Source organism: Gracilibacillus caseinilyticus (genome assembly GCF_022919115.1).
Lineage (GTDB): Bacteria > Bacillota > Bacilli > Bacillales > Amphibacillaceae > Gracilibacillus > Gracilibacillus caseinilyticus.
The window spans coordinates 1728728-1786398 of record NZ_CP095072.1; the positions used below are offsets into that span (position 1 = coordinate 1728728).

A 57671-nucleotide genomic window follows, 5' to 3' on the forward strand; every position below is an offset into this window, starting at 1 on the left:
ATTCCATTTGTAACGTGTATCAATCTCTTTATTCTCGAATTATATAAAATGGTTAATATGAGAAGTATAAAGTGAAGCTATCCTATCAATATGATCAGTATACTTTCAAATATAATGGAGCATATAAGTATACATACTGATTCAATTCGAATAAAGGTTTGCAGTACCGTCAAATTATTAATTGCAGCGATCTGCCTGGCAACCTTTACATGGAAAGGTATTAAAAATAAAGAGTAGAGGATTCCGCCTGTAAGTGAAATGAAAAAGTGAATGATCACTAAACTGGAAGTAATAGTTGAAACAAAGTTCCCCACTATAAAAATTGGAATACCTGCGGAAATAAAAGAGGTTAATACCATTAAAACGACAGCCATCAAAATTAACATAAAGTTTGATCTCAACACATATTTACTTTGAGTGAAATATAAATGCATCCCATCCCGCCTTAAAGAAACAATACCATATGCTCTGCATCATGATACGTATTTCCATCTTTTAATGAGCGCTTCTCTGTTCCACAAACCTCAAAACCTATGGAAGTATATAATCGTTTCGCGAAAGCATTGGTATCGACTACGGTTAAATAGATTTGTTCCAGTCCTTCTATACTTTTTGCTTTTTCAATTGCTTTAAGTAAAAGGGCCTTTCCTATCCCTTTTCCTCGCTGATCTGGTTTTACATACATCGCTACTAATTTGGAACGGTGACGTAACTTGAACAAAGGTTCCTTTACTAAAGTGATTACGCCAACAAGCTCAGTATTTTCAAATGCGCCAAAAGTAAAGGAAGTTTCTGGTGAGGCAAATCGCTTTTGGTATTTCTCAGCAGTCTGCTTCTTTTCCTCCTCATAACTGGAGGCGAATCCGGTAGGGCTGTTTTGTAAACCTTCCAGTCTTATCTTTAAGTATATTTCTGCATCATTATATTGTAATTGCCTAACTTCCATATCACTTTCTCCTCATACGAATGAATATTTATCACGGCGTTAACCGTCCGTAATATCCCCACTTCAAGATTCGAGAGATAAATAGAAGCTAAGTGGGGGATAAACGGACGATAATTCCCTGATAAGTTTCGCTAGCAATCAGTGGGGGTCAAAACCCCCACTGATTGAAGTCTCACTTTATCAATTTTTCTAAGAGCTGAATCATTTTTTTGTTCTGTTCCACCTGTAAATCGCTATTCTTTTTGATTTGGTATAGCCATTTTAACAGAAAAAATACAGCTATCGGTATGCCAATAACTCTTAGCAAAACAATAAAGACCATAAAACTTCTCCCCTATCCCCTGATATATACTGGATAATTCTTAACCGGCTCCATACGTTATCCCTACGATTATTAGAATAACGAATAAGTTAGGAAGAGCTATAGCTAATAGATTCTTTATCCATCGATTTTTTTCAGTTCTTTTTTCTTTTGATTCTGTAAGAAAAATAGAATGCATCCTGTCTCCGCTAACTAATGCCCCTGAAAAAATGACTGCCAATAAAACCGGTACGATAAACGCAATGCCGGAGATGGTTAATACCAGCTCCAAATTACGGGAAAAAAGCCCAATGATCACTGAAATGACAGCAACACTAATTCCAATCCACCAGCTGAATTTGTTCATTTGCATAGCCACCTTTCAAATACAAGCCAGATTCAAGTTATTTCATTTTAACATAAATATCCAGTCGGTACGAGAGAAGATTAGAATTGGTAAGAGCATTAATGATATACTGTGACTATCTTTTTACACGATGCAGACCCATGACTAGGAATGTAACTATGGTATGAGTTTTAACAATAAGAATACATCTCACAAATAAGTTTTGATTCATAGAAAGGTTGAACGTCATGTTCCAGCAATATAGTAAAAACATCGCAGCCATAGCGGTTGGTGCTGCTGTTGGTGCGTTAGGTCGTTATGGTATAAATCTCTTCGTTGACTCGTCATTTCCACTTGGAACTGTAATTGAAAATTTAACAGGAAGTTTAGTATTAGGCTTTCTTACCGCTTTCTTCCTGGTGAAAATTCCAAAAGAATGGCTTAAAGCGGGACTTGGCGTAGGTCTCTGTGGAGGGTTTACGACGATGTCAACATTGGCAGCCGATACGGTTATGCTGTTACATGATTCGATGTTAAAAGCGATCCTTTATATTTTTATATCTACATTTGGGGGAGTGTTGCTGGCGTTAGGTGGATACATGATCGGCAACCGGATAGCTGCATCTAGCGTGGAGGTGGAAAGCAAATGAATAGCTTATTACTTGCAGTAGGAGCAGCAGCAGGAGCAGTCTTCAGATACATATTAGGTCTTATTTTTATGCATAAATTCCCGTCACCACCTTTTCCAGTAGCCATGCTTGCCGTGAATTGGATCGGATCGTTTGGACTTGGCGCATTTTACGGTATTGCTTATCACGGTTTTCCAAGTGATGCCTATCAAGATCCGCTCTATTTGGCGGTCGGTCTCGGTTTTTTTGGTGCATTTACTACCTTTTCTACCTTCAGTATGGAGACGATTCAATTGTATCAAGCAAAGAAGTGGGGGAGTTTAACCACGTATGTCAGTCTCAGTATTATTGGTTCAATTTTGCTGTTTAGTGCAGCATTATGGCTGTTTAATTAGGTGTCATCCTTAAAAAGGGAATAAACGAAAGGAATGTATAGGCATTCGTGTGTTCGTTTATTCCTGATGTTTTACACGGATGATATTTACGAGACCGAAGTTAATATAATTCCCAATCCGTTAAAGATTCCATGAATAATAATTGCTGGAATAATAGAATTGGTTTTTTCATAGGTCCATGCAAATATCAATCCAGAAATGAAATTTACGGGGAGTGTGTTATACGTCGGTATGTGAACAAGTGTGAAGATCAAAGAACTGAATAGTAAGCCAGCACCGACACCCCATTTCATCCTAAACCATTTATAAAGAAATCCACGGTAAAATATCTCCTCATAAACAGGTGAAATAATAGCGGCTGAAATGAAACCAATACTAAAGGTAAACCATGTTACATGTTGCTTTAAAGATGCTGTTTTACTATTATCAACCCCGATATCGAAAAAATCCATTACTACTAAAACGAATATACTAGCAACTATTAACACCAAACTCCAAACGATAATCCATTTCCAATAGTGTTTGGAGAAGGAAGTCAATCCTACTTCATCCCAGTTCAGGTGGTATGGCTTTAACGCAACAATGTATACGCCAGATGTAAACACGATTGCCATTATTAGTCCTGTCGCTGTACCTGCGTATAAACTGTTCTGAAATGCTAAGTGTAATAGATCATTTAATATAATCTCAATGACAACTGGAACAAATGCTAAAGCCAATATTGATAAAAGAATTAGTTCCTTATAGCTCCATTTCATCGATAAGTTTTCCTTCAATTTTAATGCCTCCATCTATAAGTGTGATATATTTAGAATAAAGGGTGACGTAACGTAACCTGCAAGTGGTTAGGAGGAATTTTTATGAATTATTTTCTAACAGGAGAAGTTGCAAAAAGATTAAACATCTCAGTAAGAACGATTCGCTATTATGATGAGATTGGCTTAGTTGTACCAACAAAGAAAGAGGAAAATGGAAAGCGTTTTTATACACCGGAAGATATATTGATGCTTGAAAAAGTTCTTCTTTTGAAATCTACTTCTATGCCTCTAAACGATATAGAAAAGATAATAAATATGATCTCGACTGAAACGGTATTAAGTGTCCATAAAGAGCAATTAGTACAAAATATCAAGCAGCTAAATGAATCATTAGACTATACTAACACACTGATAAATACGATAAAACTTGAAGGGAATATTCAGTGGGAGAATTTAATACCTTTACTTTCGGAAGATCCTGCTTTAAAAGAAGCGAGAAAGAACGATACGATGGAAGAATTATTTTCGGAAGAGGAACAAAAAACATTGAATGAACAATTACCTAAAATGGAGTCAGATTCCAGTCAAATAGCTAAATGGATTAACTTGATCAAACGAATAGAACTATGCTTAAAGGAAGGTAAATCACCTAGTTCTGAAGAAGGTAAACTTATTGCCGAAGATACATTGATCCTGTCTAATGAAATGTTTAATGGTGATGTCGAATTAGAAAGGAAGTTCTGGGAAGCGCGTAAATCAAAGGATAACTCATCTGATTTAAATTTATATCCTGTCCAGGAAGAAGTAATAACATTTATGGAAAAAGCGATCGTTTGCCAGCAAAAAGACCAAATCAATTCGTGATTTGGTCTTAAATGGTCAATGATAGGATTTTATCCTTCCACCACTTTGACATGAAACTTACGCTGACGCGGACCGTCAAATTCACAGAAATAAATCCCTTGCCAGGTTCCTAACAATAAGCTGCCATTCGATACTACCATGGTTTGATTATGACCGACAGTACTAACTTTCAAATGAGCTGCTGTATTTCCTTCCATATGCATATCCTCTGGGTGTTCCCATGGATAAACCTCACGCAATCTTCTTAAAAAGTCTGTTTTTACATCAGGATCGGCGTTTTCATTGACGGTAATACCGGCTGTCGTGTGCAGTGAAGACACGATCGCAATACCATCTTTCACTCCTTGTTGACGAAGGTAGCTTGCTACTTCTGCTGTAATATCGATCATTTGGTCATGATGATTTGTTTTTAATTGAAATGTTTTTTCCACTTTTATCACCCTTTTTCTAAAAATAGTCTCTTTCTATTCTACTAAAAATCAATTATATGTTAAAATTTTCTGTAAATAGACTAGAAAGGATGCGATAAGCATGGTAAAAGCAATACATACTGACAAAGCACCACAAGCAATTGGGCCATATTCACAAGCGATTGATGCAGGAGATTTGGTCTTTGTTTCGGGCCAAATCCCGTTAAATCCAGAAACGATGGAAGTAGTGGAAGGAGATATCGCGGCACAGACGGACCAAGTCATGAAAAATTTAGAGGCAATTTTAACCGAAGCAGGTTTGACATTTGCCAATGTAGCGAAGTTCACTATTTATATTACGAATATGGATGATTTTGCGACGATCAACGAAGCATATGCTAAGTTTCTGAAAGAGCCATATCCAGCAAGGGCAACGGTAGAAGTAAGCCAATTACCTAAAGGTGTCGGTGTGGAAATGGATGTCATCGCGAAAAAAGGATAACGAAGAAAAAGCAGAGGGATTGATCTAGATTAGATACAAGCACCTCTGCTTTTTAATTATACGTAAAGAGCGTGAGTAGTAACTTGAAGTGATGGAAATTTGAGAATTAAAAACATAAGAAAGTGAAGGCTTTCGCCAATAATTGGGGATAAATAGTTTTATAATTATGTAAAATTGATAGAAAATGACAAAAATTCTTCCCATAATCCGTGAAATCTATCATAATATATAAGGTAAGTATAAAGGTGTAAAGGAGTATTTTACATGAAAAAAATCACGTGGATGCTTGTTGTGTTGGCGATATTGGGACTAGTTGTTTCACCTTTTGTATCAGCAAGTGAGGGTGATGAAACGGTCATCGATGAGCGATATGGTAAACCGAAGCTGGTGCTTGGTGAGGCGTTGTCCGATAATCAGAAGGATAAGGTGCGAAATCTGTTAAGTGCGACAGATGCTGAGCAAGTAGACGAATACATTGTCACTGCAGATGACTTGGTAAACTACATCGGTGGTGATCCAAGCTCTAATATGTACTCATCTGCAAAAATTACGCGAAAAGAAGATGGTTATGGGGTAGTCGTTAATATTGTAAATCCAGAAAGTATTACACAGGTAACGAAGGAAATGTATGCGAATGCGCTACTGACTGCAGGTGTGGAGAATGCGTTAATCGAAGTAGCTTCCCCGGTAAAGGTTACAGGCCATTCGGCACTAACTGGAATTTATAAAGCTTTTAACGTTGATGGAGAAACACTTGATCAGGATCGTATGGAAGTGGCGAATGATGAATTAGATGTCGCAACCAATTTAGCTGAGCAAGCAGGAATTGATCAAGAAAAAGTAAGTGAGTTATTGACAGAAATTAAGAAACAAATATCTGAACAAAATCCAGCGACAAAAGAAGAAGTAGAACAAATTGTCCAGGATCAATTAAATCAGTTAAACATCGAACTAAGTCCAGAAGATCGCCAGATGCTGACGGATTTATTTGAAAGAATGCGTAACTTGGATATTGATTTTGGACAAGTAAGAGATCAACTGGATTCCATTGTATCCGATTTACAAGGTAAGTTGGAAGAAGTAACAGGTGGCGATACAGAAGGTTTCTGGCAAGGGGTGAAGAACTTCTTCCAGAATATCGTTGATTCTATTAAAGGGTTGCTTGGATAATAAAATATGTTTTTCAGACCAAATCATTCGTTGATTTGGTCTTTCTTATGAATGAAGAAGGCATTATGCATCATAAAAGCCAAATTATAAAATTTTTGCCTGAGATTAAGAAAATAAAAGTGCGGGTTCTTATAATACGGATTATGTAAAGTGGGACTGTATTGCAAAATGGTCATTTTGATATATTTTATCTGCTTAGCAAAGCTCCGGAAATATGCTCCGCGTCCTGTGGGCACGGCTTCAGCTAATTTAGGAAAGAAAATTCTTTTCTTTCCTAAGTGGATCTTCAGCTCGCGCTGATTCAACGGGAGTCTCCGCATATTTCCTACGCTTAAGGGAAAGTGCTACAACGTATGTAACAGCTAAAAGCAGTGGTTCTAGTCATTATGTTATTGATTTAATTGTTGCTATTATACAGGCTGTCAAAATGCTAGCTCATACAAAAGTTGTAGAGTCCCTATCATAGCGTAGGCCAACCATGTAGACTCCCGCGGGACAGGCAGGTGCTGAAGATCCGCTTTGTGAAGTGCCTTTCTTCGCAAAGTTAGCTTCAGCCGTGCCCCACAGGACACGAAGTGGTTGGCTGGAGCGGTATCTGAGCACATGAATCATCTCAAAATTATCAGTTAGATGCTAGTCTACATAATCCGTATTAAAGGAAGGTGTATATACTTACGTTAGTTTTTAGTGATAAGTTTTATAAGCTCCTGGTTCCACATTCTTATCCTGCACGAACATTAATTTTGGAATAAAAAAACAATTGACTTTATACATAAACCGATATATAGTTAACTGCATAACTAACTAACCATTTAACATTTGTGATAAAGGGGGTATAGCATGCGGGCTACGTTAGATGAGGATAAACCGATTTTTCTTCAAATAAAAGAGATGATTGAAGACGAAATTGTAAATGGAACCTTACAGGAAGGGGAGCAGGTACCGTCGACCAATCAGCTTGTTGCACATTACAAAATAAATCCAGCAACAGTATTAAAAGGATTTAACAAGCTGGTGGATGAAGGTGTGTTGTACAAACAAAGAGGTGTTGGAATGTTCGTAATAGAAGGTGCTGTTAAGCAGTTGCGCGCAAAAAGAAAGCATCAATTTCGTGATAACTATGTATTGAATCTGTTGTATGAGGCGGAGAAACTGGATATTTCGGTTGAGGAAGTAAAAAAAATGATTGATGAAGCGAAAGGTAGGGATATGTAATGGTCGAACAAATATCAGCCAAACAAGTGAACGTGCAGCTGCAGGGTAATACAGTACTTGATAATATATCGTTTGATTTAGACGGAAAGAAAATTTATGGCTTACTTGGACGTAATGGAGCTGGAAAGACCACGCTGCTATCGGTATTGGCTGCATTTAGAAAGGCAAATGGCGGAGAAATGATGCTAGATGGAGAATCTGTATTTGAAAATGCGGAGCTTATGGAACGGGTCATCTTCATTCGCGATGAAAAATGGGATGACGAAACAGACAAAGTGAAAGATTATATAAAAGGTGTAGCTCTTTTCAGACCTAACTTTGACAATGATTATGCGGAGCGTCTGATGAAACGATTTAAATTACCAGAAGATCAAACCGTATCCAATCTGTCTAAAGGAATGCAATCAGCGCTGCAAGCAGTGATAGGCTTGGCAAGCAGAGCGCCAGTCACTATTTTTGATGAAGTATATTTAGGGATGGACGCCCCTGCAAGAGAAATTTTCTATGAAGAGGTACTGCAAGATTTTATCGATAATCCTAGAATCATGATCCTTTCCACTCACTTAATTTCAGAGATGGAGCAGCTATTTGAAGAAGTAATTATGCTGGATGACGGAGAAGTATTGTTGCATGAAGAGGCAGATGAACTTCGCAATCGAGGCGTCACTGTTACGGGTCCGAAAGAACAAGTCATGCAATTTGCAGGAGAAAAGCAAATCTTACATGAGCAGGAGCTTGGTGGCACAAAATCTGTTTCCTTGTATGGGAACATGTCAGATGCAGATATTGCAGAAGCTAAGAGACTTAATCTCGTTCTAACTACTATCACTCTGCAACAATTATTTATTCATTTGACGAAGGAGGATGGCGAATGAAATCGAAAGCAAATCTAGTTGGATTGGCCATGTATCAAACCATCGCAACGTGGATGTTATGGTACCTTGGTGTGGCGGTTGTCATCATGATCATTGCTGGAATTGTTGCGGCTCTTGGGGGTGGCGTTCAAATTAACTTACCGGTTTTTGAAAAGTACAATACGGATTGGTCGATTGCCTATGCTGTCGCTGATACATCAAGAATCTTCTTTCTTATTTGTGGTTTACTGTCCATGGGAGGGTTTATCAAGTATTTTGTGGGAAATGGGGTAACAAGACTTGCCTATTTTAAAGGAGTAATACAGTCAATTGTTGCTTTGGTTTTCACATTTTCTATTATTATCATCATCCTTTCAGGAATAGAGTATGGAATTGCTGCAATGACGAGCTATAAAGAAGCAGTAATAATGCCTGCTTCCTTTTATCTTAAATTACTTGCGGATATCCTGCTTTATTATGTAGTAGGCTGGTTCATAAGTGCCGGATTTTATAGTGAAAAGTGGGTCACTGGAATTAGTTTTATTGTTCTGGCTCATCCGATTGTCATGGTTCAATCCAGTGTATGGGGAGAAAAAATTAAGATGCCATTTTATGAATTATTACATTTACCGGATGCATCTGCCTGGTTAAGCTTACTAATAAGTGTAATCATGATTTTTGTCATCACTGGTATTATTCATACAATGACAAAAAACGTCCGAATAAAAGTGTAAGAAAACTTAATCCTGGAGAAATGTATCAGCACAAAATACAGAACAAAAACAAAAGCCGAACGTACACGAATATCCATGAAGACAGTCGTGTTGTTCGGCATTACCTTTTTATCTAGGTATATGTGTATCTATACTAATCTTCTTCTGATAAAACCGGAAATCTGATCAATAACAGTAACGGTAATGATGATTACGAGCAGAATCATCCCGACTTCTTCCCAGTTACGATTCATATAGGCGAAGGTGATTAATGTACCAATACCGCCAGCACCGACAATACCAAGAACAGATGAAGCACGGACGTCTATTTCGAAACGGTAGATCGCATAAGACAAAAACTCCGGCAGTATTTGTGGCATAATCCCGTAAAAGAGAATTTGCAGCTTGTTTGCACCACTTGCTTCTAATGCTTCGATGACATGCATATCAATCGATTCTATCACTTCCGAGTACAATTTGCCGAGCATACCTGTCGAGCCTATTGCAATTGCAAGGACCCCGGCAAATGGATTCGGACCAACTGCTGCGACGAAGATAATTGCGAGAACAATTTCCGGGAATGCGCGAACTGCACCTAATATCCACATGCCGATATTGTTGAGAACTTTGTTTTTGACCATGTTCGATGCACACAAAAAAGCTAACGGTACTGCAATAATTGCGGCTGCCAATGAGCCGGTATAGGCAATAAAAATCGTCTCGATCATTTTCTCGACGATGCTTTCGGTTTCTGCGACGGCTGGTTGAAAAAAGCGTGGGATGATCCGGTCGAAGTTTTCTAATGTACGACTGCTGAAGATCTTGTCCCAACGAATGCTTATGCTCGAGATCGTCCAAATATAAATAAGTAAAATAATGATTAAAATAAATATTCTTTTGATCATTTTCCATTTGTTTTTAGGTGGCTGAGGAAGGGGATGCTGTTCTGTCATTATACTAGTCCCTCCCTTAATTTAGCGCTAATCATGTCAATGATAACGACAACTGCAAAAACAATGATGATAATGCTGCTAACTGCTGGATAGTTAAGGAAATTCATTTCTTTATTCAATAGTTGACCTATCCCACCAGCGCCAACGTAACCTAGCACTAGTGAAGCACGAATATTTAGCTCAAATACATATAGACTGAATGAAATAAATTGTGGTAGAACTTGCGGAACGATTGCAAAACTAATCGTCTGTAGACTATTTCCTCCAGAAGCACGAATCGCTTCGGTTGGATTCATATCAATTGCCTCAATTACTTCACTCATCAGTTTCACAAGGATTCCAATAGAGAAAATGATTAATGCCATAATACCTGAAAAAGCACCAATCCCAAATAAACCGACAAAAACAACTGCTAAAATAATGTCCGGAATGGTACGGATTAAATTCAGTACAAACCGCATCACTTGATATAGTACATTGTTTGTTGTCACATTGTTTGCTGTCAAAAGCGAGAACGGAATGCTGACAATAACTGCGACAGTAGTAGCGATGATAGCCATATGTATGGTCTCAAACAATTTTGGCCATATTTGAGCCACATACCCCCAATCAGGAGGGAAAAAATCACTAATGAGCCCAAATACATTCGGTAATTTTACAAAAATATCAATAATAAATGATTCGGTTTTAATGGAACTGACTAAATAAAAGCCAACGACGACAATTAAGGCCACGGTCATAATCATTTTTGTCTTAAAAGGATAGATACCTTTTGGTACATAGGTTGATGGCTTATTCATCCTCAACCCCTCCTCGGCGGTCCTCATCACGAATAGAACGACCATAAATCTCTTCAAATGTCTTTTCGGTTACCTCACTGGCTGGTCCGTCGAACACCACTTCTCCAGCTCGCATGCCAATAATCCGATCGGCATATTCCATCGCCATGTCAATGAAGTGTAAGTTAACGATGGTTGTGATGTTATCCTCACGATTAATTTGCTTTAAATACTTCATCACCTGGTGAGAAGTAGGTGGATCAAGACTTGCAACAGGTTCATCAGCAAGAATTAATTTCGGCTTTTGCGTTAATACACGTGCAATACTGACACGCTGCTGTTGACCACCACTCAGTTCATCTGCGCGATTATAAAGCTTCTCTTCGATATTGACTCGTTTTAAATTTTCATAGGCGAGCAGCTTATCCTCTTTCGAAAAAATATTAAGGATACTTTTAAATGTGCCAGTATAGCCTAAGCGTCCAGAAATAACATTTTTCATTACGGTAGATCGTTTTACTAGATTATAGCTTTGGAAGATCATTCCGATTTTGGTGCGAAGTCTTCTTAAGCCAGAGCCTTTTAACTGAAGGATATCTTCATCTTCAACCAGGAGTGCCCCTGAGGTAGGAGTGACCAACCGATTTATACTTCGAATAAAGGTAGACTTGCCGGCGCCGGACAAACCAACAATCACAACAAATTCTCCTTCATTTATTTTCAAATTGATTTGTTTTAATCCTTCTGTTCCGTTAGGGTATACGAGCGAGACGTCTTGAAATTCTATCATGTTTGAACCCCTTTCCTGTATAGAGTGTGTTCAAAAAGGAGGACAAGAGTATAAATGCAAACGAGCGCAGCAGTTTAAAGCGAACTTACCCACCTGTTGAACATCCTCTTATAGAGAAACAGGAGAGAGCTTGCTCTCCCCTGTTTCATGCATTCTATTAATCTAATGAAATACTGTCGCCGAATTTTTCGTATGTGCTGCGGACTACGTCATACTCGCTGTCTTCCGCTTCGATAATCGCATCCCAACTATAAACTTCATTCATAATCGTGATCATTTCTTCATCTTCGTTAAAGCTTAAGAATGTGTCTTTAATTTGTTGGACTAAGTCGTCACTTAATTCCTTTGTAACGGAAATGGTGTCATTCGGAATATCGTCTGTGTAGCCAAGAATTCTCGTCTTCTCCATAATATCTGGATACTCTTCTTCTAAATCGCCGCGAACATCGTCAAATGTTGTTGCGACATCAGCTTCCCCGTTGTATACCGCGATCGCTGAGTTATCGTGTCCACCTGTTTGGAAAGCTTCAGAGAAAAACTCTGTTTCTGGATTTTCTACATCAAACTCATCCATGATCTGAGCAGCCGGGAATAAGTAACCACTTGTAGAAGTAGGGTCACCATAAGCCCAAATAGCATCTTTTAAATCTGATAACTCTTCGTAATCAGAGTCTGCACTGACGATGTATTGTGCCTTGTAGGTTCCACTTCCATAACGTTCTGATTTTAAAATAACTTCTACATCATGTTTTTCGTTTGCTAATACATAACCAAAAGCAGGAATAAAACCAATCTGTACTTCGTTTGTACCCATTGCCTCAACTAGGGCTGTATAGTTTGTCATTACTTTCCCTTCAACAGGAATACCTAGTTCTTCAGACAACTTGTCCGCTAATGGTGCAACAGTGTCTGCAATCGTTTCGGAATCTTGAGAAGGAACAAATCCCATTACTAGTTCTTCTGGCATATCACTTTCTTCACTTGCATCTGCTTCATCAGATGAAGTATCTTCACCAGATTCTTCTGTCGAACTGTCACTATTCTCGCTGCTGCCATTGGTTTCATCTTCCGTACCACAAGCAGTGATGACAAAGAATGTTAGCAACATCATCAACAATAATAATATTTTTTTCATTGTTTCCTATTCCCCCTTGAAATAGATAATGGTGCAAGAATATTATCTAAGTAAACATTTGGAAAATCTACTGTGTTGGTAAATAGTCTCACAATATTTCCTAATTATTCTTGCATAGATATTATCTACGTAATCTAGTAAAAAAGCCATAGAATTTACCATAACATTACAATTTTATAAATGCGTTAATATTTTTTACAAAGGCTTAATAGTGATAAATGGAGTAAGCGCTTTTTATTCGATATAATAAGGTAAGAAAGATGATGGGGGAAAATGATGAAACGTATATTAAAATATGCCAATACATACCGAAAAGCGATGAGTATTGCACTTTTTTTAATGATTGTTGAATTAATAGTGGAACTGGTCCAGCCCATTATTATGGCTAAAATGATTGATGATGGGATTCAAGTTGGAAATATGCAGGTTATTTACGTGTATGGCGGTGTTTTATTAGGAATTACCATTGTGGCTTTTGCTGCAGGTATTACAAGTTCGTTCTTTGCTGCTGAGGTAAGCCAAGGGGTAGGGCATGATTTACGTAATGATATGTTTGGTCATATACAGATGTTTTCTGCGATGAAGATGCAACAGTTTGCTACTTCTACCTTATTAACTAGAATGACGAATGATGTGACACAAGTACAAAACTTGTTATTTGCATTTATGCGCATTATGTTGCGAGCACCGCTATTTTTAGTGTTTGGTATTGTGATGTCATTTACACTTAATGTTTCATTAGCGTTGATTTTGCTTGCGGCGGTCCCGATTTTGATGATTGTCATGTTCTTTTTGTTAATCAAAGGGATGACATTATTTCGTTATGTGCAACAGCAAATTGATCGAGTTAATACTGTTATCAGAGAGAATTTATTAGGAATTAAACTGGTGAAAGCATTCCATCATATGACATTTGAAAATAAACGTTTTGCTGCAATTAATGCCAAATTAAAGGATCAAAACAGCAAGGCGTTATGGATCATGGAAATGGTGATGCCGATCGTGATGTTGATTATGAATGTTGCCATGATTGCTTTGTTAGGTTTTGGTTATTTGCAATTGGAAACAGACTCTGCACAAGCCGGTGAAGTAGTTGGGGTTATCAATTATGCCACAAGAATGCTGGCATCTCTAGGAGTATTTTCCTTTTTACTAATGAACCTTTCAAGAGGAAGGGCTTCCGCAAATCGAATTGATGAAGTGTTGTCTGCCCAATGTGATGATCAAGTGGATGCTGCACAAGAACGTACATACTTACATGGAGATGTGGCGTTTGTCGATGTATCCTTTCAATATCCAAACTCGAAGCGAAACGTGCTTGATCAGCTGCATTTCACCGTAAAAGCAGGGGAGAGAGTAGGTATATTAGGAGAAACCGGATCTGGAAAAACGACCTTGTTGAACTTAATCCCTTACTTATATCATCCTTCTAATGGAACGATTTGGATAGATGGCGTACCGATTGAACAATTGGGAAATAGAGTGAGACATGATATCACGTTAGTGCCCCAGGAAGGCTTCTTGTTCTCAGGTACAATATTGGACAATATTACGTGGGGAAATGATCATTTATCATTAGACGAAGCTAAGAAGGTAGCGATAGAAGCGCAACTTCATGATTTTGTCCTGTCATTGCCTAATCAATATGACACTGTCATCGGGCAACGCGGTGTGAATTTGTCTGGCGGCCAGAAACAACGGCTTTCGATTGCAAGAGCATTGGCTGATAATCCGAAAGTGTTGTTATTAGATGACAGTACCAGTGCGCTTGATGCTACGACGGAGACAAAAGTCTTAGAGGCTATACGTCAACGAAAATGTACCACCTTCCTTGTTTCCCAGAAGATAAGTTCGGTAAAGGATGCGGATCAGATTTTGGTCCTTGATAAAGGAAAAATAGTGGGGATGGGCACACATCAGCAGTTAATCAACACGAATCAGCTATACCAATCGATTGCCGATTCTCAATTAAAGAAAGGGGTGAAGATTGATGACGAATAAAAATCAACCGATACAGCCGCCATCAAGACATCACCCGCCAATTGGCAAAAAGCCGAAAGTGAAAAATCTCCGTGTAACCCTGATGAGAATATGGAGTTATATGGAGACAGACAAGGCAATGTTTTGGTTAGTGCTGGCGATGATTGTAGCAAGTGCTGTGTTATCACTGCTCGGTCCTTATTTTATTGGGATTGCCGTTGATGTGATGACTGGTGCGACAAGCATGTTTTCCTTTCAGACAATATTGATCATCCTCGTGGTTGTTTTTATATTACATTCACTAACATTGGCACTGCAAAATTACTGGATGATAGACATATCACAAAACACGGTCTATTCGATGCGCCAGGAATTATTTGGTCATGTACTCCGATTGCCATTGATTAGTTTTCAAAAAACACAAAGCGGCGATTTAATGAGTCGCCTTACGAATGATATTGAGAACGTCAGCAGAACGTTAAACACGGCTGTTATTCAAGTGACAACGAGTGTATTAACATTGGTAGGGACACTCGTCGTGATGGTGTTGCTAAGTCCGTTGCTGACATTAATGACGATTACCATCGTACCGCTTATGTATGCCGGGATGAAATGGATAACGAACAGAACAGGCTATTACTTTAAAGAGCAGCAACGTGAATTAGGAGAAATGACAGGATTTCTGGAGGAAACGTTGTCAGGTCACTCGATGGTAAAACTGTTTCATCAAGAACAGCGTGTGATCGAACAGTATCGGAAGCAGAATAAAAAGTTACGCGAAGTTGGCTATTGGGCGCAAGTTTATTCTGGATTTATCCCTAAGTTAATGAACGGTTTGAATAATTTTGGTTTTGCGATCATCGTCGGTGTCGGTGGCTGGATCGTGTTATACACCGATGCTGAGGCTATTACGATTGGAATCATTGTTACTTTCACTACCTATGCCCGACAGTTTACGCGACCATTAAATGATTTGGCGAATCAGTTTAACACGATTCTTTCAGCTGTAGCGGGTGCAGAAAGAGCATTTGAAGTGATGGATCAGGACGAAGAAGAATTATATCAAGGAAAGCGGGAATTGGAGCAGGTAAAAGGAGAAGTAATATTTGATCATGTGTCTTTTTCCTATAATGAAGAGGAACAGGTTCTACGAAATGTTTCGTTTCATGCAGAGGCTGGTCAGACAGTTGCACTTGTAGGACCAACCGGAGCAGGTAAGACAACGATTATTTCCTTACTGGCACGTTTCTTTATGGAGAGAGAAGGGGAAATATTACTGGATGGTGTTCCGTTGAGTGAATTAAGTAATCGTAGTATTCGAAAACATCTCGGAATGGTGCTTCAGGATTCCTACCTATTCGATACTACGATAAGAGAAAATATTCGTTATGGGAAATTGGATGCAACCGATCAGGAAGTATTGGAAGCGGCCCGTCTTGCGAACGCAGATGCTTTTATTCAACAGCTTCCAGAGCAGTATGACACAGTTCTTGAAGGCAATGGCCGAGGCATCAGCCAGGGACAGCGACAATTAATTGCAATTGCACGGGCAATGCTTGCAGACCCTGCCATCTTAATATTGGATGAAGCGACAAGCAGTATTGATACGATTACAGAATTAAGAATTACAGATGCATTGCAAACATTAATGAAAGGAAAGACTAGTTTTATCATAGCACATCGCTTGAATACGATCGAAAAGGCTGATATGATACTTGTCTTAAAGGATGGTGCCATTATAGAGAAAGGCGACCATTCATCATTGATGAAACAAAAAGGTTTTTATGCTAATCTAGTCACAACACAAACTACTTATGATTGATACAAGTGTAGATAGCATATAATAATGACGACATGCATTGCGCGCATATATCTATCTGAAATCACCGTAATGGAGGTGGAATGAGTGTCAGAGGAATGGAATGACCAAGAATGGCAAGAAGAGAAGCAAAGAGTTGACGATGTCGTCCATGAAATCAAAAAAAAGATTACTTCTTTACAATCCAAAGCAAAAGATTTAAAAGAAGACGTCATCGATATTAGACGTGATTTCTGGGAAGATGTCACCGTCAATATAGAAGAAATGGACGATAAAATAGAAACAGAAGCTAGTATTAAACAACAAGCGGAATTTTTGTCCGAACGAGAAAGAAGCCATGGGCAAGTAAGTGAAAGGCTGGATATACTTCGCAGGCTCGAAAACAAACCATACTTCGGCAGGATTGATTTCAAGGAAGAGAATGGATCTGATGAGCTGCCGATTTATATTGGATTAGCCTCTGTATTAGACGAAAACGAAGACAATTTTCTCGTGTACGACTGGAGAGCGCCTATTTCGAGCATGTACTATGATTATCCTCCTGGACCGGCAAGTTACGACACTGTTCAAGGAAATATTTCCGGGGAAATAACCTTGAAACGACAATATATGATTCAGTTCGGCGAATTAAAAGGAATGTTTGATACAGGTCTTACTATTGGGGATCATTTATTACAATCAGTCCTTGGTAATCAGGCCAGTACGAAAATGAAAAGTATTGTTTCTACCATACAACGTGAACAAAACCAGATCATTCGTAATGAAAGATCGAAAGTGTTGATTGTTCAAGGTGTAGCCGGTAGTGGAAAAACATCCGCAGCATTACAGCGTGTTGCTTATTTGCTTTACCGGTATCGTGAGACGTTGACATCAGAACAGATTGTGCTTTTCTCACCGAATCCGCTATTTAACAGCTATGTAGCAACGGTTCTTCCGGAATTAGGCGAAGACAATATGCAGCAGATGACGTTCTATCAATATTTGCATCGCCAATTAGATGACAGCTTTCAATTGGAAACTCCTTTTGAACAGATGGAATATTACTTAAATAAACAGGGGAATGATGATGAAGCAAGAGTAGAATCCATGCATTATAAGGCAAGTCTTGATTATAAAGCACTGATTGATCATTATTTGGAGCACTTATCAACCCGTGGCATCGTTTTTCGTAATATTACCTTTAGAGGACAGGTAATTATTCCAAAGCAAATGATAGAGAAATATTTCTATCAAACAGAAGGTAGTTTGCCAATAGCGGATCGATTAGAGAAAGTAGCGAACTGGATACTTTTTCAATTGAAACGTCTGGAGAAAGTGGAGCGAGAAAAGGATTGGGTATTGGAAGAGAGTGAATTGTTAGATAAAGCAGATTATGTCGACGTTCATCATACGTTGCAGGAAGAAAATCGATTTTCAGAGGATACCTTTGACGATTATGATCGTGAGGAAGAATTATTGCGGAAAAAAGTAGTCGCATGGCGTTTACGACCGCTAAGGAAAAAAGTAATGCAGTTAGCGTTTGTGGATCCACTGCGAACCTTCCGTCAACTGTTTTCATCAGTTCAGTGGATTACTGATGAAAGCTTGATATTACCGGAGCAATGGAAAGAGATTTGCTATGTGACAGAAGAACATTTAAAACAGAAATATCTGACATGGGAAGATGCACCTGCCTTTATTTATTTTGAGAAAAATTTATTAGGCTTTGACGCACAGCGCACCATTCAGCATTTGTTTATCGACGAAGCGCAAGACTATACACCTTTCCAATTCGTGCTAATGAAGCAAATGTTTCCTGTCAGCAGCATGACACTGCTTGGTGATATTAATCAAGCGATCTATGCGCATGCGCTGAGAGATGAAACATTACTATCAGAAAAATGGCAGGAACGACACGAACGAATTGTTTTAATGAGAAGCTATCGATCGACGGCTCCTATTGTTGAATTCACGAAATCGTTCATGCCGAATGGTGATTTGATCGAACCGTTCGAACGTGAAGGGGATACGCCGATAGTGATGGAAGTTGAACAGCAGGAAATGCTCGATCAAAAAATGTTGGAACAAATTGATCTGTATGAACAAAACGGGCATGAAACGATCGCGCTCATCGGTAAAACTTTAGAAGAATGCCAGACAATATATAATCGGTTAAAACACCGGGTAACCATGGAGTTAATGACACAGGAAGCCCATATTTTTAATAAGGGGATTGTTGTAATTCCAGCATATCTTGCCAAAGGTATTGAATTCGATGCAGTTATTATCATGGATGCTTCCGATCAAAATTTCCAGGATGAGTTAGAGCGCAACTTATTCTACACAGCATGTACAAGAGCGATGCATGATCTTGCATTGTTTTCAATTGGAAAACCAACGCATTTTCTGCAGGACATACCGAAGCAGCAATACCGACATTACAAAGTTCACCAGATCGCACAAAAATAAGGCAAGGAGCTACCTTGTCTTATTTTTTTGTTGGAAAAGAAAATTGGTTCTTATAATATGGATTATGTTAACTAGCCATTGCTAGCCGAGCATCCATATTGAGATATTTAATGTGCTAGCATAATGAGTTTCCAATTGCCACTTGGTAAAAAAATTGCCATCACAGGACCAAATGGCAGTGGGAAAAGTACATTACTGTACCATTTTGCCAATAATAAATCCAGATTAACCATTTCTCCTAAAGCGGAAATCGGGTTCTTTCGCCAAATGAGTTATCAATTTACGTGTGATGAAACGGTATGGCAATTCGTGAAAAATCGGTCAGACTATGAAGATGGAATGTTGCGCAGTGTATTACATGCGATGCAGTTTATTGGTACAGATTTACGAAAAAAAGTGAAGGCTTTAAGCGGTGGAGAAGCAATTCGGCTCCAGTTAAGTCAGCTTTTCTTGGGAGAAAATAATATTTTACTATTAGATGAACCGACCAATTTTTTAGATATCCATGCTGTCGAAGCTCTAGAACGATTTATAAAGGCATATCAAGGGACGATCATTTTTGTCACTCATGATCAAGCGTTTATTAAAAATGTTGCAGATATACAGTTTGAAATCAAAGAGAAAGATATAGAACAAATATGACGGAGAAGCCACTAAGAATTTCTTGGTGGCTTGTTCTGCCAAGTTTATGAGCACAATATTTTTAAAATAGTATTAGACTATGGCAATATAGGGTAAATGAGATAAAAAGGAGGAATTGAAAATGGTAAACAGTTTACAAGCTACTACGACCTTACATAATGGTGTGAAAATGCCATGGTTTGGACTTGGTGTATTCTTAGTAGAAGAAGGGGAAGAAGTCTATCAATCTGTTAAATGGGCACTGGAACATGGATATAAAAGCATTGATACAGCAGCTATTTATGGGAATGAAGAAGGTGTAGGGAAAGCAATCAAGGATTCTGGTATTCCTCGAGAAGAGTTATTTATTACATCAAAACTTTGGAATGGTGACCAAGGTTATGACGAGACATTACAAGCATTTGAAACGACATTAAATAAATTAGGATTAGAGTATCTCGATCTTTATCTAATCCACTGGCCAGTACCTGAGCAAAATAAATACAAAGAGACTTGGAAAGCAATGGAGAAACTTTACAACGACGGAAAAATCCGTGCAATCGGTGTAAGTAATTTCAAAGAGCATCACTTGGATGACCTGATAAAGGATGCAGCGATCACACCAATGGTGAATCAGGTAGAGTATCACCCACACTTGCAGCAACGCAGTTTACATGATTATTGTAAAAAACACAATATCCAATTAGAAGCATGGTCTCCACTTAAACAAGGTAAAGTCCTGGATGATCTGACTTTAACGGATATTGCAAAACGCCATGGCAAGTCAACGGCACAAGTAATTCTGCGTTGGGACTTACAGCAAGGTGTTGTGACGATTCCGAAATCCGTCAAACAACATCGTATCCAGGATAATGCGGATGTGTTTGATTTTGAACTAACAGATGCAGAGATGAAGCTGATCCATGATATGAATAAAGACGAGCGTGTTGGACCAGATCCTGATACATTTAGTAAACGATAAAAATATATGATATAAAAACGCCCAGAGTTCAAAAAACTCTGAGCGTTTCTTTTTATCAGTCAAGAAAGTATATAAGTGCAGCCACAGCAGTAATCATATTGAACATGAAGTTGAGTTCCTATAATATGGATTATGTCAACCAGCCTAGAAGTCATTTTGACATATTTTTAGTGGTATGATACCGCTCCGGCCAACCACTACTTGCCCCCATAAGTTAGTTATGCTCGGTTTTACTTATTTATTTTGTTTCTCCGTAAGTGAAAATTATAAGGATCAAAGTACTCACTATCTGTTTGATGCGCTTTGTTGCATAAGTGGAGCGTTTTTTATCCTTGATAAAATGAATAGTCCAATAATAGCTCCGGTTACACTGCTGACAAGAAATCCTGGCAAAAATGCGAACGCACCAACAGATGACCCCATCAACACTTTTGCATATGGCACAGAAAGCAGAGAGCCAAGGATACCAGTTCCGATCATTTCACCAATACCAGCGAGTGTACGTTTATTCGTCCATCGATACAAATAACCTGCAAGTAAAGCCCCGACCATACCACCCGGAAAAGCGAGCAATGTACCTAACCCTAATAAATTTCGTAGTAAGCCAATCATGAAGGCAATGATAACTGCTGGAACGGGGCCTAACGTTACCGCTGCCATCACGTTCACAGCATGCTGGACAGGGTATGCTTTGGCAATACCTGTCGGAAACCAAAGAAACTGGGAACCAAGTGTCCCGATGGCAATAAAAACAGCCATTGTGGTTAATAATAATGTACGATTCATATTTTCCCTCCTTTTGTTATCATAAGGGATCTCAGCTGAAGGAAAATAAAAAGCCAGATTCTAATAAAGAAACTGGTTATACCGTATCAAGAATAGAGCTACTTCCCTACGCTGGTACCAACCAGATCAGGTTCTTAGAGTTAAAAAGCTTATGCGCGCTTTTCTCTCAACCTATGCTCATAGGCACCCCTAGTAGTGATCATACTTATGTAATTAACAAAATTTTATCAAATAATAGAAAAAAGTCAATTCAAGCAACTATCTTGAATTCAAGATAAATTTTGTGTATACTATATGTAAAGAAATGGAGGAATGCATCATGCAATTAAAAGGAATTCATCATGTTTCCGCGATCACTGCCAATGCGCAGGATAACTTCGATTTCTACACAAATATTTTAGGAATGCGACTTGTCAAAAAAACAGTCAATCAGGATGATCCGAGTATGTACCATTTGTTTTATGCAGATGAAAAGGGAAGTCCAGGCACTGATTTAACTTTCTTTGAAATAAATAATGCAGGGCATACGTATACAGGTAACAATAGTATCTCCACCACATCATTACGTGTGGGAAGTGATCAAGCGTTAGCCTATTGGCAGGATCGCTTTGATCAGTATGATATCGTTCATGATGGGATCAGTGAACAGTTTGGTCGCCAAGTGTTACCTTTTCAAGATCATGAAGGGCAACGGTTGATATTGGTATCCGACGAAACGAATACAGGAGTTGCTGCAGGTGTCCCGTGGAACGGAAATGGAGTGGAAGAGGAAAACGCTGTGATTGGATTAGGACCAGTTCACTTCACTATTCCAGAATTGGCACCGACGAAAAGCATTCTGACGGATGTATTGGGATTCCGGCATGAAGGTAATTATTCACTTTTGAATGGCCGTGAAATCGACGTTTTTTCCACAGGAGAAGGCGGAACGGGAGCCGAAGTCCATGTCGAAGTGCGACCAGAATTACAAAAAGAACGGCCAGGGCGAGGCAGTGTACATCACGTTGCTTTTCGTGTTGAAGATGTCGAGGAACTAGAAGCATGGCGAGATGTGATTCGTCAACAAAGATTACCAAACTCAGGAATTGTTGATCGTTACTATTTTCAATCGTTATATTTCCGTGAATCAAATGGAATCTTAATTGAATTGGCAACAGATGGACCGGGATTCGCAACCGATGAGAATATGGAGGCTTTAGGAGAAGCGTTGGCTTTGCCACCTTTTTTAGCCGATAAACGTGAAGAAATCGAAGCGAATTTAACGCCATTAGAAACAAAGCATAAATAAAACATTACCACACGCGTAAAACGATAATGCGTGTGGTTTTTTTAATTTTATGGACCAAAATTAGATGGAAAGCGAAAAAACTGTCCAAGAGCATACTCTATGATCATCACCCAACATTCACAGATTATTTTTTTGCTAACATCATATGTTATACTATTTTCGTCGTTATACGAAAGGGGACAATCACATGAAAGAGATAAAAGCTGTCTGTCTGGATATGGATGGAACGATTCTGAACAATCATAATCAATTGGTACAAAATACGAGGAACGTGATCGAGCAAATTCGTCAGCTTGGAGTTAAAGTATTTATTGTCACGGGTCGCTCTTATAAAGAAGTACTCGACATTACGGAAGGTAACGTTGAGCTTGATGGTATTGTCACTGCGAATGGTATGATTACGTATTTGGATGAGAAGATATTACGTCAGCATCAATTATCGCCAGAGGTTGTCGATCGCGTCATTCAGTTGGCGAGAGAGCATCATATTTTCTATGAAGTACATCCTGTTAATGGGAATCGCACGACGCTTAAAGGTGATCAGCACTACATGGAGCAAATGATTAAACAGAATAAGCCCGATGAAGTTGGTCTCCATGAATGGCTGGAAAGGGAAGAGGCGATAGCTCAAGCAATTGAATGGGTGGACGAGCTACCAGATGTTCCATACGCGAAGATGTACTGTTTTGCTGATCGACATCAGCACATGCAACAATGGATTTCCGAATTAGAACAGCTTAAGCAGGAGGTTGCTTTTTCCACTTCTTCCTCATCCCCACATAATGTGGAGGTGATGGTGGCCAATGTCCATAAAGCAACGGGTATCTCCGCTTTGTTAGAACACTATGGCCTTGATGCTGAGACGGTATTAGCGATCGGGGACAGTAACAACGACATCGCGATGATGGAGATTGTCGGTTATCCAGTTGCAATGAAGAATGCGACCGATCAGATCAAAAAAATAACAGAGATAACAACAGAATTTACTAATGATGAAGAAGGTGTGAATCACTTCTTGAAAGATTTTTTTAAACACAAGCTGTAAAAGGTTTGTGTTTTTATTTGTATTTGTTTTATTCTATGATAAAATAATATCAAACATTTTCAAAAAGAAACAGATAAAATGTATGCGGTTACAAGATTAGGCGGAATACGCATACGTCACATATAGGAGAGAAATAGTTGAATTTTGCTTTGAAATTGCCTATAGTCAGTAATAGGATGTTTGAAGAACGAAGGTAGGAGAATGGTCATGTTAGTTGCCGAAAGACACCAACGTATTGTGGAAGTCGTTAATCAACGAAAAAGTATTCGAGTATCAGAACTCGCCAGTCAATTTTCTGTGACAGATGAGACAATTCGCAGAGACTTAGAGAAATTAGAAAAAGAAAAGAAATTAGCCCGGAGTCACGGTGGGGCAGTTAGTATTGCTAATACTCAGGACGGTCCAGAGATTCCTTTTCAAGAGCGAGAAGTGATGTATGTCGATGAGAAAAAAGCAATTGCCCAAGAGGCGGTTAAACATATTGTAGAATCAGATAAGATTTTACTGGATGCCAGTACGACAGCGTGGTATGTAGCGAAGAACCTTCCGAATATACCGATTACTGTGTTAACTAACTCAGTGAATGTTGTATTGGAATTAAGTAAGAAAAAGCATATAGCCGTCATTTCAAGCGGTGGTACCTTGTTACCCAGGTCGTTGTCATTCGTTGGTCCATTAGCGGTAAGTTCATTGGACCTGTATCATGTCAATAAAGCCTTTCTTTCCTGCAAAGGTGTCCATCTTGAAAAAGGAATGAGTGAATCGAATGAGCAACAAGCACGAGTGAAACAAAAAATGATTGATATTGCAGATACTACTTATTTACTGGCGAATCATCAGAAATTCCATATGAAAGCATTTGCCCATGTAGCACCAATTGATAAAGTACAGCGGATTATTACGGATAGTAATGCTCCTGATCAACAACTATACGATTTGAAAGACAATGGAATAGAAGTTATCCAAGCACTTCGTTAATGATTAAGTTAACGGAGTGCTTTTTTGCTTAAAATTTGTTTTTTATATAACCATTTCATAGTATAATAGTAGCAGACTTTGGTTATCGCATAAACAAAGTATTCTGACAATTTGGAGTGTTTGGCATGATGCAATACGTAAGGAAATGGAATACACTAAGAAATCAACTGCTTGTCGTTTATCTTGTAGTGATGTGTATGGTGTTGTTTATTGTAAGTGCTATCACTTTTATTCAGGTGAAAGATTTACTGCAAAACAATGCAGAGGAACAAATACAGCGAACGGTTCTGGAATCGTCAGGTCGCTATGATTCTCTGTTTGAGCAGTTGAATATGGTAACTAAACAAGTGATCACAAATGAAAAAGTGCAAGATGTGTTACAACGAGAAGCAAATGGAGAGACTACATCATTTAACGGTAGACAATCTTTAATGAATACGACCAATTTGATTCAGGCAAATGCAGATGGTATTTATGCGGTCGAAATTTACAATAGCAACAATCAACGTATCATCCCAATTGATTCGACGGTATTACCTGATCGTCTTAATCGCAGATGGATAATGAAAGCGGATGCGAAGGGCGGTCGATTAGTTTGGATGGGAGAAGATCCATTAGATCATAATTACTTTCTCGTCGGAAGACGGATTAATCTAATTGGAGACAATTTTAATCCTGGTGGTTTTATTGTTGCTCGCATAAATCGGAATTATTTTCAGTTGAATCCTAATCAATCTGAGGATACAAACGAATACAGCATTTTAGTGGATGAGCAAAAGGAACTGATTGTTAGTAATTATCCTAATGAAGTATTGGGAGAAATTTTGAATACAGATGACGAGACCATTGAAATAGATGGGAAGGAATACATGTTAGTCCAAGAAACATCCGAGGTCACGGGGTGGACGATGTATAATTTGTCACCTGTGAACCAATTAACAGCAGGTATATCAACTGTACAGGCAGGGATTGTAATTGCAGGACTGATTGGACTGGGCATATTTTTTATTTTCGCTTTCTTTCTGTCGACTTTTATTACAAGACCGATCACTAGATTAACGAAGACGATGAGACAGGCGGGAGAGGGAATTCTGGCCCATAATCCTGTCATTCATTCTACCAATGAAATTAATGAACTCAATCAGACTTATAATCAATTAGCAGAGGAAACCAACTATTTAATTGAGATGGTATATGAAAAAGAAATTATCAAAAATCGCACAGAGCTGAAAGCAATCCAAGCGCAAATCCATCCTCACTTTTTGTTTAACACGTTAGATGCTCTTTATTGGTCGTTAGATGAAAAGGAAGAAGAAGAGCTAGCAAATGTTGTCTTGGCAATGTCAGAATTATTCCGTTATACCATTGCGAAGGAAAAAGAAGATGAGTGGGTGACGATTGAAGAGGAGTTAGAGCACATTGACCGCTATATGCAAATTATGAGAATGCGATTTGGTGACCGTTTGTATTGGCGAAAGAATGTGAACGTCGATTGGCTGGATGTGCAAATCCCTAAGTTAATGATTCAACCGTTAGTAGAGAACGCAATCCTTCACGGGGCAGGAAATGTGATAGGGTCTAGTGTCGTGACAGTTACTGTAGAAAAAGTGACCAATGCAAATAGGCTGCGAATTGCTGTAGCGGATGATGGTCCGGGTATGAGTGAGCAAAAACGTCAAGAGGTACAGAGCCGAATGGATGGAAGCATTGCTGGTGGCAGTAAGCGGCATGGTTTAGCTTTACAAAATGTACAGCAACGGTTACGTATGTTCTTCGAGGAAGATGATACACGTAAGATTACCATCGAAAGTGAGGAAGGTAAAGGTACAAAGGTAAGCTTCGAAATTCCAATATAGAAGGGGTCTGTTAGTATGAATCAGAAAGTAATATTGGTTGTAGATGATGAGCCGAAGAGTCGTCAAGGAATTAAAAAAACCATTGAACGTACCTATATTGATCAATTTCAAGTCATCACAGCAAATGATGCAAAAGAGGCAATGGAACGTATTGATAATCAGAAAGTACATGTGTTGATTACGGATATTCGTATGCCTGAGGTGTCCGGATTAGAGTTACTCAAGCAGCTGAAGAAAAAAGCCCAAGAGCCAGTCGTGATTGTGGTATCCGCATATTCAGAGTTTGATTATGCACATGAAGCACTGGAACTAGGTGTTGTCAATTATTTATTAAAGCCAATTGCAAAAGAAAAACTGATGAATGCAATAGAAAAAGCGATAGATGTAGAAAAGCAACGCGAAGAAACGGACATTTTTTCCAAAATGATCGACGGAAAGTTATTAGAGATGCAGCAAAAGAGTAAGTACAGTCCTGGAGTGGAACATGCACTTGATTATATTGAACAGCACTTTGATAAGGAACTGACCTTGAAACAAGTAGCCAATGAAGTACATTTGAATGCCAGTTATTTAAGTGCTCTTTTTAAAGAAGAGCTCCAGATTACCTTTAGTGTATACGTGACAAGAAAACGAATGCAAGAAGCAAAGAAGTTATTGTTATCCACTAATCTCACCATTGCAGAAATAGCAGAAAAGACAGGCTATCATACATCCAAATACTTTATTAAGCTATTTAAACAATATGAGAATTTGACACCAAACAGTTTTCGTAAGCAAAATGTAAGCGATTCCTAAAATAAGTGGTATTTTACCTAATGATTGTTACCTTACGGATAAATACCCTCGGTGATACACTTAAACAGATCTTAAAAAACATTCTAAATGGGGGTATTCAAAAATGAAACATGTGTGGAAAAAGCTTTTGCTGCTTATTGCATTCGCTATTGTATTAGTACTTGCTGCATGTGGTGGTGATTCAGATGAAGCAAGCTCTGGTGAAAATGAAAGCGGTTCAGGTGGTGATGTTAAAACAATCGAATTTATGCACTTATGGCCAGAAGGAAGCTCCAAACAGCATTACGAAATTGTCGAAGGAATTATCGATGAGTATGAGTCCAATCATTCAGATGTCAAAGTAGAAGTAGAAATATTAAGCAACGAACAATACAAAGAAAAATTGAAAGTGCTTTCTACTTCAAATGAGTTGCCGGATGTTGGAATGACTTGGGCAGCAGGCTTCCTGGAGCCTTATGTAAGTGGTAATATGTTTGCTTCGTTAGATGATTTATTAGAGGGACCATTAAAGGATAAATTTGTCCCTGGTACAGCAGAAGCATATGCTATCGATGATACTACTTACGGTTTACCACTAGAACTGAATATTACACCATTGTTTTACAATAAAGCTATTTTTGAAGAAAATGGCGTAGAAGTTCCAGAAACATTTGAAGAATTTAAGCAAGTCGTACAAACGTTAGTAGATAACGGTGTGACGCCAATTGCATTAGGAAACAAAGATCGTTGGACTGGATCAATGTGGTATATGTACCTGGCAGATCGAATCGGTGGTCCGCAAAGTTTAAATAATGCAATCAACAGAACTGGCAGTTTCGAAGATCCAGCATTAGTTCAAGCTGCAGAAGAACTAAAGAGTTTAGTAGATATGGGCGCGTTTTTAAATGGTTATAACGGTTTAGGTAACGATGAAGCAAAAGGTTATTTCATTAATGAGCAGGCTGCGATGTATTTAATGGGTTCTTGGGACTTACCAGAATGGACAACAAATGAAGATAATCCACAGGAATTCAGAGATTCGATTGGCTATATGAAATTCCCTGTCGTTGAAGGTGGAGAAGGCGACAAAGACAGCTTTGTTGGTGGCCCTGGTGTCGGACTGTTTGTAGCAGAAAATTCTGATGTGAAAGAAGAAGCGAAAGACTTTGTCAGTTTCTTTGTTGAAAAATGGGGTGAGCAATCTGTAGAAAAAGCGGGTGTAATCCCAGCAACGAAGGTAGATACAGAAGGTACTGATTTACCACAAATGTACGTGGATGTATTAAATGACTTAAATCAAGCTTCGAATATCACGTTGTATGCCGACGTACAAATGAGTGCAGCGGTAGCAGAGGTGCATTTGGATATGATTCAGGCATTATTTGGTGATGCTGTTTCTCCAGAAGAATTTGTGAAAGAACAAGAAAATGCACTAGCACAAGAAGAATAAGATTAGCAACAGAAAAGGATATATTTTATATGAAATATATCCTTTTCTAAATCATCTATATTTTTAACATAAAGGAGCAATAAACATGAACAAAGTCATGTCAAACAAGGCAGTCATTGCTTTATACGTGCTGCCGGCATTGATCTTAATTGTCGGTCTTATCTATGGACCAATGCTGTTAACGGGCTATTATGGCCTGATGGAATGGAACGGTATGGCTACCATGACGTTTGTTGGTATTGAAAACTATATCGACTTGATTCAAGATCCGAAGTTTTGGGAAAGTGCTAAACATTCTTTTCTGCTAGCATTTTTCTCTACGTTAAGTCTGGCCGGTTATTTAATTGTATCGCTTGTTTTAGCAGGTAAGATTAAAGGCTCGGATTTATTCAGAAAGATTTATTTGATCCCGATGCTTTTATCATCGGTTGCAATCGCGCAATTATGGATCAAAATCTATGATCCTAACAATGGTATGCTTAACAGCCTGCTTATGAGCATGGGAGTAGAGACACCGCCTTCTTGGCTTGCCGATACGAATTTAGTTTTATATGCAATTTTTGTAGCAATTCTTTGGCAATATGCTGGTTTCTACATCATTATCTATTATGCTGCATTAAAAGGAATCCCTGAATCTTTAGTGGAAGCTGCCAAAATTGATGGTGCCAATCCTATACAAATTGCTTATAAAATTAAAGTACCACTTATTTCTGGTGTGATTAAAGTGACTGTTGTACTGGCTATCGTCGGTTCATTAAAATATTTTGATTTGATTTATGTAATGACTGGCGGGGGGCCAAATGGTGCGAGTGAAGTAATCGCATCTTATATGTACAAGAAAGCTTTCGATACGTTCGATTTCGGATATGGAAGTGCGATTGCCTTTTTCTTATTGATTATTACGTTAATCGTGACCTGGTTAACACGTAAATTAACAGCAACAGAAGATGAAGTACAGTATTAACGGAAGGAAGGAATTCAAATGGGAGCAGAAATTGCACAGATAAAAAAAGAAGCTGCCGGAGAAACAAGCTTATGGACCAGAATTGGTATGACGCTGCTTTATATCGCATTAATCATTGTAGCGATTTTTCAGATATATCCATTGGTATGGTTGTTTCAGTTTTCATTAAAAAGTAATGCAGAAGTTTTTGGGATGTCACCATTCTCACTGCCTCAAGATCCACGATGGGAAAACTATGTCCGTGTCTGGACGGATGGAAATATCAGTCTCTATTTTTTCAATAGCGTCTGGATTACGGTGGCGTCGGTGTTGTTGACAATTTTGTTAGCTAGTTTTGTTACCTTTGCGATAACGAGAATGTATTGGAAAGGAAGCAAGTTGGTATTAGGACTGTTTATGGTCGGTTTAATGGTGCCCATTCATTCCGCGCTAATACCGTTATTTTCGTTTTTCTTGAAACTGAACTTAATTGATCATCCATTGTCATTGGTATTATCGTATACAGCATTTAATTTACCATTAACAATTATGATTTTGTTAGGTTTTTATTATACATTACCGCGTGAGATTGAAGAAGCGGCAGTAGTGGACGGGTGCTCTGTTCATCGGATCTTTTTTCAGATTACCTTACCAATGACAACACCAGTGCTGGCCACAACGGCAATTATTAATATGATTTATAACTGGAATGAATTTGTGTTTGTTAATACTTTTATCAGCTCGGATGAATTTAAGACATTAACAGTAGGTATTCAGAACTTTATCGGTCAATACTTAACGGATTGGGGCGCAATCGGGGCGACATTAATGATCAGTATCATCCCGATCTTAATAGCTTTCCTTGTCTTAAGTAACCGAATTGTCGAAGGTATTGCGGCAGGATCAATAAAAGGATAAAGGAGTTATCAATATGCCAGAGAATCAGTTTTTTAATGCTCATCATTCACCAATTGGTGCTTTTTCCAGCTTTACCTTAGGCTTTCCTGGGGCTGGGGGTGGATTTGATTTAGAATTAGGTCGTTCTCCTAAAAAAAGCGTATATATCGGAGTTGAAAAGAAACAGGAAGCTGGGAAGTATCAGGCTTTGCCATTTTTCGATACTGGGGAAGATGAAAGTAAACGTTACGATGTCGAAAATATCGAGCATAACCCAATTACAGAACAGCTTGTTGAACCTTTTGCAAAAGAATCAGTAAAGCGCCAGTTCGCTTTAGGAACGGATCAGTGGACTGCAGGAGATTTAACGTTTACTATTTATTCACAAGCAGTGGGAGTACCTGATCCTGATCAAGCGAATGAAACGGAGATGAAACATACAATTGTCCCTTCCGTTATTGCGGAAATAACGATTGATAACCGAAATGGTGATCGCGATCGTCGAGCTTTTTTTGGCTATGAAGGCAGTGATGTGTACAGTGCAATGCGTCGTCTTAATGATACGATGGATGGAATTCAGGGCGTTGGCCAGGGAAGATTAACGGCGATTACGACGAAGGATCCTGATGTGCAGGCTGCACTGCAATTTAGTATTGAAAAGCTGCTGGTTACGGAACACGAAGAGAATTGGACATTCGGGCTAGGGCCGATCGGTGCACTGGTGATGGATGTTCCGGCGGGAGAAAAGAAAACGTATCAATTTGCTTTAAGCTTTTACCGAGGTGGAATGGTTACGACAGGACTCGATACAAGTTATTACTATACCAAGCATTTTGCAAATATTGAAGAAGTAGCGGCGTATACGTTAGATCATTTTGAGGAAATAAAGGAAAGAGCAATCAAGTCCAATCAGCTGGTGGAGGCTGACCATCTTTCAGAGGATCAGCGCTTTATGATGACGCATGCGATTCGCAGTTATTACGGCTCGACGCAAATGCTCGCGACGACAGATAATGATGTTTTTTGGAATGTGAATGAGGGCGAATACCGGATGATGAATACATTTGATTTAACGGTAGACCAGATGTTTTTTGAGTTGAAACAAAACCCTTGGACCGTAAAAAATGAGCTTCAATATTTCATTGAGCGCTTCAGCTACATCGATACCGTTCGTTTTCCAAGTGATGAAACCGAGTATCCTGGCGGTATCAGCTTTACCCATGATATGGGTGTAGCGAACGCCATTTCAAGACCACATTATTCGTCTTATGAAATGTATGGCTTGGATGACTGCTTTTCCCACATGACTCATGAACAGCTTGTTAATTTTATTTTAACTGCTTCGGTGTATGTGGAACAAACGGGCGATCAGGCGTGGCTTGCCGATAATATCGGTGTTTTAGAGCAGACGTTGCAAAGTATGGTAAATAGAGATCATCCTGAGCCAGCTAAACGAAATGGGGTAATGGGGCTTGATTCTTCCCGTGTAAAAGGTGGAGCAGAGATTACGACGTATGACAGTCTGGATGTTTCTTTAGGTCAGGCTCGCAACAATATTTATTTAGCAGGAAAAAACTGGGCTAGCTATCTTGCATTAGAAAAGATTTTTAAGGAGCAAGGGATGGAAGAGCTTGCCGCATTAGCAGGTGATCAGGCAGTTAGATGTGCGAATACAATTGTCGAAAATGTAACAGAGGACGGCTATGTCCCTGCCGTTATCGGAGAAGGAAACGATTCGAAAATTATTCCGGCAATTGAAGGATTAGTCTATCCGTATTTTACAAATAATAAGGATGCGTTGGATCCAGAAGGTCGTTTTGGTACCTACATCAACGTGCTAAAACAGCATTTGCAAACTGTTTTAACAGAAGGTGTCTGTCTATTTGAGGATGGCGGCTGGAAAATCTCTTCAACAAGCAATAATTCCTGGTTAAGTAAGATTTATTTAAATCAATTTATTACCCGTGAGATTTTAGGATTTCCATGGGGCGATCAAGGAGCAAAAGCGGATCAAGCTCATGTAAAATGGCTAACACATCCAATCTTATCGATCTGGAGCTGGAGCGATCAGATCCTCTCCGGCGAAATCATTGGTAGCAAATATTATCCACGTGGTGTTACAAGTATTATTTGGTTATATGAATGAGAAGACCGGCATTGATGCCGGTCTTTTTGCTTAACAAATCATAAGGTCATCATGTGAAAGAATACAAATCTTATACGATATGTGGAAGATTTGTATCCTAATCGTGAAAAGGAGCCAAAAGAGAAAGCAGAATGCGAAGGTTTGTATTGAAAGTGGGGAAAGGAGTCAAAAGGGAAAGCAGAATCTGAAGATTTGTATCGAATAGCAGAGGAAAAGATCCCAAAAGCTAGACAACACCTCAAAAAGTACAGTTAGCCAACGTTACTCCCCAAAAATATAGGGGTGGATTCACATTTATCTGTTACAATCGATAGTTCCCCGGATACACCAATGGATTAATCTTCATGATAAATCTTCGAAGAATAATAGACGTAAACAGCCAAACGCTTATTTATTTTTTTGCGTAAAAAAAAGCTAGTACCTCGTAATACAGGACTAGCTTTATTGTCATTTTGAACTATTTCATATGCTAAGAATTCACGCCGGCCAATCAAGTCTACAACTGCTCCTGTTTGGCTGCTACTTTCTTAAATGTATGGTAAGTCGTTCCCATAATGATATAAGCTGGTAAACTGGCGCCGAAGAAAAATAACGAACCTGGAATCAGCCACATCACATATAGCATACAGGCAGTACCAGCTAACATGGCAATATTATGTAATGGATGAATTAACATGATAAAAAAAGCATTTTTCCAAACATCGATAAATCGCACGTCATAATGGACAAATGTTGGTATAATATATATCAAAGTTAAAGAAACTGCTAACATAAACAAGTATAATGGTATCTTAATAATCCCTAACAATCCCTCCTGGTTGTATTGGATGAATTGGAAGTTAATAAAGAAGATAATAGCTAAAGCGTAAAAAATCAATCCGAACAAATTACTTTTCCAAAACTCAGCTTTATACGTTTCCCAGAATTGTGCGAAGACTGGTTGATCCGTGTTTCCCATTATCCATTGACGAATCAAGGTGAACATGGCAACTGTCGCTGGGAATAACCCGAAGATCCCCAATCCCAGAATCGTAAAAGCGATCCACAGCAAATTCACATAAGCAAATCGGGTTATCCATTCGGTTGCAGCAAATAAAGAATTTCGCATTATTTTTTTCTCCTAAATGTAGTTAATGTATTATCCATTTTACCACAATCGAGACAGTAGAAAAACATTGACGCTCAAGCGCTTACAATCGTAATATGAGTAAAACATGTATAAGCTTATGAATAAGGCGTAGGCGTATCTACTTAACGACCATAAATCGTTAAACTATATGAGAGAATTCTCCTCCATATAGCATGTAAAACAAGGAGAGGAGCCCAAAATATGAGCAGACAATTATTGAGGAAAGTAGCACTCGGTGAAGAAAAAGCAGATCTAGTCATACAAAATGGGACGTTAGTTAACGTGATGACAAGAGAATTACAGCCTGGTATTGACGTGGCGATAAAATCAGACAGAATCGCATTTATCGGGAAAGCTGATCATGTTATTGGTAAGGAGACAACAGTTATAGATGCAAGTGGAAAATACATCTCCCCGGGGCTTATGGATGGTCACATGCATGTGGAAAGTACAATGCTGTCTGTTACAGAGTTTGCCAAAGCAGCACTCAGAAAAGGAACGACAGCTGTGTTCATGGATCCGCATGAAATTGCCAATGTCCTTGGAGCAGAAGGGGTAAGGTTGATGCATGAAGAAGGAAGACAACTGCCTTTAAAGGTTTATACAACGTTTCCTTCCTGTGTCCCAGCTACCAATGATTTAGAAGATGCCGGGGCAACGCTTGACGAAAAAGATATTGAAAAAGGTCTGACATGGGACGGTGTCGTAGGTCTTGGAGAAGTCATGAATTTTCCTGGTGTCGTGTATGACGATCCCAAAATGATCAAAGAAATAGAAGCGACAATAGCAGCTAACAAGACGGTTACAGGTCATTTTCCTGATGGGACGAATGGTATGCTTCAGGCATATATCGCTTCAGGTGTAGACTCATGTCATGAAACCGTCGCAAGGGAGCAGGCTCTGGAGAAAGCACGACTGGGTATGCATATTATGATCCGTGAAGGGTCTGCATGGCATGATGTGAAAGAAGTAATCAAGATCGTTACAGAAGACGGAATTGATCCGACGAATGTGACGTTAGTGACGGATGATGTCTATCCCCAAACGTTAGTCGAAAAAGGGCAATTGAATCATGTTGTTCGCCGTGCGATAGAAGAAGGAACAGATCCGGTTCTGGCTATTCAGATGGCAACGATCAATGTCGCTCGATATTTTCAGATGGATAAGCAAATGGGAAGTATTACGCCTGGTAAAAAAGCGGATCTTATTATTCTGGAGGACCTCCAGGCAATGGACGCCACTACAGTAATTACAGATGGAGAAATCGTTGTGGCAAATGATCAAATCGTTAAAGAAATTCCGGTGTATACCTATCCCGACAAAGCGAAAAACACGGTCAAATTAGCGCGCTCCTTATATCCTTCCGACTTTGCTTACGTGACGGATACGGAAGCAAAGCAAGTGATGATTAACGGAATTCTTGCCATCGAAAACAGTGCCAGAACGGAACGCATGGAAGCAAGTTTACAAGTAGAGGATCATGTTATTCAAATGGATTTGGAACAGGATATCATTCAGCTCGCCTGTATCGATCGCCATCATGGAACTGGTCAGATTTCATTGGCATTTGCTAAAGGCTTCGGTTTGCAATCAGGTGCTGTTGCTTCCACTGTTGCACATGACAGTCATAACTTGCTCGTCATGGGTGTTGATCGTGAGGATATGGCAATTGCGGCCAATAAATTAGCGGAATCCGGTGGTGGAATGATTGTTGTTAAAGATGGAAAGGTGTTAGCACATGTTCCCATGCCGATTGCCGGTTTAATGTCGGACAAGCCGCTTGAGACGGTGGTCAAGCAGGTGAAACAAATGGAGGCAGCATGGCAAGAGTTAGGTTGCAGCATTCATGCGCCATTTATGACTTTCTCACTGATTGCTTTGCCAGTTATACCAGAAATTCGTATTTCAAATCGAGGTTTGGTAGATGTTACGAAATTCGAATTAATCGATGTCATTCAACAAAAAAATACGTTCGTAAAATAATCAACAAAAAAACCATCGGCTTCCTCAAAATGCCGATGGTTTTCCTTATAAAAATTAACCTTTTACAGAACCCATCATACCAGCAACGAAATGTCTTTGCATCAAGAAGAATACAAGTGCTGTTGGAAGGGTTGCGATAACGATCGCAGTCATAATCACACCGTAATCTGGTGTATAACCAGCTCCAAGGTTCGAGATTAATAACGGAATCGTTTGCTTTTCTGGCGATTGTAATACAACTAATGGCCATAGATAGTTATTCCAGCTATTCATAAAAGCGATAATCGCAGCGGCTGCATATGTTGTTTTCATCGTCGGAAGATAGATACGGAAGAAAATTCCGATCTCACTAAGGCCATCAATTCTGCCAGCTTCCACTAAATCCCTCGCAAACATCTTCGTGTTTTGACGGAAGAAGAAGATGAAAAACGCTGTAATAATCGTTGGCAATAAGGCAGCTGCTAATGTATCAAGACCGATTAACGGTGCATCAGCAGACACCTGACCAAATAAGCGGTACAGTGGAATCATGATTGCAGCAAATGGAATCATCATCGACAGAATCAAAACGCTGAAGACGATATCTTTTCCTTTTGAGCGATAAATCTCAAAACCATAACCAGCCATGGAACCGATTAAAAGGGTTAGGAATGTGGTAATAACCGCAATGATAAGGGAATTCCATATGGCTGTACCGATTTGCGTCTGATCTAATAAATTCTGTAAATTCTCAACAAATGCTGTACCAGGCAATAAACGCCCTTGTGTGACATCAACAGATTTGTTCGTCATACTCACGAGCATCCATAAAAATGGAAAAATCGAAACAAACGCGGCTACACTAAGAAATAAATAGATGAAAAATCGTTTTAGTTTTTTCAATCTCGATCACCTGCCACTTTAAATTGAATAAAGGATAGAATTACAACTAGGATCAAGATGACATAAGAAACAGTTGCTGCATATCCAAAGTCTGGCGTATATTCAAACGATAAGTTATAAATATACATAGAAATTGTCATTGTTGCGTTACCAGGACCACCACTCGTAATGTTCATTACTTCATCAAATAGTTGTAACGTACCGATCGTAGATACGATAGAAGTAAATAAGATGATCGGTTTAAGCATTGGTATCGTAATTTGGAAAAATTGTTGCACTGATGAAGCACCATCAATTTTTGCCGCTTCATAGATTGATTTATCCACGTTTTGCAGTGCGGATAGATAGAAAATCATATTGTATCCTGTCCATCTCCATGTAATCGCAATAATAATCGTGATTTTAGCCCAGAATGGATCTGAAAGCCATGCAATTGGGCTGGAGATGAGGTTCATCCCCATCAAAAAGTCATTCACTAACCCGTTATTCGCAAATAAATATTTGAATATAACAGCGTATGCTACTAGTGATGTAACTGCCGGTAAGAAAATAGCTGTACGGAAAAAGCCTTTAAATTTCAATGTAGGATCATTTAATAACACGGAAAAAATCAGTGCTAATACAATCATTACAGGTACTTGAATTAACAAATAAAGAACGGTATTCGTTAAAGCTGTAATAAAGGTCGGGTCATTAAATAATCTTACATAGTTGTCAAAACCGACAAATTCTAGATTAGCACCCATACCTGATTGTAAGGATAGCAGGAATGCTTGAATCATTGGGTAAAAATAAAAGAGACTGATACCTATTACAGATAAGAGGATAAAAATCCAGCCAATATAATTCTTTTTTAATCGGTGCATCAGTGAAGTTTGCGGTTGCTTTGATACAGTATTGGAAGATTGATTCACGTTTGTTCCCCCTCCTCATTCATGAGTTTTCTTTGATTCAATAGATTGTGTTCATATACCCTTTTAAGGGGAGCCCGCTACCTCGTGGGGCTCTCCCTTAAGGGCTTTATTTATTTTTTGATGGATCAGTTAAGAATTTGTACGTTGCTAACCAGCGCTCTGCGCTTTTCATGTGTCTAGCTCCGAGCGTCAGCAACTAGGCGACTTCACGAATCGCCCTCCGATAAGTCATCATCAGCTCCTTCGTCGCTGTGATTCCTTTATCGCCTGCGCTTCAGTCCAGACCATACGTTGCTACCCAACGCTCTGCGCTTTTCTTACTTAAATTGGTTTTCTGCTTGTGCTTGTGCGTCAGCTAGTACGTCTTCTAGAGATTTACCATTCAAGTATTGTTGGATTTCTGCTGCTAGAATGTCTTCGATTCCGTAAGTGTTCATGCCGTAATCAACTTGTGGAATTTCTTCCATCCATTGCGAGAAGTCATATACTACTTGCTGGTTGTTAAAGAATTCGTTTTCGAACTGGTAAGCATCACCTTCAGATGCAGGAGTGTATGTTCCAAGTGCGCCTACATCTTCTACAAGGCTTTGGTAGAAGTCAGTGTTAGATCCGAATGTTTTGCCTAAAAATTCTGCTGCTGCTTCTTTACCGTCAATGTTTAAGACATACCATGAGCTACCACCTTGGTTGGATGCATTTTTTGCACCTTCCATGTCTAAACGTGGTGTTGGAGCAACTCTCCATTTACCTGATTGAGACTCTTCTGCTTCGACACTAGCAGCGATCCAGTTACCAGCAGGAACAGATGCTACGTCACCACTGTTGAATGCGGCTAAGTATTGGCTCCAATCAGATACTAATTGTACAAGATCATTTGACATTAGTTCTTTGTAGTGAGTTAATGCTAATTTTAATGGCTCGTTATCTAATAAATTGATTTCGCCATCTTCATTTGTGTACCAAGTACCTGTTGTTTGCATCATGACACGTAAAATACCTAAATCATTTGGATCAAGTGCCAGCATAGGGTGACCTGTTTTTTCTTTTACATTTTTTGCAATTTCAACGAATTTAGCCCATGTAATATTTGTTAAATCATCTTGTGTGTAACCAGCTTCCTCAAGGTAATCTGTACGATAGAAGAAACCTGTAGCACCAGTATCGAATGGAAGTCCGTACTGTTTACCATCTAGACTGGTTGGTGCAATTTTATAGGAAGCGAAATCTTCTGTATTGAAATAATCTCCGATTGGATAGAATGCATCCGGATAAGATTGTAAAAAGCTTTGTGCACGTTGATCTTCGATTAATACAATGTTTGGCATACCTTTCATCGTACCAGAGCTAAGACCAGTGTTAAGTTTTTGAACGATATCATCTTGTGCATTTTCAATAATTTCTAATTCAAAACCTTCAGCGTCATAATTTTCTTTCGCAAGTTCAAGTGCTGCAATATTAAAGTTAGGATCCCATGCCCATGCAGTCAGTTGAGAAGTACCTGAAGCATCGTCTCCACCTTCTGAATCTCCCTCAGATGAATCATCTCCACCAGAACATGCTGCTAAAACAGTAGCTGTTAGAAGCGCTATCATTAGCAGCCAAAATTTGTTTGTGATACGTTTACTCATTGCTAAAAACCCCCTATATATTTTTTTATAAGTTTCGTTGAAATCGTTTTCAACGATGTAACATGATTGTAACAAAAAAATACTAAAGTCATCTTGGATGATCTTTAGTAATAAATAAGACTATTTTTAGAATGGACAAATCCATAAAATGCTATTCGTAGATTTTTTGGAAAAAGGTATTTTTTTTAGATAATGAGTTTACCATATTGAATTACCGATAAATAAGCAATGAAGAGGGAGCCATCACCTGCACTGATGGTAATCTCCAGTTATTCCGGGTGCTCGTGAACAGGAAGAACAATAATCACTTTCGTCCCTTTGGCAAGCTCGCTTTCAATTTCGACACCATATTCTTTCCCATACAGTAATTGAATACGCTCGTGTACATTCTTTACACCAATCCCGCTGAACAATTGTCGTTTTCGCTTCGTTTTTACCGTTTTGTTATCGATCTGATCGGAGACCATTCCATCTCCATTATCGACAATCTCACATACTAACTGATTATCACGACGTGCAATCAATATTTGAATAAAGCCGTTTTTCTTTTTGGTAAATGCATGGAAGAATGCATTTTCTATAAATGGTTGTAATACAAGCTTAGGCAAGTACAGATCCAGGCAATCTGGAGAAATTAAATAATTAACTTTAATCCGATCGCCATAACGGGCTTGATTAATTTGTACATAGTTCTTTAAATTTTCCAGTTCTTGTTCGACACTTACTGTTTCGTCAACATTACTTAATGAATTTTGAATAAGTGCAATAAACGAATCCATCGTATTCTCAGCTGTTTCTTGTTTTTCTTGTTTGATCATAAATTTGATCGATGCTAACGTGTTATAAATGAAATGTGGATTGATTTGATGCTGTAATGCTTCTAATTCAGCTTTTCTCTGTTTTTCCTGAGTATTCATAAGTAATTGCACATAATCCTGTAATTCATTTAACATATAATTAAATGCTTCGGCTATCTTTTGAGTTTCATAGCCACCTGTTACTTTTAACGGTTTATTGAACTGGTACCTTCCCATGTCTGAAATTTGATTCACCAATTGACTGATCGAGACAGTCATTCTTCGCAAAATCAAGAACGCGACCAGTACGGCAATGCCAACGATAGCCACACTAATTAAGATAATATCGCTGGTATCAATCACATTATCAGCCACCACTTTCTGATCAATCAAGTTCACCAGATAAACATCAAGACTTGGAAGATATTGTGAAAGAATCGTATATTCATGTTCGAACACGTTCACTTGGCGATATTCCAAATTCTCATCTTCAAAGCTTTTTGCATAGTTTAGCAATTTCTCTGACGTGTCACCAATACGTTCTTTTAAATTACTAGAAATAATTTTTCCACCGGGAGTAATTAACATAACATTGTTGCCGGCACTCGTATAACTTTCGTAGAACTCCCTCAGATCACGCTCTGTTAATGAAAAAAACAAATAACCATAAATATAGTCCGATTGTAAACGTAATGCTTTTGAGGCAACGATCATAGGGACACCATTCGTGACTTCAGAGTTCTCAAACTGGTAGACAATATCATTCGAGCTTTCCTGGACGCGCTTAATTAAATCAGAGTTAGCCAGCTTGTTTCCATTTACCGGCCATTTAATATAATTCATATTAAAGATTTGACGATTATTACTCATAATGATCATGTTGGCATCATTAGGGTCTACCTCCGCATAGATTCTGTCCATTTCATATTTCATTTCATAATAAAAATTAGACACATCGACGGTGGTAGGGTGACTTTCTAACAATGCCTGTTTCATCACACCATTTGTTTCTACTTCCAATGAGGCAGAGACAGTAGATTCCGTGAAATTGTCAATTCTTTCGGTAATCTGATTCATGATTTTTGAATTGGTAATACTGAACGTATCCATAAATAAGTTACTCGACATCTGGATACTGCTGTACGTGATCGATAAGGAGACAGCTAGAATGCTGATTACCATGACGAGAAAGATTTTGATAAACAAATTATTTGCCTGAATGACTTTTAGAAATCTTTTCATTAGTACTTCCTCAATTCATTGTCTTATTATCCCGCCGAAATGTGCTTGGAGATACGGATGCTACTTTTTTAAATACTTTGGTAAAGTAACTAGGATCTGAATAGCCTACTTCTTCACTGATAGCAGATATGGACAGATCGGTAGTTTGCAATAACTTCATTGCATTCTTGATGCGTACATGATTTAAGTATTCGCTAAATCCTTCCTGATGATGTTTACTGAAGTAACTGGATAAATAAGAAGGATTAAAATGAAAATGATCAGCCAATGTCTTTAAAGTTAAATGTTGTTCATAATGATCATCGATGTAATCAAGCAGCAGTTGAATATTAGATGTTGTTTCGATATTAGAAGGTAACACTAAGTTTTCTACTTTGGCAATAAATGCGTCAAATACGGCGATCGCTTCACGAATATGAAAAGCATCATTAATGTCGGAGAAGTAGCTGTATTTTTCTGCTTCCAATTCTTTTATGGAATAATTCATGTTACCAAGCAGCACGATGATATTAAAGATAATATTCTCTAACCAGGATTTGAATTCAAAGGCATCTCGATCATACTGATGAGAGAGAATCCCAATATGCTCATTTAAGTAGATAAAAGCTTCCTGGAACTGTTTGCGTTTGATAAGGTAAATCAGATGATTCAAGTCAAAATCTGGTTGTGTATCATCCTGTGCAGGTAACTGATCATAGGCAAGCAATTTTCGGTCTGCTAAATAAAAATGATATTGCTGCAGCTTCTTCTGATTTGTTTCATATATTTCTTTTAATTGATCAATAGAGTCAAAAGGTTGTCCAATAATCCACTTTACAGATGATGAAGCAGCTGCCTTATGACAATTCTCAACGGCCGTTCTAACATGCTGTAAGTCATCCGTAACAAAATTCGTAACAAAAAGAATACCTTCGTCTTGTACAGGAATATCTATATGGATGACATCTTTTAGCTCTTTTTTAAAGAGAGTAGTCATCTGTTGCTTTGACAGGCTTGGTGGATGTTTTTTACTCCAAAGCGCTTCCACCAATACAAAGGTATCGTATGGAAATTGTTCTTGGATAGTGTTCATATCCCGATGTGAATGATAGCCTTCAATCATTTTTTTTAATATGCAGTGAACAGATGAATTGCTCGTTTGGATGGTCGGTGACTTCTGTTGTCTCACCGTGACACGATTGAGAGTTTTAATTAATTCTGTCGTGTTTAATTTCGGCTTTAATATATAATCCGCAACGCCGTTCTGGAAGGTTTGCCGTACATAATCAAAATCTTCAAAACTGCTTAAGACAATGATTTCTGTATCGGGATAGTTTTCTTTGACTTTTTTCACTAATTCAATTCCGTCCATACCTGGCATGACAATATCTGTGATCATAATCTGCGGCTGATAGGTTTCAAGTAGTTCTAAAGCTTCTTCACCATTCGATGCCTCGCCAATTATTTTGTAGCCTTCCTGTTCCCATTCTATATAGTTAATAATGCCTTGTCGGATCAGCATTTCATCATCTACGATTAAAACTTTATAAAATTCTTTCATTAATTGATTTGTCCTCCTTATTAAGGAAATCCTGCTTCTATTTTATCACGGCGCTAACCGTCCGTAATACCCCCACCTCAAGATGCGAGAGATAAATAAGAAGCTAAGTGGGGGATAAACGGACGATAACTTCCTGATAAGTTTCGCTAGCAATCAGTGGGGTCAAAAACCCTCACTGATTGAAGTCTCACTTTATCATATCAAATCATGCAGCAGTGTACGATGATAAATATTGGAAGTGTTTTCAACAGGAAGCGGATTATTTTTGTTTTAACAGAAGGCCTATGTATAATAGAAAGTGAAAGCGCAGTCACGTACTGGATTCATCAAAATGAATGAAATGGAGAGGGATTATGAAATATCGTCAATTTGGAAAAACAGATATGAAAATCAGTGAATTGAGTTTTGGTACTTGGGCGATAGGAGGTGCTTGGGGACAAACGAATGATACAGAAGCCCTCAATGGGTTAGCGCGAGCGATGGATGCAGGCGTTAATTTCTTTGATACGGCAGATGTTTATGGAGATGGACACAGTGAGGAACTGTTGGCAAAAGCAACGAAAGGTAAAGAGGATCAAATTCACATTGCTACGAAATTTTGTCGTGCTGGAGATATTCATGATCCGGCCAATTATTCCGAAGCCGCCGTCACAAATTATGTAGAGAATAGTCTAAGAAGGTTGGAACGTGAACAACTGGATCTTATTCAAATCCATTGTCCACCAATCGAGATAATTCGAGATGGTGCCGTATTTGACGTATTGGATTCATTGAAGAAGCAGGGGAAAATACGCCATTACGGTGTCAGTGTGGAGACGGTGGAGGAAGGATTATTAGCAATGGAAAACCCTAACGTCGATGCGCTGCAGGTCATTTTCAACATCTTCCGGCAAAAGCCTGTTACGGAACTGTTCCCGGTAGCCAAGCAAAAGAATGTCGGAATTTTAGCAAGGGTTCCATTGGCAAGCGGACTTTTAACAGGTAAATTCTCGTCTGGTCATCAATTTGAAGAAGACGACCATCGAAAATTTAATCAAAATGGAGAAGCCTTTAATGTCGGTGAAACTTTTGCCGGACTACCATTTGATAAAGGAGTGGAATTGAGTAATCAGCTGGATTGGATCAAAGATGGCCGAGGTAATATGACAAGAGCTGCACTGAAGTGGATCTTAAGTCATGACGCTGTTTCCTCAGTTATTCCAGGATTTAAAACGGTCAAGCAAGTCGAGGATAGTCTGGCGACGATGGAAGTGCCTGATTTCACAGAAACTGAGCTTAAAAGATTACAAAACTTTTATAAAAATGACGTGCATGATCATATTAGAGGTCCCTATTAATACAATGAGGTATGGAAACTTTCCATACCTTTTATTTTTTGCGTTAGGAATTATAAAATTTTTGCAATGAAAAAGCTCGACGTAGTGAAAATGTAAAGTGTACCAAGTATAAGAAAAAAGCGGGGGACGGATATGGCGGAGATGGCATCGGTGATTTTGTTAAGTATGGTTGTGGTTATTCTAATCATTCCAGGCTTGTTAATGCTATATGCCTTTTTAACTGACCGAAATCAGAAAAGGCATGCTGTACTTAAGAATTACCCGTTGATTGGCAGGGTTCGTTATTTCTTGGAAAGTATCGGTCCTGAATTGAGACAGTATTTATTCACAGAGGATAATACCGGAAAACCTTTCTCGAGAAAAGATTATCAAGATGTTGTCTTGCCGGCAAAGTATAAGAGACGACTAGAGGGATTTGGCTCCAAACGGGATTTTGACCAACAAGGGTATTATATAAGAAATACGCTGTTTCCGAAGTTAAAAGAAGAGCTGTCAATCCAGCATTCACCACTTATCGATACAAAAATTTATCACGTTGACAAAGAAAACCTTTTTTCGCGCAAAGAACATCGTCAATCGAAGCAAGTATCCCCTTATTTATTAAAGGAAGAACATGAGGTCGTCATTGGTCCTAACGTCAAACACCCTTTTCGTTTGCGAGGACTGATTGGCATGTCTGGGATGAGTTACGGTGCACTCGGGGATCGGGCTATCAGTGCTTTATCCATTGGCTTAGGTCGTGCAGGTGGTACGTGGATGAATACAGGAGAAGGCGGCTTGTCTGCCTATCATTTCAAAGGGAATGTCGATATCATCATGCAGATAGGTCCCGGCTTATATGGTGTGCGTACCAGTGACGGAAAGATGTCATGGGAACAGTTAAAACAAAAAGCAGCGATCACACAAATCAAAGCATTTGAAATAAAGCTAGCACAAGGTGCCAAAACAAGAGGCGGTCATTTGGAAGCAGAGAAAGTAACAGAAGAAATTGCGCGTAATCGAGGGATTGAACCATTTAAGGCCAACGACAGTCCAAACCGTTTTCATCAGTTTGATAATGTCTACGGTTTATTAGATTTTGTGGAAGAGGTCAGATCGGTGTCCGAAAAACCGGTCGGAATTAAAATCGTCGTTGGACAGGAAGAGGAGATTCATCAGTTAGCAGAGGTGATGAAAACATCTGGAAAGATTCCCGATTTTATTTCAGTTGATGGCGGGGAAGGTGGAACCGGTGCTACTTTTCAAGAGCTGACAGATAGTGTCGGATTACCGATAAAATCAGCGATTCCGATCTTGCACCAGGCATTAATCAAAGCTGGTGTACGTGACCAGGTGAAGATTATTGCCTCAGGTAAATTATTTACACCTGACCGGATGGCCTTAGCGTTAGCACTTGGTGCCGACTTAGTGCAGGCGGCTCGTGCTTTTATGATTACAACTGGCTGTATCATGGCTCAAGTCTGCCATACCAATCATTGCCCTGTAGGTGTAGCGACTACTGATCCAAAATTGCAACGGGGCTTAGATATCGAGGAAAAATCATATCGTGTCACTAATTATGTACTATCGATTAGAGAAGGTCTATATAACATTGCATCAGCAGCGGGAGTGGAATCTCCATCCCAGTTAAATGAACGGCATATCGCATTTAAAGATCTTTATCATGTTGTCCACAAGAATCATTTAATGACACACAAATAATGTGGTATACTTAGTAAAGTATATTAAGAAAGTTGGGGAACATGATGCTGCGCGGAAGCTTTCAATGGATGAAATCATTAAATAAATCAATTATTCTTAATAAAATTCGTACCTCTGGCTCTATTTCACGTGCTCAAATTGCTAAGGAAACGCAATTAACACCACCAACAGTAGGAACGATTGTCAAAGAATTATTAGAGCAAGGTTTAATCAAAGAAAGCCAGCTTGGTGCTTCGCAAGGCGGCCGAAAGCCTACCATGCTGGTGTTGAATACAACCGGATTCTATATTATTGGCATTGATGTCGGACCGGAGGATATTCAATTTGTTATCTCTGATTTGTCAGGGGATATCATCGATGAGCAGGAGCATCCTTTAACCACAGGGATTCAAAAACAGGCCTTTTTGCAAATGCTGGTGGAGGTAGTCACGCAATTAACCCAAAAGCACGATTCCTTACAATTTATTGGTATAGGTGTTGCCATGCATGGGGTGGTCGACGCGGATCAGGGGATATCCATATTTGCGCCTAACCTCAACCTCCGTGATGTAGCAATCAAACAACACCTTGAAGCACATTTTGACATGGATGTGAAGGTAGAGAATGACGCCAAAGCATTAGCATTAGGAGAAGCGTGGTTTGAGAATAAAACGACGCACAGAAGCATGATTGCGGTCAATGTTGGTCGAGGGATTGGTGCTGGTATTGTCATCGATGGCAAATTATTTAGCGGTGAACATGGGATAGCTGGTGAAATTGGCCATATGACGATCGATTTAAAAGGTAAGCGATGCACATGTGGTAATGATGGCTGTTTGCAAACCGTTGCTTCCGGTCCTGCTATAGGAGAGCGAGCTATGGAACTGCTGGCAGAAGGTAATCCATCACTTCTAGAAAAACATTCTAAAATGATCACAGCGGAAATGGTTCACCAGGCGGCAGTCGATGAGGATCAGCTGGCAAAGAATATTTTAGAAGAAGCAGGGAATTATTTAGGAATTGCGCTCACAAACCTGATTCATGTCTGTAATCCGAGTTCGATTATTATCGGAGGTGGCGTGGCACAAGCGGGTGAATTTATTTTAGCCCCCATCGTCGAAACCATCCAGACAAGAACCATTTCCGACCAAGCACAACAAACACCAGTATCCCTTTCTAACCTGGGGCAATACGGCTCCGCCTTAGGTGCAGTTGCTTTGATTTTAAGTGAATTATTTGAACCGAATATGAATTGAATAGATGAAGAGGAAGCGGCTAAATACATCGGATGTGTTTAGTCGTATTTTTGTTGCTAAAAGCATTTAGGTGAATGAAGGAAATGTATTGTTATGGAGTTTAAATAAAAGAATGGTCTAATAATGCGGATTTTGTTAACTAGCTTAGATGTTCATTTTGAAATGATTCATGTGCTACATCGCTCCGGCCAACCATTTTGTGTCCTGCGGGGCACAGCTGAAGCTAACTGCTCAATGTTAAAAAGAATTTGGCTCCTCTTCCATTTTTCAATTATAATAGAGAAAGTAGTTCTATCAGATTACAAGAAGAAAGGGGATAGCTGATGGATGAGAAAAAACGATTTACTTTTTCTGTATCCGAGAATCCATTGCCCTTGTATATAGAAAGTATCGGGTATAATCCCTATGAATTAGATTTTCATCGACCTGAGGGATACCCATACTATCATTGGCTCCAAACAGTGGATGGAGAAGGGACTATTGAATTAGCAAATCAGACTTTTTCTCTGCCAAAGGGAAAAGGAATTCTATTGACACCTTACACACCACATAGTTACTATTCCAATCATGATGCAAAAACACATTGGAAAACGTATTATATAACATTTACTGGAGCGGCGATTGACGCGATCTTGAATGCGTTAGACATGAACTTTTCCGCTTTGTATGAAGAAACGGAAGATATTTCGTTTCATCAGAATATGGAAAAAATGATAATCAAACTCGAAAATGATCAGGATCCGCATCATTTGTCACATGAAATTTCCGCTGATTTATATCAATTTATCATGCATTTGAAGAAATACGGAAAAATGAATGACCGGTTATCCGTATTACAATCCTTTGAAAAAATTAAAGTGATTGTAGAATGGTTGGAGCAAGTCTATCCACAAGATATTGGCTTGTATGAAATATCAGAAAAAGCGGAAGTAAGCTCTCAGCATCTAAACAAAATGTTTCATGATACGTTTGGCATTAGTCCATACTCTTTCCTTGTTCAATTACGTATCCGAGAAGCGAAACGAATTATGATTACAGACAGGGAGTTATCGTTAAAGGAAATTGCTAAAAAAGTTGGATTTAATGGGGTCAGCCATTTTGTTTCAACCTTTAAAAAAAGAGAAGGGATAACGCCTAGCACGTATCGAAGCCTGCATCAATAATGATGCGGGTTTTGTTTTTTGAAAGTAAGTTAGAAGAATTTGATATATACCTAAAAATGTAATCGCTTTATAATAATGAGTGTAGAGATAATAAATTAATTTTATTAAGGAGGTCATGAAGTTGGCGAGAAGCAAAACTTTGTGGGGATTATTAGTAATGGTAGCATTTATTCTATTGCTTGCAGCATGTGCACCTGAACGTGAAGGGGCAGAAGAAGCAACTAACGAGAACGAAGGAACGACTGAAGAGGGACAAGATACAACAGAAACAGATAAGCCTGAAGAATTAGTAGTTTGGGTAAATGATGAGGATATTGCAGAAGATGTTGCAACTCAAATGTTTGATAAATATACAGAAGAAACAGGGATTAACGTTCGCGTTGAACGTGTAGCACTTCCGGATCAAGTGCAGGAATTAGCACTTGCTGGACCAACTGGTGATGGACCAGACTTATTCTTCCAACCGCAAGATAGCTTAGGAGATATCGTTGCACAAGGGCTTGCTCTTCCGATTGAATATACAGAAGAAGAGAAAGCAGCATTTACAGACGTTGCGATGGATGCCTTTACTTATGAAGGGGACATTTATGGCGCACCAGTCGCAATTGAAACATATTTTACTTACTATAATAAAAGCTTAATTGATACTGCTCCAGAAACAATCGATGATGTCCTGGCAATGTCGAAAGAATTAACAAATGCAAGTAATGATGAGTATGGATTTTTAGTATCACCAGAATTCTATTATCTATATTCTTTCATGAACGCATACGGCGGATATGTATTTGGTGAAGAAAATGGAGTCTATGATCCAACTGATATTGGTTTGGATAATGAAGGATCAATTGAAGGTTTACAAAAATATAAAGATTTTATCGATGAAGGTTTACTACCGAAAACATTAACAGTAGATGTTTTAGATGGTTTATTTAAAGAAGGTAAGGTAGGTATGGTTGTAAGTGGTCCATGGAATATGCCTATTTATAAAGAAGCGCTTGGAGATGACTTAGCAACAGCGCCACTTCCAAAAATGAATGGCGAAGTTGCTCCATCATTTGTTGGTGTTAAATCGTGGCTAGTATCTTACTTTAGTGAGCACCCAGAATGGGCAACAGATCTTGCTAAGTTTATGACGAATGACGAAAATTCTCAGCTTTACTATGATGTGACAGGTGAATTACCGCCAAAACCTGAAATTTTAGATGCAGTGGATGATCCAATTTATGCAGGATATACGGAGCAAGTACCACATGGTGCATTGATGCCAAATATCCCAGAAATGTCACCAGTATGGGATATGGACGTAGCGATTGAATTGATTAACAACGGATCTGATGTAGAAAGCGCAGTAAAAGATACTGTTCAGTCAATTAAGGATAACATCGATACGATGGGGACTAATTAATATAGGATAAGGGGTTGTCTTAATGGCAGCTCCTCCATTTTGGATTTTACAGAATAAAGAGGTGGTACAGATGGCAAGTGGGATAAATATAAACAGACAGCCTTCTGATTTTCAAAGAAAATTAAACCCGAATGTTGCTATGGTTCTTTCCATATTACTTGCAGGACTTGGACAATTGTATAACAGACGCTATGTGAAGGGAATTTCTTTTATCATATTGGAAATTGCCTTTATTTTAGCGACTTTCGACTTTCTCTGGTTAGGACTATGGGGAATTATCACGCTGGGAACAATACCTGGTGTAGACCATTCCATTTATTTATTGGTTTATGGTATTGTTGCTTTGCTCCTACTGGCAATAGCAGGGACGTTCTATGTTTTGAACGTAATTGATGCGCGAAAACAAGCGATCCAAATTAACAATGGCTGGGTTTCACCTGGAATCAAACAATCATTAAAAAATTTGTATGATAAAGCATTTCCTTACATTATGACGCTTCCGGGAGTTATCTTGTTAATTTTTACAGTGGTCTTTCCACTATTATTTGCGATTGCGTTAGCATTTACAAATTATGACTTATATAACTCACCACCACGAAATCTAGTAGAGTGGATTGGATTTGGTAATTTCACAGATTTAGTGACGGTTGATCTCTGGAAGAATACCTTTACCAGCGTATTTGTATGGACGATTATCTGGACATTAGTGGCGACATCGTTCCAAATAGTAGTCGGACTGATTCTGGCAGTGCTTGTAAATGATAAGCGTGTCCAATTCAAAAAAACGATCCGTACGATTCTGATTTTACCTTGGGCCGTTCCAGGTTTTGTGTCTATTTTAATCTTTGCGGCTATGTTCAACGATGAGTTTGGTGCTATTAATAAAGATATTATAATTCCATTGATAGGTGGAGATGGTTTACCTTGGTTAACTGATCCATTTTATACGAAAATCGTCTTAATCATGATTCAGACATGGTTAGGTTATCCATTTGTATTCGCGCTATTTTCAGGGGTACTGCAGAGTATATCTTCTGAATGGTATGAGGCTGCTGAAGTGGACGGTGCGACCCGTTGGCAAAAATTCAGAAATATTACCCTGCCACACGTTTTGTTTGCAACAGCACCATTATTAATCATTCAATACACAACAAACTTTAATAACTTTAATATTATTTATCTATTTAATGAAGGTGGACCAGCCGTACAAGGTCAAAATGCCGGAGGAACGGATATCTTAATCTCTTGGGTTTATAAACTGACATTTGAAACGAATAACTACAGTATGGCGGCTGCTATTTCGTTAATTATTGGTTTAATGGTTTCTATTTTTGCTATTTTCCAATTTAGACGTACTAGTTCATTTAAAGAGGAGGGGAATATATAATGAGTCCTAAATTAAAATCAAACTTGGAGCTTGTCGGCATATATGGCATCTTTGCATTTATGGCAGTGATCATTATATATCCGATTATCTGGGCAGTAGGTATGTCACTTAATCCAGGAAACAGTCTCTATTCTGCGACCATTATTCCGGAGGATTGGTCACTTGAGCATTATAAATGGTTGTTCACTGATCCAAAGAGTGATTATCTGACATGGTACAAAAACAGTATGATCGTATCGGGGTGTGCTGCGTTATTTTCTGTGATTATCACATCCTTTGTCGCTTATTCATTTTCTAGATATCAATTTATCGGGAAAAAATCAGGTCTCTATACGTTTTTGATCCTGCAAATGTTCCCGGTAATGATGGCGATGGTTGCATTATATATTTTCTTGCATTTAATTGGGCTGCTAGATACACTTACCGGTTTAATCCTGATATATATCGGTGGTCAAATTCCATTTAATGCATGGTTAGTGAAAGGTTATTTAGACACGATTCCAAAAGGTCTTGATGAAGCTGCCAGAATTGATGGTGCGGGACATTTTACGGTGTTTATTCGTATTATTATGCCACTGGCAAAACCGATTCTTGCAGTGGTTGCGTTATTCAATTTCATGACACCATTATTTGATTTTATCTTGCCTTCGATTATTTTAAGAAGTCCAGAAAACTATACAATTGCCTTAGGTTTGTTTAACTTTATCAATGATCAGTTTTCCAATAATTTCACACGATTTTCCGCTGGTGCGATATTGATTGCGATACCTGTTGCGATTATTTATCTGTTTTTACAGCGCTTCTTAATTTCCGGTTTGACTGCAGGAGGAACAAAAGGATAAGGAAGATTTGGAGGAGTAATGCATGACAAATAAAGAGTTTATTAAGGGTGTCGATCTCTCATTTGTAGATGAGGTGGAAACTGAAGGTGGACAGTATTATATAGACGGGCAGCCAGCGGATGTTTATCAAATATTAGATGAAGCTGGTGTCAACGCTGTACGCCTTCGGTTATGGCATACACCCTCTGGGGGATATACGAATTTAGATAGAACGATTGAAATGGCCAAACGTATAAAAGCTTATAATATGGAGTTCTTGTTAGACTTACATTACTCAGACTACTGGGCAGACCCTGGTAAACAGATAAAACCGAAAGCATGGGAAACATTAAGTTTTGAAGAATTAGTGGATGTAGTCTATAGTTATACGAAAGAAGTAATGGAAGCCTTTCAAAAAGAGGGCCTTCTCCCTGATATGGTTCAAATAGGAAATGAAATTACCAATGGCATGTTATGGGAAGAAGGAAAGATTTATCTTGAGAAACAAGGTAAGGAAATTGAGAACTGGGATGGCATTATCCCTTTACTAAAAGCAGGACTTAATGCTGTAAAAGATGTGGATTCTCAAGTGAGAACGATGATTCATATTGACAGAGGTGGAGATAATCCGGGATCGCGCAAGTTCTATGACCAAATGGCAGCGTATAAGCTTGACTATGATGTGATTGGGCTATCCTATTATCCATGGTGGCATGGTCCTTATGAAGACTTTGAGTACAATATGGCAGATGTGGCTCAGCGCTATCAAAAAGAAATTATTGTGGTTGAGGTAGCTTATCCATGGGCACTTCCAGACTATATTCCAAATGTGGATGATGAACCAGATATTCGTGAAAATTTAGTACCGGGCTATCCAGCGACAGAAAAGGGGCAAAAGGCTTACTTAGAAAAGCTGATTGAAACCGTCAAACAAACGCCTGATCAATTAGGAAAAGGCATATACTATTGGGAGCCGTGCTGGATACCTTCAAAAGATACGTGGTCTGTTGGGCATGAAAATAATTGGTCTCACCTAACCTTATTTGATAATCAAGGCAATAAGTTAGCAGGGTTAGATGCATTCAATAAATAACATACAAGAAAGACAGGTGATAACATGAAATTCAAACCAGTAAGTGAAAAAATACCAAAAATGTTACACGGAGCAGACTATAACCCGGAACAGTGGGAAAAGTATCCGGAAGTGTTGGAGGAAGATATTCGTTTAATGAAGCTTGCCAACTGTAATGTCATGTCGGTCGGCATCTTTTCCTGGGCGAAATTAGAGCCGGAGGAAGCAACGTTTACTTTCGAATGGATGGATAAATTATTGGATACGTTCCATGAAAACGGTATATTTGCGTTTTTGGCGACACCAAGTGGGGCAAGACCTGCATGGATGTCAGAGAAATATCCGGAAGTGTTAAGAGTGGAGGCGAATCGTGTCCGTAATTTACACGGTTTACGTCACAATCACTGTTATACGTCCCCGGTATATCGTGACAAAGTAACGACAATGAACACGAAATTAGCGGAGCGATATGCAGAGCATCCGGCAGTAATCGGCTGGCATGTTTCCAATGAATATGGTGGCGAATGTCATTGTGATTACTGTCAGGAAGCCTTTCGTGATTGGCTAAAGGAAAAATATCAAACATTGGATGCTTTAAATGATGCGTGGTGGACCACGTTCTGGAGTCATACGTATTCCAGCTGGGCGCAAGTGGAGTCACCAGCTCCGCACGGGGAATCCATGGTACATGGATTAAACCTTGATTGGAAACGCTTTGTTACACACCAAACATTAGATTTTTATCGTCATGAAGTGAAACCGTTAAAGGCAGTAAAACCAGAGATGCCAGCAACGGCAAATTTTATGGAATTATTTGAACCGTTAAACTATGCGAAGATGGCGGATGATATCGATATTATTTCATGGGACTCTTACCCATTGTGGCATGATACAAGTGATCCATCCTATCGAGCAGCTTATACAGCGATGAACCATGATTGGTTCCGTTCCTTAAAAGATGGTCAGCCATTCTTATTGATGGAAAGCACGCCAAGCTTAACGAACTGGCAGCCAATCAGTAAATTGAAAAAGCCAGGCATGCATAATTTATCATCTTTACAAGCGGTTGCTCATGGTTCTGACTCTGTACAGTATTTCCAATGGCGCAAAAGCCGTGGATCTAGTGAGAAGTTTCACGGGGCAGTCGTTGATCATCTTGGCAGTGAACATAACCGGGTTTTTCAAGAAGTAAAAGAATTGGGAGAAAATCTCTCCCAATTAGACGAAGTAGTAGGAACGACAGTAGATGCAGAAGTAGCGATCATTTTTGATACGGAAAATCGTTGGGCTGTCAATGATTCGCAAGGTCCACGTAACAGTGGTGTGCACTATGAGCGTACAGTAACCGAGCATTATCAGGCATTCTGGGAGCAAGGTATTGCGGTTGATGTTATTGATTCCGAAAAAGATCTTTCTAAGTATAAAGTAGTCGTGGCGCCAATGTTATATATGGTTCGCGAAGGTGTCGGCGAGAACATGGAGAAATTTGTTAAAAATGGCGGAACGTTTGTCACGACTTATTGGTCTGGAATCGTTAATGAGACAGACTTATGTTTCTTAGGCGGATTCCCAGGTCCATTACGTAAAACGTTAGGTATCTGGTCAGAAGAAATAGATGCCTTATATGATGGCCAGACGAATCATGTAAAAGTAATCGGTAATAATGAATTAGGATTGAGCGGGGAATATCAGGCGAAAGAACTTTGTGACCTGATTCATTTGGAAGGCGCTCAGGCTTTAGCACAATATGGCAGTGATTTCTATGCAGGCAGACCAGCCTTGACAGTTAACGATTTTGGACAAGGTAAAGCCTATTATATCGCTTCTCGTAATGACCGTTCCTTCCATAAGGAATTCTTTGAAAAATTAGCAGATCAGGCAGGATTAACACGGGCAACAGGCGGAACGCTGCCAGTTGGTGTCAGTGCACAAGTCCGTACTGATGGCGAGAATGATTATTTATTCTTGATGAACTTCTCCGGTGAAAGCCAGGATATTACGCTTGCTGAAGGAGAATACCAGGATCATGTAACAGGGGAAGCGGTATCAGGAAATGTAACATTAACATCGTATGATGTGAAAGTGTTGAAAAAATAATAGTAATGGATGAGCAGACCAGATCAAGGGTGATTTGGTCTGTTTCTATTATTATAAAATAAAATGTAGGTTCTTATAATACGGATTATGTAAAGTGGACTGTCTGAAGTTGTGGTAATATTCAAAGATTTCATCTGCTTAGCAAAGCTCCGGAAATATGCTCTGCAGGACGCGAAGTGGTTGGCCGGAGCGGTATCCCAGCACATGAAACATTTCAAAATGACCACTAAGCAGCTAGTTGACATATTTCGTATTATAGGTAGCTATATATTTTTAAGTTCATTAGAAGCGACCAGGTTTATGCCCGGTTTTCTTAGAAGAAATAGCAAATCATTTGTTATTTTATGTTAAAATTGGTAGTAATACATTTTTTAATCATTTGGGAAAAGGTGAAATTTTGCTTATTGTTAAAAAGTGAGGTGGGCAAAAGAGATGGATAAAATACAAGTAGGTACTACATTAGGTTATCTATCGATAGTAATGGTGTTGATTAATATTTTGATATTTTTTATCATGCGTGGCCCGAATGTCGATTTGAAACTGGTTGTTAAGATTTATAGTATCCTTTCAATATTAGGAATTTTATTTAGTATTGCAACTTTCATCATGTCCAAAAAAAGGATACTTTTTATACTTGGGTTAGTTACAAATGGAACCGTTCTCATATTGGTGTATTTTTTATTACTAGCAATTGGCATTAGTGAACCATAAATAGTAAGGAAGGGAGAAAATAACATGAATTGGCAAGTACTCGGCAGTATGGGCTGGTTAATATTAATAGTTATGATAGTTATATGTTTAATAGCTTTTATTTTTCATAGTGTTGGGACATTCTTCAAAGACAATGGAGACGGCAATGGTTATACACCCACAGGGAAAGAGAAAAATATTGAACAGAAGCTGGATCGGATTATTGAGTTGCTGGAAAAAGAGAAGGAATGAATATGTATAAAAGAAAGGGGTTTTTCCATGAGTAATCAAACACCAGAGGAAAGAAGAGAACGATTCAGACAACAGGAGTTGAAAGGAAATCCATCCAGCAGTATTCACGGTGGTGGAATTGCTGATTTAGTTGGAAGTTTAGGATGGAAAGGTACTGGAATCTTGATTGTGGTGATAATAGTTGCTATGATCATTTATAATGTTTTTTTCCGTTAGAGGAAATAGATAGATGATGATTCAACAGATCTAAAGGTTGGAGGATAAAACATACATATGACGATAATAAATAGAAATAAAGTATTCTTACAAGAAGCAACCGATAGTGATATAGCGGAGTTATATTATTGGAAGTTTGAAGAGAAAGAACAAGCGGCAAAAAAGTGGAATGGTCCTTATATCAAAGAGGAGAGGGTGTCAAAGGAAGAGTATAAGCAAGGATGGAGGCAAGAGATTATCGAAGGTATTCCATCATCACTAGTTATCAAAACTGTTGATAAAGTGATTGGATATGTTGGCTCCTATTGGGTGGATAAAAACACAAATTGGTTAGAAACCGGGATAGTGATTTATGACAGTAACTATTGGAACGGCGGTTATGGTTCAGAGGCTTATAAACAGTGGATGGACTATCTTTTTGCATCTACTGCTATACATCGGCTTGGTATGTCAACATGGTCTGGCAATAGCAGAATGATAAGGGTTGCGGAAAAACTCGGAATGAAGGAAGAAGCAAGAGTAAGAGAAGCAAGAGTCGTCAACGGTGAATATTTTGATGCTATTAAGATGGGGATCTTGAGGCGAGAATGGGAAGGTTTAAAATAGGTAAAGCCGACCTGATTGTAATGGAGGTCGGCTTCTTTTGGTTAATACTGGAATAAATTTATTCTTCTGGGAGTGTAATATTAACTGTGTAAGTAAGAAATGCGTACGGTTTCTTACTCACACAGTTTTTTTATTTGTTAGAATAAAAGTATAAAGCTAAAGGAGTGTTTGAAATGGGGAAACCAAAAAGAGATCCTAACTCCGTAGATTTAGCGAACAAGATTATCGAACAGTATCAACCTGAAACAGTAGAAGACATGCAAAATGCATTAAAAGACATTTTCGGACCAATGTTTGAGACGATGCTAAAAGGCGAAATGGACCATCACCTAGGATACTCCTCCAATGAAAAGGGCCAAAAAAATACGGAAAACCGACGTAATGGATACGGAAAGAAAACGGTCAAAACATCAACTGGAGAAGTGGAACTAGAAGTGCCAAGAGATCGTGACGGCTCCTTCGAACCACAAGTCATTCCCAAACGCCAACGAGATGTCTCAGCTATTGAAAACAAAGTAATTTCCATGTACGCCCGTGGTATGTCTCAAAGAGATATCTCTTCGACTATTGAAGATATTTACGGGTTTTCTGTGTCTCATGAAATGGTGTCTAACATTACGGATCACGTGTTAACAGAATTAGAAGAATGGCAAACCAGACCCTTACAACCGTGTTATCCTTTTGTTTTTGTAGACTGCCTTTATGCCACTATTCGCAATGACTATGAAACGAAGAAATATGCGGTTTATACGATGTTAGGCTACACCATGGAAGGCAAAAAGGAGATACTTGGCTTATGGC

At 38.8% G+C, this 57671-nt stretch carries 53 protein-coding genes and 2 riboswitches (1 of these 55 cut by a window edge); of the genes, 37 read left to right on the forward strand and 16 right to left on the reverse strand.

The genetic code is table 11. From position 1 onward, the window contains the following. Positions 1–445: 445 nt before the first annotated feature. From MUN88_RS08305 to MUN88_RS08315, 3 genes are all read right to left on the reverse strand, one after another. Positions 446–946 (reverse strand): GNAT family N-acetyltransferase, encoded by a 501-nt coding sequence (locus tag MUN88_RS08305; RefSeq protein ID WP_244723228.1) that lies wholly within the window; start codon positions 944–946, stop codon positions 446–448. 172 nt (positions 947–1118) lie between these two features. Further along, on the reverse strand, positions 1119–1268 hold the full coding sequence (locus tag MUN88_RS08310; protein WP_244723230.1) for a hypothetical protein: 150 nt from the start codon (positions 1266–1268) through the stop codon (positions 1119–1121). 40 nt (positions 1269–1308) lie between these two features. Then, a complete protein-coding gene (locus MUN88_RS08315; protein WP_244723232.1) occupies positions 1309–1614 on the reverse strand; it encodes a DUF5316 family protein in 306 nt (101 codons plus the stop codon). 227 nt (positions 1615–1841) lie between these two features. Here MUN88_RS08315 and MUN88_RS08320 point away from each other — a divergent pair, with 227 nt between their 5' ends. Together MUN88_RS08320 and crcB are read left to right on the forward strand one after the other, a co-directional pair. Continuing rightward, on the forward strand, positions 1842–2243 hold the full coding sequence (locus tag MUN88_RS08320) for a fluoride efflux transporter FluC (RefSeq protein WP_244723234.1): 402 nt from the start codon (positions 1842–1844) through the stop codon (positions 2241–2243). Next, positions 2240–2617, forward strand: coding sequence for a fluoride efflux transporter CrcB (gene crcB, locus MUN88_RS08325; protein WP_244723236.1), 378 nt, complete (start codon positions 2240–2242; stop codon positions 2615–2617). Before MUN88_RS08320 ends, crcB begins: the two co-directional genes overlap by 4 nt. A gap of 86 nt (positions 2618–2703) precedes the next feature. Here crcB and MUN88_RS08330 read toward each other — a convergent pair whose 3' ends face one another. Continuing rightward, positions 2704–3393 carry a CPBP family intramembrane glutamic endopeptidase gene (locus MUN88_RS08330; RefSeq protein ID WP_244723238.1) on the reverse strand — a complete coding sequence of 230 codons (690 nt, stop codon included), beginning with the start codon at positions 3391–3393 and terminating at the stop codon, positions 2704–2706. Positions 3394–3477: 84 nt separating this feature from the next. Between MUN88_RS08330 and MUN88_RS08335 the strand changes: the two genes are divergently transcribed. After that, a complete protein-coding gene (locus MUN88_RS08335; RefSeq protein ID WP_244723240.1) occupies positions 3478–4239 on the forward strand; it encodes a MerR family transcriptional regulator in 762 nt (253 codons plus the stop codon). A 29-nt stretch (positions 4240–4268) separates the two neighbouring features. Here the strand turns inward: MUN88_RS08335 and MUN88_RS08340 are convergent, their stop codons facing one another. Next, entirely contained in the window at positions 4269–4670 is a 402-nt protein-coding gene (locus MUN88_RS08340; RefSeq protein WP_244723242.1) for a secondary thiamine-phosphate synthase enzyme YjbQ, read from the reverse strand. 100 nt (positions 4671–4770) lie between these two features. Here MUN88_RS08340 and MUN88_RS08345 point away from each other — a divergent pair, with 100 nt between their 5' ends. The 5 genes from MUN88_RS08345 (at position 4771) to MUN88_RS08365 (ending at position 9124) form a co-directional block, all read left to right on the forward strand. Then, positions 4771–5151 carry a RidA family protein gene (locus MUN88_RS08345; RefSeq protein ID WP_244723244.1) on the forward strand — a complete coding sequence of 127 codons (381 nt, stop codon included), beginning with the start codon at positions 4771–4773 and terminating at the stop codon, positions 5149–5151. Positions 5152–5415: 264 nt separating this feature from the next. Next, entirely contained in the window at positions 5416–6321 is a 906-nt protein-coding gene (locus MUN88_RS08350; RefSeq protein ID WP_244723247.1) for a DUF1002 domain-containing protein, read from the forward strand. An 840-nt stretch (positions 6322–7161) separates the two neighbouring features. Beyond that, complete coding sequence (locus MUN88_RS08355; RefSeq protein ID WP_244723250.1) at positions 7162–7536, forward strand: GntR family transcriptional regulator; 375 nt, start codon at positions 7162–7164, stop codon at positions 7534–7536. Next, on the forward strand, positions 7536–8411 hold the full coding sequence (locus tag MUN88_RS08360; protein WP_244723253.1) for an ATP-binding cassette domain-containing protein: 876 nt from the start codon (positions 7536–7538) through the stop codon (positions 8409–8411). The genes MUN88_RS08355 and MUN88_RS08360 overlap by 1 nt, the downstream gene beginning before the upstream one ends. Next, positions 8408–9124: a hypothetical protein gene (locus tag MUN88_RS08365; RefSeq protein WP_244723255.1), complete on the forward strand. Its 717-nt coding sequence runs from the start codon at positions 8408–8410 to the stop codon at positions 9122–9124. The genes MUN88_RS08360 and MUN88_RS08365 overlap by 4 nt, the downstream gene beginning before the upstream one ends. Before the next feature lie 128 nt (positions 9125–9252). On the opposite strand, the gene phnE (MUN88_RS08370) is transcribed toward MUN88_RS08365, so the two are convergent. The 4 genes from phnE (MUN88_RS08370) to MUN88_RS08385 form a co-directional block, all read right to left on the reverse strand. Beyond that, a complete protein-coding gene (gene phnE / locus MUN88_RS08370) occupies positions 9253–10056 on the reverse strand; it encodes a phosphonate ABC transporter, permease protein PhnE (protein WP_244723257.1) in 804 nt (267 codons plus the stop codon). Next, a complete protein-coding gene (phnE, locus tag MUN88_RS08375; RefSeq protein WP_244723259.1) occupies positions 10056–10856 on the reverse strand; it encodes a phosphonate ABC transporter, permease protein PhnE in 801 nt (266 codons plus the stop codon). Before phnE (MUN88_RS08375) ends, phnE (MUN88_RS08370) begins: the two co-directional genes overlap by 1 nt. Beyond that, positions 10849–11625 carry a phosphonate ABC transporter ATP-binding protein gene (phnC, locus tag MUN88_RS08380; RefSeq protein ID WP_244723261.1) on the reverse strand — a complete coding sequence of 259 codons (777 nt, stop codon included), beginning with the start codon at positions 11623–11625 and terminating at the stop codon, positions 10849–10851. The genes phnE (MUN88_RS08375) and phnC overlap by 8 nt, the downstream gene beginning before the upstream one ends. A 157-nt stretch (positions 11626–11782) precedes the next feature. Beyond that, positions 11783–12760, reverse strand: a complete 978-nt coding sequence (locus tag MUN88_RS08385) for a phosphate/phosphite/phosphonate ABC transporter substrate-binding protein (protein ID WP_244723263.1) — start codon at positions 12758–12760, stop codon at positions 11783–11785. A gap of 273 nt (positions 12761–13033) precedes the next feature. Here MUN88_RS08385 and MUN88_RS08390 point away from each other — a divergent pair, with 273 nt between their 5' ends. From MUN88_RS08390 to MUN88_RS08410, 5 genes are all read left to right on the forward strand, one after another. After that, complete coding sequence (locus MUN88_RS08390) at positions 13034–14761, forward strand: ABC transporter ATP-binding protein (protein ID WP_244723265.1); 1728 nt, start codon at positions 13034–13036, stop codon at positions 14759–14761. Next, complete coding sequence (locus MUN88_RS08395) at positions 14751–16562, forward strand: ABC transporter ATP-binding protein (protein ID WP_244723267.1); 1812 nt, start codon at positions 14751–14753, stop codon at positions 16560–16562. Before MUN88_RS08390 ends, MUN88_RS08395 begins: the two co-directional genes overlap by 11 nt. Before the next feature lie 84 nt (positions 16563–16646). Continuing rightward, entirely contained in the window at positions 16647–19007 is a 2361-nt protein-coding gene (gene helD / locus MUN88_RS08400; protein WP_244723271.1) for an RNA polymerase recycling motor HelD, read from the forward strand. Between the two features lie 123 nt (positions 19008–19130). Next, on the forward strand, positions 19131–19649 hold the full coding sequence (locus MUN88_RS08405; RefSeq protein WP_369809963.1) for an ATP-binding cassette domain-containing protein: 519 nt from the start codon (positions 19131–19133) through the stop codon (positions 19647–19649). 121 nt (positions 19650–19770) lie between these two features. Further along, the gene (locus MUN88_RS08410; protein WP_244723274.1) at positions 19771–20610 is read left to right on the forward strand and encodes an aldo/keto reductase; all 840 of its coding nucleotides are present in this window, start codon (positions 19771–19773) and stop codon (positions 20608–20610) included. A gap of 285 nt (positions 20611–20895) precedes the next feature. Here MUN88_RS08410 and thiW read toward each other — a convergent pair whose 3' ends face one another. Beyond that, positions 20896–21396 (reverse strand): energy coupling factor transporter S component ThiW, encoded by a 501-nt coding sequence (gene thiW / locus MUN88_RS08415; protein WP_244723276.1) that lies wholly within the window; start codon positions 21394–21396, stop codon positions 20896–20898. A gap of 86 nt (positions 21397–21482) precedes the next feature. Next, positions 21483–21597, reverse strand: a riboswitch (TPP riboswitch). A 118-nt stretch (positions 21598–21715) separates the two neighbouring features. On the opposite strand from thiW, the gene MUN88_RS08420 reads away from it, so the two are divergent. From MUN88_RS08420 to MUN88_RS08460, 9 genes are all read left to right on the forward strand, one after another. Beyond that, positions 21716–22684: a ring-cleaving dioxygenase gene (locus tag MUN88_RS08420; RefSeq protein ID WP_244723278.1), complete on the forward strand. Its 969-nt coding sequence runs from the start codon at positions 21716–21718 to the stop codon at positions 22682–22684. Positions 22685–22871: 187 nt separating this feature from the next. Next, entirely contained in the window at positions 22872–23729 is an 858-nt protein-coding gene (locus MUN88_RS08425; protein WP_244723280.1) for an HAD family hydrolase, read from the forward strand. Positions 23730–23936: 207 nt separating this feature from the next. Further along, positions 23937–24707 (forward strand): DeoR/GlpR family DNA-binding transcription regulator, encoded by a 771-nt coding sequence (locus MUN88_RS08430; RefSeq protein ID WP_244723282.1) that lies wholly within the window; start codon positions 23937–23939, stop codon positions 24705–24707. Between the two features lie 125 nt (positions 24708–24832). Next, on the forward strand, positions 24833–26563 hold the full coding sequence (locus tag MUN88_RS08435; protein ID WP_244723283.1) for a sensor histidine kinase: 1731 nt from the start codon (positions 24833–24835) through the stop codon (positions 26561–26563). A 15-nt stretch (positions 26564–26578) separates the two neighbouring features. Beyond that, positions 26579–27358 (forward strand): response regulator transcription factor, encoded by a 780-nt coding sequence (locus MUN88_RS08440; protein WP_244723284.1) that lies wholly within the window; start codon positions 26579–26581, stop codon positions 27356–27358. A gap of 103 nt (positions 27359–27461) precedes the next feature. Further along, on the forward strand, positions 27462–28787 hold the full coding sequence (locus MUN88_RS08445) for an extracellular solute-binding protein (protein WP_244723285.1): 1326 nt from the start codon (positions 27462–27464) through the stop codon (positions 28785–28787). An 85-nt stretch (positions 28788–28872) separates the two neighbouring features. Beyond that, positions 28873–29751: a carbohydrate ABC transporter permease gene (locus MUN88_RS08450; protein ID WP_244723288.1), complete on the forward strand. Its 879-nt coding sequence runs from the start codon at positions 28873–28875 to the stop codon at positions 29749–29751. A gap of 87 nt (positions 29752–29838) precedes the next feature. Then, a complete protein-coding gene (locus MUN88_RS08455; protein WP_244724403.1) occupies positions 29839–30648 on the forward strand; it encodes a carbohydrate ABC transporter permease in 810 nt (269 codons plus the stop codon). Positions 30649–30661: 13 nt separating this feature from the next. Beyond that, positions 30662–32773 (forward strand): glycoside hydrolase family 52 protein, encoded by a 2112-nt coding sequence (locus tag MUN88_RS08460; RefSeq protein WP_244723291.1) that lies wholly within the window; start codon positions 30662–30664, stop codon positions 32771–32773. Between the two features lie 496 nt (positions 32774–33269). Here MUN88_RS08460 and MUN88_RS08465 read toward each other — a convergent pair whose 3' ends face one another. Then, the gene (locus MUN88_RS08465; RefSeq protein WP_244723294.1) at positions 33270–33881 is read right to left on the reverse strand and encodes a YesL family protein; all 612 of its coding nucleotides are present in this window, start codon (positions 33879–33881) and stop codon (positions 33270–33272) included. 86 nt (positions 33882–33967) lie between these two features. Further along, positions 33968–34069, forward strand: a riboswitch (purine riboswitch). 34 nt (positions 34070–34103) lie between these two features. Here MUN88_RS08465 and ade point away from each other — a divergent pair. Further along, the gene (gene ade / locus MUN88_RS08470; RefSeq protein WP_244723297.1) at positions 34104–35885 is read left to right on the forward strand and encodes an adenine deaminase; all 1782 of its coding nucleotides are present in this window, start codon (positions 34104–34106) and stop codon (positions 35883–35885) included. A gap of 54 nt (positions 35886–35939) precedes the next feature. Here the strand turns inward: ade and MUN88_RS08475 are convergent, their stop codons facing one another. The 5 genes from MUN88_RS08475 to MUN88_RS08495 all read right to left on the reverse strand — a co-directional run bounded on the left by MUN88_RS08475 (position 35940) and on the right by MUN88_RS08495 (position 42888). Further along, the gene (locus tag MUN88_RS08475; protein ID WP_244723300.1) at positions 35940–36767 is read right to left on the reverse strand and encodes a carbohydrate ABC transporter permease; all 828 of its coding nucleotides are present in this window, start codon (positions 36765–36767) and stop codon (positions 35940–35942) included. Then, positions 36764–37633: a carbohydrate ABC transporter permease gene (locus tag MUN88_RS08480; protein WP_244724406.1), complete on the reverse strand. Its 870-nt coding sequence runs from the start codon at positions 37631–37633 to the stop codon at positions 36764–36766. The genes MUN88_RS08475 and MUN88_RS08480 overlap by 4 nt, the downstream gene beginning before the upstream one ends. 365 nt (positions 37634–37998) lie before the next feature. Next, positions 37999–39309 carry an ABC transporter substrate-binding protein gene (locus MUN88_RS08485; protein ID WP_244723302.1) on the reverse strand — a complete coding sequence of 437 codons (1311 nt, stop codon included), beginning with the start codon at positions 39307–39309 and terminating at the stop codon, positions 37999–38001. Between the two features lie 269 nt (positions 39310–39578). Continuing rightward, complete coding sequence (locus tag MUN88_RS08490; protein WP_244723304.1) at positions 39579–41348, reverse strand: cache domain-containing sensor histidine kinase; 1770 nt, start codon at positions 41346–41348, stop codon at positions 39579–39581. Positions 41349–41358: 10 nt separating this feature from the next. After that, entirely contained in the window at positions 41359–42888 is a 1530-nt protein-coding gene (locus MUN88_RS08495; protein ID WP_244723305.1) for a response regulator transcription factor, read from the reverse strand. Positions 42889–43241: 353 nt separating this feature from the next. Between MUN88_RS08495 and MUN88_RS08500 the strand changes: the two genes are divergently transcribed. The 14 genes from MUN88_RS08500 to MUN88_RS08565 form a co-directional block, all read left to right on the forward strand. Then, on the forward strand, positions 43242–44225 hold the full coding sequence (locus tag MUN88_RS08500) for an aldo/keto reductase (protein WP_244723306.1): 984 nt from the start codon (positions 43242–43244) through the stop codon (positions 44223–44225). A 132-nt stretch (positions 44226–44357) separates the two neighbouring features. Continuing rightward, positions 44358–45926 carry an FMN-binding glutamate synthase family protein gene (locus tag MUN88_RS08505; protein ID WP_244723307.1) on the forward strand — a complete coding sequence of 523 codons (1569 nt, stop codon included), beginning with the start codon at positions 44358–44360 and terminating at the stop codon, positions 45924–45926. A gap of 44 nt (positions 45927–45970) precedes the next feature. Beyond that, the gene (locus MUN88_RS08510; RefSeq protein WP_244724409.1) at positions 45971–47161 is read left to right on the forward strand and encodes an ROK family transcriptional regulator; all 1191 of its coding nucleotides are present in this window, start codon (positions 45971–45973) and stop codon (positions 47159–47161) included. Positions 47162–47484: 323 nt separating this feature from the next. Then, positions 47485–48324 (forward strand): AraC family transcriptional regulator, encoded by an 840-nt coding sequence (locus MUN88_RS08515; protein WP_244723308.1) that lies wholly within the window; start codon positions 47485–47487, stop codon positions 48322–48324. A 115-nt stretch (positions 48325–48439) separates the two neighbouring features. Next, positions 48440–49729, forward strand: a complete 1290-nt coding sequence (locus MUN88_RS08520; RefSeq protein WP_369809964.1) for a sugar ABC transporter substrate-binding protein — start codon at positions 48440–48442, stop codon at positions 49727–49729. 70 nt (positions 49730–49799) lie between these two features. After that, the gene (locus tag MUN88_RS08525) at positions 49800–51116 is read left to right on the forward strand and encodes a carbohydrate ABC transporter permease (protein ID WP_244724412.1); all 1317 of its coding nucleotides are present in this window, start codon (positions 49800–49802) and stop codon (positions 51114–51116) included. After that, the gene (locus tag MUN88_RS08530) at positions 51116–51958 is read left to right on the forward strand and encodes a sugar ABC transporter permease (RefSeq protein ID WP_244723311.1); all 843 of its coding nucleotides are present in this window, start codon (positions 51116–51118) and stop codon (positions 51956–51958) included. The genes MUN88_RS08525 and MUN88_RS08530 overlap by 1 nt, the downstream gene beginning before the upstream one ends. A gap of 22 nt (positions 51959–51980) precedes the next feature. Beyond that, entirely contained in the window at positions 51981–53030 is a 1050-nt protein-coding gene (locus MUN88_RS08535; protein ID WP_244723313.1) for a glycoside hydrolase family 53 protein, read from the forward strand. Positions 53031–53054: 24 nt separating this feature from the next. Then, the gene (locus MUN88_RS08540) at positions 53055–55106 is read left to right on the forward strand and encodes a beta-galactosidase (protein WP_305852499.1); all 2052 of its coding nucleotides are present in this window, start codon (positions 53055–53057) and stop codon (positions 55104–55106) included. Positions 55107–55538: 432 nt separating this feature from the next. After that, entirely contained in the window at positions 55539–55817 is a 279-nt protein-coding gene (locus MUN88_RS08545) for a hypothetical protein (protein ID WP_244723316.1), read from the forward strand. 24 nt (positions 55818–55841) lie between these two features. After that, the gene (locus MUN88_RS08550) at positions 55842–56048 is read left to right on the forward strand and encodes a DUF4083 family protein (protein WP_244723319.1); all 207 of its coding nucleotides are present in this window, start codon (positions 55842–55844) and stop codon (positions 56046–56048) included. Positions 56049–56075: 27 nt separating this feature from the next. Further along, positions 56076–56264, forward strand: coding sequence for a DUF6366 family protein (locus MUN88_RS08555; protein ID WP_244723322.1), 189 nt, complete (start codon positions 56076–56078; stop codon positions 56262–56264). 57 nt (positions 56265–56321) lie between these two features. Then, entirely contained in the window at positions 56322–56870 is a 549-nt protein-coding gene (locus tag MUN88_RS08560; protein ID WP_244723325.1) for a GNAT family N-acetyltransferase, read from the forward strand. Positions 56871–57043: 173 nt separating this feature from the next. Continuing rightward, positions 57044–57671 carry the 5' portion of an IS256 family transposase gene (locus tag MUN88_RS08565; RefSeq protein WP_369809927.1) on the forward strand. Its footprint extends 611 nt past the window's final position, so the window shows 628 of its 1239 coding nt (coding positions 1–628); its start codon is at positions 57044–57046; the stop codon falls past the right edge of the window.

Bases quoted from the DNA above. Each gene is read 5' to 3' on its own strand.
- MUN88_RS08535 (WP_244723313.1), top strand. From the start codon at position 51,981: ATGACAAATAAAGAGTTTATTAAGGGTGTCGATCTCTCATTTGTAGAT.
- MUN88_RS08510 (WP_244724409.1), top strand. From the start codon at position 45,971: ATGCTGCGCGGAAGCTTTCAATGGATGAAATCATTAAATAAATCAATT.
- MUN88_RS08315 (WP_244723232.1), bottom strand. From the start codon at position 1,614: ATGAACAAATTCAGCTGGTGGATTGGAATTAGTGTTGCTGTCATTTCA.
- MUN88_RS08480 (WP_244724406.1), bottom strand. From the start codon at position 37,633: ATGCACCGATTAAAAAAGAATTATATTGGCTGGATTTTTATCCTCTTA.
- MUN88_RS08345 (WP_244723244.1), top strand. From the start codon at position 4,771: ATGGTAAAAGCAATACATACTGACAAAGCACCACAAGCAATTGGGCCA.
- phnE (WP_244723259.1), bottom strand. From the start codon at position 10,856: ATGAATAAGCCATCAACCTATGTACCAAAAGGTATCTATCCTTTTAAG.
- MUN88_RS08390 (WP_244723265.1), top strand. From the start codon at position 13,034: ATGATGAAACGTATATTAAAATATGCCAATACATACCGAAAAGCGATG.
- MUN88_RS08430 (WP_244723282.1), top strand. From the start codon at position 23,937: ATGTTAGTTGCCGAAAGACACCAACGTATTGTGGAAGTCGTTAATCAA.
- MUN88_RS08485 (WP_244723302.1), bottom strand. From the start codon at position 39,309: ATGAGTAAACGTATCACAAACAAATTTTGGCTGCTAATGATAGCGCTT.
- MUN88_RS08320 (WP_244723234.1), top strand. From the start codon at position 1,842: ATGTTCCAGCAATATAGTAAAAACATCGCAGCCATAGCGGTTGGTGCT.
- phnC (WP_244723261.1), bottom strand. From the start codon at position 11,625: ATGATAGAATTTCAAGACGTCTCGCTCGTATACCCTAACGGAACAGAA.
- MUN88_RS08360 (WP_244723253.1), top strand. From the start codon at position 7,536: ATGGTCGAACAAATATCAGCCAAACAAGTGAACGTGCAGCTGCAGGGT.
- MUN88_RS08560 (WP_244723325.1), top strand. From the start codon at position 56,322: ATGACGATAATAAATAGAAATAAAGTATTCTTACAAGAAGCAACCGAT.
- MUN88_RS08555 (WP_244723322.1), top strand. From the start codon at position 56,076: ATGAGTAATCAAACACCAGAGGAAAGAAGAGAACGATTCAGACAACAG.
- crcB (WP_244723236.1), top strand. From the start codon at position 2,240: ATGAATAGCTTATTACTTGCAGTAGGAGCAGCAGCAGGAGCAGTCTTC.
- MUN88_RS08405 (WP_369809963.1), top strand. From the start codon at position 19,131: ATGAGTTTCCAATTGCCACTTGGTAAAAAAATTGCCATCACAGGACCA.
- MUN88_RS08425 (WP_244723280.1), top strand. From the start codon at position 22,872: ATGAAAGAGATAAAAGCTGTCTGTCTGGATATGGATGGAACGATTCTG.
- MUN88_RS08365 (WP_244723255.1), top strand. From the start codon at position 8,408: ATGAAATCGAAAGCAAATCTAGTTGGATTGGCCATGTATCAAACCATC.
- MUN88_RS08530 (WP_244723311.1), top strand. From the start codon at position 51,116: ATGAGTCCTAAATTAAAATCAAACTTGGAGCTTGTCGGCATATATGGC.
- thiW (WP_244723276.1), bottom strand. From the start codon at position 21,396: ATGAATCGTACATTATTATTAACCACAATGGCTGTTTTTATTGCCATC.
- MUN88_RS08440 (WP_244723284.1), top strand. From the start codon at position 26,579: ATGAATCAGAAAGTAATATTGGTTGTAGATGATGAGCCGAAGAGTCGT.
- MUN88_RS08335 (WP_244723240.1), top strand. From the start codon at position 3,478: ATGAATTATTTTCTAACAGGAGAAGTTGCAAAAAGATTAAACATCTCA.
- MUN88_RS08525 (WP_244724412.1), top strand. From the start codon at position 49,800: ATGGCAAGTGGGATAAATATAAACAGACAGCCTTCTGATTTTCAAAGA.
- MUN88_RS08545 (WP_244723316.1), top strand. From the start codon at position 55,539: ATGGATAAAATACAAGTAGGTACTACATTAGGTTATCTATCGATAGTA.
- MUN88_RS08350 (WP_244723247.1), top strand. From the start codon at position 5,416: ATGAAAAAAATCACGTGGATGCTTGTTGTGTTGGCGATATTGGGACTA.
- MUN88_RS08355 (WP_244723250.1), top strand. From the start codon at position 7,162: ATGCGGGCTACGTTAGATGAGGATAAACCGATTTTTCTTCAAATAAAA.
- MUN88_RS08310 (WP_244723230.1), bottom strand. From the start codon at position 1,268: ATGGTCTTTATTGTTTTGCTAAGAGTTATTGGCATACCGATAGCTGTA.
- MUN88_RS08410 (WP_244723274.1), top strand. From the start codon at position 19,771: ATGGTAAACAGTTTACAAGCTACTACGACCTTACATAATGGTGTGAAA.
- phnE (WP_244723257.1), bottom strand. From the start codon at position 10,056: ATGACAGAACAGCATCCCCTTCCTCAGCCACCTAAAAACAAATGGAAA.
- MUN88_RS08420 (WP_244723278.1), top strand. From the start codon at position 21,716: ATGCAATTAAAAGGAATTCATCATGTTTCCGCGATCACTGCCAATGCG.
- MUN88_RS08460 (WP_244723291.1), top strand. From the start codon at position 30,662: ATGCCAGAGAATCAGTTTTTTAATGCTCATCATTCACCAATTGGTGCT.
- MUN88_RS08490 (WP_244723304.1), bottom strand. From the start codon at position 41,348: ATGAAAAGATTTCTAAAAGTCATTCAGGCAAATAATTTGTTTATCAAA.
- MUN88_RS08495 (WP_244723305.1), bottom strand. From the start codon at position 42,888: ATGAAAGAATTTTATAAAGTTTTAATCGTAGATGATGAAATGCTGATC.
- MUN88_RS08520 (WP_369809964.1), top strand. From the start codon at position 48,440: ATGAAGTTGGCGAGAAGCAAAACTTTGTGGGGATTATTAGTAATGGTA.
- MUN88_RS08500 (WP_244723306.1), top strand. From the start codon at position 43,242: ATGAAATATCGTCAATTTGGAAAAACAGATATGAAAATCAGTGAATTG.
- MUN88_RS08505 (WP_244723307.1), top strand. From the start codon at position 44,358: ATGGCGGAGATGGCATCGGTGATTTTGTTAAGTATGGTTGTGGTTATT.
- MUN88_RS08465 (WP_244723294.1), bottom strand. From the start codon at position 33,881: ATGCGAAATTCTTTATTTGCTGCAACCGAATGGATAACCCGATTTGCT.
- MUN88_RS08385 (WP_244723263.1), bottom strand. From the start codon at position 12,760: ATGAAAAAAATATTATTATTGTTGATGATGTTGCTAACATTCTTTGTC.
- ade (WP_244723297.1), top strand. From the start codon at position 34,104: ATGAGCAGACAATTATTGAGGAAAGTAGCACTCGGTGAAGAAAAAGCA.
- MUN88_RS08435 (WP_244723283.1), top strand. From the start codon at position 24,833: ATGATGCAATACGTAAGGAAATGGAATACACTAAGAAATCAACTGCTT.
- MUN88_RS08515 (WP_244723308.1), top strand. From the start codon at position 47,485: ATGGATGAGAAAAAACGATTTACTTTTTCTGTATCCGAGAATCCATTG.
- MUN88_RS08395 (WP_244723267.1), top strand. From the start codon at position 14,751: ATGACGAATAAAAATCAACCGATACAGCCGCCATCAAGACATCACCCG.
- MUN88_RS08455 (WP_244724403.1), top strand. From the start codon at position 29,839: ATGACGCTGCTTTATATCGCATTAATCATTGTAGCGATTTTTCAGATA.
- MUN88_RS08445 (WP_244723285.1), top strand. From the start codon at position 27,462: ATGAAACATGTGTGGAAAAAGCTTTTGCTGCTTATTGCATTCGCTATT.
- MUN88_RS08305 (WP_244723228.1), bottom strand. From the start codon at position 946: ATGGAAGTTAGGCAATTACAATATAATGATGCAGAAATATACTTAAAG.
- MUN88_RS08550 (WP_244723319.1), top strand. From the start codon at position 55,842: ATGAATTGGCAAGTACTCGGCAGTATGGGCTGGTTAATATTAATAGTT.
- MUN88_RS08450 (WP_244723288.1), top strand. From the start codon at position 28,873: ATGAACAAAGTCATGTCAAACAAGGCAGTCATTGCTTTATACGTGCTG.
- MUN88_RS08540 (WP_305852499.1), top strand. From the start codon at position 53,055: ATGAAATTCAAACCAGTAAGTGAAAAAATACCAAAAATGTTACACGGA.